This is a genomic window from Kitasatospora sp. NPDC001132 (assembly GCF_053598415.1).
Window position 1 is genome coordinate 1 of sequence record NZ_JBSFKF010000015.1, and the last position, 49288, is coordinate 49288.

The following is a 49288-nucleotide window of genomic DNA, read 5'->3' on the forward strand; positions in this document are numbered from 1 at the left end:
GCGCCTTGAAGTTGCCCTTGCCGAAGCCGAGCGAACCGTGCCGCTCGATGAACTCGTAGAAGACGGTGGGACGGTCGCCGATCGGCTTGGTGAAGGCCGGTGCGGCACCGGCCTGGGAGGGGCCGGGGCTGGTCGGCCCGCACGCGGCGGCCCCGGCGAGGACGAGGGTGAGGACGGCGGGGCCGGCGGCCCTGCCTATGGAGCGCTTGAACACGCGGCGTCATGTTACTGACGAGGAATAAGTTTGTCGAAGACAGGCCAAAAAAGCCAACCCGATCAGGTTTAACCACAGGTCAGGCAGGTTTCCCCAGCCGCGCCGCCGGCAGCGGCACCCCATCGGGAACTCCACCCCCGCCCCCGTCCGTCAGCTCCGCGAGGTACCGCGAGCGCGCCATCGGCTCGGCTCCGAGGCTCCGCACGTGCGGCCCGTCCCACTGGGCGTCGAGCAGCCGCCCGCCCGCCGCGGCGAACCGCGCCCCGAGGTCGGCGACGGCGACCCGGGCGGCGTCCGGGCGGCGGTGGAACATCGAGTCCAGGCTCAGCACCGGGCCGACCGCGATCCCGAACACCCCGCCGATCAGCTCCTCCCCCTCCCAGACCTCCCCGCTGTGCGCCGCCCCCAGCTCGTGCAGCCGCAGCAGGACGTCCGCCAACTCCCCGGTGAGCCAGACCGGTTGGCGCCCCTCGGCACAGCCCTCCAGCACCCGGCCGAAGGCCCGGTCCGCGCTCGTCCACCACGAGGACAGGTTGCGCAGCCGCCGCGCCAGCCGGCTCCCGAGCCGGACGCCGTCGGGGGCGATCACCGGCCGGGGGTCGGGCGACCACCAGGCCAGCGCGTACGGGTCCGCCCCGCCCGGCAGCAGCGCCACCTCTCCCGCCTCGACCGCGTCCCCGTACACCGCCTCGTTGTACGCGCCGGCGTACACGTCCGCCGCCGGCAGCGGGAACAGCCCGCGCCGGTACGCCGCCAGCAGGCCCCCGGGGCCGAGCGCCCCGAGCGACCCGCCGAAGGCCACCGGGCCGTCCCCGGGCCCGCGCCGCACGTCCAGCCTCCCCAGTCCGGCCAACGCCTCCAGCCCCGCCAACGCCTCCGACCCCGACAGCCCCTCCGACCCTTCGAAGGGCCTCACGACGCCGCCGCCCGCAGGAAGCCCTCCCGCTCCAGCCCCGCCAGGTAGTGGTCGATCAACCCCGCCTCCACCGGCGGCAGTTCGATCCCGCTTCCGGCCAGCGCCGCGTCCGCTGCCGCCCGCTCGAACAGCGGGAACGTCGGCCGGAAGTACATCTCGCTGATCGACAGCTCCGCCCCCGGCGCCCGGTCCACGAACAGCGGGACGAAGGGCGCGATCGGGTGCGTCGGGTTCCCGGCGGCGAACCGGACCAGCCGCCGCACCCAGTCCCCGTACGGCAGTCGGGCGACCCGGTGGCCGCGTGCCCGCAGCCGCTCGGCGAGGTCGGCGAGGACGCCCGGCCGCGGGGAGGTGAGGTGGTAGACCTCGCCGGCGGCGGGCGCGTGGGCGGCGATGTGGGCGACGGCGCGGGCGAAGCGGTCGGCGGGGACGAAGTCGAGCAGCAGCTGCACGTCCGGGCTGGTCCCGCTGTCGGCCAGGTAGGCGATCAGCGCGCACAGTTCGGTGCCGGTGTTCATCACCCCGCCCACGAGGTCCCCGGTGACGTCGTTGGTGCGCAGCACGGTGACCGGCAGCCCGGCGGCGGCCGCGTTGTGCAGCAGCTGTTCGGCGACCCACTTGCTCTCGACGTAGCCGACGCCGAGCCGCTCCGGGTGGGCGAGCGGGGTCCGCTCGGTGACCTTGGCGATGCCGGCCGCGCCGAAGCCGGCCAGGACGGCGAGCGTGGAGAGGTAGTGCACCGGGATGCCCCGGCTGTGGCCGGCGAGCCGGACGACCTCGCGGGTGCCGCCGACGTTGGGTTGCCGCAACTGGTGGTACGGATAGAGGAAGTTGACCTGCCCGCCGAGGTGGTGGATCGCGTCCAGGCGCCCGGCCAGCCAGTCGTACCGGCGGTCCGTCAGCCCGAGCCGCGGCCGGGCGAGGTCGCCGACCAGCGGCACCACCCGCCGGTCGGCGAGGTCGTGCCGCAGGAAGCGCTGCTGCGCCGCGCGCAGCCGTTCCAGCGCGTGCTCCTCGTCGGGTGCGCGGACCAGGCAGTGGATGCGCGCCCGGGTGGTGGCGAGCAGCGCGTCCAGCAGGTGGGCGCCGCAGAAGCCGGTGGCGCCGGTGAGCAGGATCTCGGCGGGGTCGGCGCGTGAGGGCGCCGGGTTCCAGGACTGCCGGGGGTCCTCGGTGAGCCGGGCCTCCGCGAACCAGTCGACGTCGGTGTCCCGTACGGCGCCGGCGGGGGCGTCCGTGCGCGCCGCCCGCAGCGCCCCCGCGAAGGCCCGCAGGACGGGCTCGCGCAGCAGCGCCCGGGTGAGGGCCCGCACCTGCCCGACCTCGACGCCGAACATGATCCGGGCCCGTGCCAGCATCTCCATGGCGAGCAGCGAGGTACCGCCGAGCGCGAAGAAGTCGCCTTCCGGGCCGACGTGTTCGACGCCGATCAGCTCGGCCCACAGCTGCCCGACGGCCGCCTCGACCGCCCCGGCTCCCACCCGGTCGGGATCGGGCGCGAGGACGGGTACAGGCGCGGGGACGGGCACAGGCCCAGGGACGCGGACGGGCCCGGCCGCCTCGGCGCGCACCGGAGCGCGCGGCAACCGCCCCCGGTCGATCTTCCCCGCCGCCGTGAGCGGCATCGCCTCCAGCGGCACGAACGCGGTCGGCACCAGGTACTCCGGCAGCCGCTCGGCCAGGAACGCCCGGATTCCGGCCGCCCCGCCGCTCGCCCCGGGGACGAGCGTGTAGTACGCCGTGAGCGCGCGGCCGCCGTCCGCCGCCCCGCCGCGGGCCGTGACCCCGGCCTGCCGGACGTCGGGGTGCGCGGCCAGGACGGCCTCGATCTCGGCCGGATCCACCCGGTACCCACGCACCTTCACCTGGTCGTCATAGCGCCCGAGGATCTCCAGCTGCCCGTCCGCCCGCCACCGCCCGGCGTCGCCGGTGCGGTACATCCGGTCACCGGGCAGCAGCGCGTACGGGTCGGGCAGGAAGGACTCGGCGGTGAGCCCGGCCTGCCGCCAGTAGCCCCGGGCGAGGCCCGGTCCGCCGAGGTGGATCTGCCCCTTCTCGCCGGGCCGGACGGGGTGCAGCCGGGCGTCGAGCACGTGCACCCGCACGCCGGGCAGCGGCCGTCCGATCGGCACGGACGCGACGGGGCTGCCCGCCGGCCCGCCACCGTGCGGCGCCCCGCCGAGCAGGTCCGCCGTGACCTCGCAGAGCGTCGAGGTCACGGCCGCCTCGGTGACCCCGTACGCGTTGACCAGCCGGGCGCCCGGCAGCCGCTCCAGGCAGCGGCGGCAGTCGTCGGCGTGGACGGAGTCCCCGCCGACCACCACCAGCCGCAGTTCCCGGGGGCCGGGCCCGCCGGGCGGGAGCAGGTCGAGCAGGTGGTGCCAGTACGCGGGGGTGAAGTCGGCGACGGCCAGGCCCAGCCCGGGTAGCCGGCCGGCCAGTTCGGTGGGGGCCCAGGTGCCGCCCGCGCTCCCGCCGCCGAGCACCACCGTAGCGCCCGCCAGCAGCGCGCCGAGCACCTGTTCCAGCGCGGTGTCGGCGCCCAGCGCGGCCAGGTGCAGGACGCGTTCACCGCGGCGCAGCCGGTAGGCCTGGACGATCCGGTCGAGGGTGAACAGCAGTGCACGGTGGGTGACGGGCACGCCCTTGGGGCGGCCGGTGGTCCCCGAGGTGTAGATCAGGTAGGCGAGGTCGTCGGGGACGGCGCCGTCGTCGCTCAGGAACTCCCCGACGTGCGGCAGCTCTCCCGCGTACGGCGAGTCCCCGGCGTACGGTGAGCCCCCGGGGCCGCCGCCGCGCGGGTCGGGGACCGGGGCCGGGACGGGCACCCGGTCCGTCCCCGGAAAGCCCTCGCCGTCGCAGACCACCACCCGCGCCCCGCAGTCCTCGACCAGCCGGGCCGACCGCCGCCGGGGGTGGGCCGGGTCCAGCGGCAGGAAGGCCCCGCCCGCCTTGAGCACGGCCAGCCAGGCGGTCACCAGCCCGGCCCCGCGCTCCAGGCAGACCGGCACCACCTGCTCGGGACCGACCCCGCGGGCCCGCAGCGCGGCGGCCAACCGGTCGCTGCTTAGGTCGAGTTCGCGGTAGCTCAGCATGGCGTCGTCGGCGACGACGGCGGCCGCCTCCGGGTCGTGCGCCGCCCGCGCGCGGAACAGTCCGTGCACCGTGTCCGCGAATCCGGCCGCCGCGCGCCGTACGGGGGTGCCCTCGGAGAAGCCCAGTTCGGCCGGGCGCCACTCGCGCTCGACCCAGGCCCGGCAGTCGGCCCGTCCGGCCGGCCCGTGGACCTGCCACCAGCCCGCCGGAACGGTCAAGCCCCCCGGCCAGATCGCGTACTGACCGTCGTCGTTGCGGACCACGGCGTGACGACCGGAGCTCACATCCGTTCGTACGCCCTGTGCGCTGTCTGCTGCGTCGTCCACCGGCTTGACCTCGTGCTGTGGCGGCAGAATGCTGGGGAGTGCGACATTTCCGACTATACGCACTCCTACACCGTCGAGGACGTCCGGTCGCACCCCCACCGGACGCCTCACTGCTGCGCGAAAGCGCTCATCCGTCCCATCCGGGCCGGCGCCGCACGCCCGACCCGGCCCGCCCTCGCCCGAACTTCCCCGCCCGACCGGCGGGGTGATGTCGCGGAGGAGGTAGCCTCGTTGACTCGCCGGTGCCGACGCCTGATGGTCTGTTACCTGCTCTGGATGGTGCTGTTCACCGGCATCTACTACGCGAATCCGAGCCAGCGGATCATCTGGTGGACGGGCATCGGCCTCGGCGGCGTCGCCGCCATCGTGGTCGGCGTCCGCCTCAACCGGCCCGCGCACGCGCGGTTCTGGTACGTGCTGGCGCTCGCCAACCTCAGTTTCACCGTGGGCGAGGTGATCCAGGCCGTCCAGTTGGACATCCTGCACCTGCCCAACCCGTTCCCGTCCGTCGCGGACGCCTTCTACCTCGCCGAGTACGTGCTGTACGCGGTCGGCGTGCTGGGCTTCATCCGCTGGCGCACGGCCCGTCAGGACCGCGCCGGGCTGCTCGACGCGCTCATCCCCACCATCGGGCTGGGCCTGCTCGCCTGGATCTACCTGATCCTCCCGTACGCCCGGAACCCGGACCTCGACTGGTTCCAGAAGGCCGTCTCGATCGCCTACCCGCTCGGCGACGTGGTCGTGCTCGCCCTGCTGCTGCGTCTGCTGACCCCGCACGGGGGCACCTCCCGCTCGCTGCGGCTGCTCGCCTTGGGCTCGCTCGGCCTGCTGGTCTCCGACGTGCTGTACGGCCTGATCCAACTGCACGGCACCTGGCACATCGGCACCCCCGTCGAACTCGGCTGGGCCGCCTTCCACACCGCCTGGGGCGCGGCGGCGCTGCACCCGTCGATGGTCGAGCTGACCCGGCCGGTGCCCACCCAGCAGCCGGACCTGAGCACCGCCCGGCTGGTGCTGCTCACCCTCGCCTCGCTGATCGCCCCGGCGATCCTGATCATCGAGGCGCTGGCCGGCAACACCGGCAACGCCGGGGTGATCGGCGCCTTCTCCGCGCTGCTCTACCTGCTGGTGCTGGCCCGGCTGGCGGTGGTGGCCTCCGCCCGTCGGCAGGCCGTGGCCCGTGAGCGCGCGCTGCGCGAGGCGGGTGCCCGGCTGACCGCGGCCGTCAGCGTGGAGGAGGTGGCCGACGCCGTCCAGTCCGCCGCCTCCACCCTGATGCCGGCCGAGGCCGGGCACGTCGCCCTGCTCGCGGTGACCGAGGACGGCGTGCTGCACGTCCGGCACGCCGGTAGCGGCACCGCCCGGCGTCCGCCGGGGGACGCCGCGCCGTCCGACCAGGTGCTCCGGCTCGCCGCCGTCCGGGAGACCCTGCTGCTGCCGGTGGCCGCCCTGGGCTTGGCAGCCGACGACCCGCCCGGTGCCCCGAAGGCCGGCGGCGCGAAGGCCGACGGCACCGGACCCGGTGCCGCCAGGGCCGGTGCCGCCCGCCCCGGCGGCATGCCGTACGCCCTGGTCTGCCCGCTCACCCTGGCCGAGCGCCCCTCCGGCGACCCGCTGATCGGCGCGCTCATCGTCACCGGCACCGAGCAGGAGCTGACCAGCCTCTGGAGCTCGCTGGAGATCCTCGCCGCCCAGGCGGCCCTGGCCGTCGAGCGGGTGGTGCTGAGCCAGGAGGTCACCCGCCGCAACAGCGAGCTGTACTTCCGCACCCTGGTGCAGAACTCCAGCGACGTCATCCTGATCCTCGACGCCGACGACGGCGTGCGCTACGCCTCCCCGTCCGCCGCGACGGTGCTCGGCCATCCGAACCTGGCCGGCGCCCCGCTGACCGACCTCGTGCCGCCCGAGGACAGCCGGGAGGTCGGCAAGGCGCTGGCCCGGATGCGCGAGATGCGCGAGGCGGCCGACCAGCCCCGGGGCGAGCAGCCGCGCGAGCACTGGCGGCTGCTGCGCCAGGACCACACCCCGATCGAGGCCGAGGTCCGCTTCAACGACCTGCGCGCGGACCCGACCGTCGGCGCCCTGGTGCTCACCCTGCGCGACGTGACCGAGCAGCGGCAGATGGAGCGCGAGCTGACCCACCGGGCCTTCCACGACTCGCTGACCGGGCTGGCCAACCGGGTGCTGTTCCAGGACCGGGTCGGCCACGCGCTCTCCCGGGGCGAGCGCAGCGGGGCCGTCACCGGGGTGCTCTTCATCGACCTGGACGACTTCAAGGTGGTCAACGACACCCAGGGCCACGCGGTCGGCGACGAGCTGCTGGTCGCCGTCTCGCTGCGGATCTCCACCGCGCTGCGCGCCTCGGACACCGCCGCCCGGCTCGGCGGCGACGAGTTCGCGGTGCTGGTGGAGGACGCGCGGCGGCCGGAGGACGTGGACACCATCGCGGACGGGGTGCTGGCGGTGTTCGCCGAGCCGTTCAGGCTCAAGTCGGGCGCGGTGCGGGTGACGGCCAGCGTCGGCGTGGCGACCACCGAGGACAGCGTGGACGCGACCGAGCTGCTCGCCCACGCCGACCTCGCGCTCTACGCCGCCAAGGCGGCCGGCCGCCGCCAGTGGCGCCACTACCGGCCGGCCCTGCAGACCGGGATGGTGGAGCGGCTCGAACTGAACGAGCACCTGGACTCGGCGATCGCGGAGTCGGCCTTCCAGCTGTACTACCAGCCGATCGTCGACCTGCGTTCGGGCGATCTGGTCGCCTTCGAGGCGCTGGTCCGCTGGCCGCACGACCGGCGCGGCATGGTGCTGCCCGACGAGTTCATCGCCCTCGCCGAGGAGAGCGGCCAGATCGTCCCGCTCGGCGCCTGGGTGCTGGAGCGCGCCGCCCAGGAGGTCGCCGCCTGGCAGGCCACGAGCTCGGCGGTCCGGATGGCCGCCGGCCGGCCGCCGCTGCGGGTCAACGTCAACGTCTCCGCCCGGCAGTTCCGCGACGCCGGCTTCGTGGACGTGGTCCGCCGGGCGCTGGCCACCACCGGCATCGACCCGCGCACCCTCGTCCTGGAGCTCACCGAGACCGTGCTGATGCGCCGCGACGACCGCATCCACGCCGACATGGCCACCCTGTCCGACCTCGGCGTCGGCATCGCCATCGACGACTTCGGCACCGGCTACTCCTCGCTGTCCTACCTGCGCGAGTTCCCGATCTCCCTGCTCAAGATCGACAAGTCCTTCATCGACGGGCTCGGCCACTCGCCCCAGCAGTACGCCCTGGTCGAGGGCATCACCCGGATCGCCGACACCCTCGGGGTCCAGGTGATCGCCGAGGGCATCGAGACCCCCGATCAGCGCGACCTGCTCACCGCCATGGGCTGCCCGCTCGGCCAGGGGTACCTCTTCGCCCACCCCATGGACTCCCCCAGGGCCCGCGCCCTGGTCCGCGGGACCGCCCACGAACTGACCTGAGGGGCGCGGCGCGGGGAGCCTGGGGGCCGGGAACGACCCGCCGCGGCCAGGCGGCGGGCCGTCGTCGTCGAGCACGGTCCGGAATCAGCCCAGCGGCAGCTCCAGGCGGGACTCGCTGCCGCGCGGCGAGCCGATGGTGGTGGTGCTGGCGACCTGGGCCCAGGCCGCGGGCAGGTACAGCGGGTCGGCGCTGGTGACGACCAGCGCCAGCCGGTGTCCGGCCGCCACGTCGTACGAGGTGGCCTGGAGCTTCCAGCTGACGGTGGCGTCCTCGCCCGGGGTCAGCCCGGTCGCGGTGTACGGCTCGTGGGTGATGATCCGCGCGCTGCCGTCCGGGGCGATGTCGAACAGGTAGGCCACCAGGGTCGCGGTGTCCCCGGTGCTGCGCACCGTCAGCCGGACCTCCGCGGCGCCCCGGATGCGGCGGGCCGCGGCACCGCCCTGGGCCGTCAGTGCCTCCGTCGACCAGGACAGCAGCCGCGACGGCTCGAACTGCTCCGAGTCGTACCGCTTGGGGTTGCCGAACCACTCCTTCTCCCCTGTCTTGAGGAGTTCACCCGCGTTGGCCTCGGTCGGGTTGCCGGCGATGAAGTCCTGCGACCACCCGGCGGTCGGCTTGTCGCTCAGCGTGCCCTCGCCGGTGAGGTTCCACGTCTCGCCGCCGGTGGTGACCTCGCTCCAGGAGGAGTACGACTCCCGGTGCGCCGGGACGGTGATCCGCCTGCCGCCGATGCCGGTGCCGGTGGTCTCGTAGGTGAACATGGACTGGTTGATCACCTGCGGCCAGTTCGGCACGTCGTTGGCGGCCCCGAGCAGGTGGTGGTCCAGCCAGTCGTAGGCCTCCTGGATCGGCACCGCCAGCCCGGGGAACGGCCAGCCGAGCGGCACGCCCACCAGGCCGGGACCCTCGGGGGCGCCGTGGTCGCCGATCCACAGGTTCAGGTGCTTCGGCACGGTGAGCGCGTCGAAGGTCTCGATCACCGGGCCGACCGGGAAGAGCGTCTCGTGCCAGGTGTTCGAGATGAAGGTCGGGATGCCGCGTTCGTTCGTCCTGTCGACGTAGGTCTGCGGGGAGCGCCTGGCGCCCCACTCCACCACGGCGTCGAGGTTCACGCCGTTGCGGAAGTCGGTGAGGATCCGCCGGCCCTCCTCGTCGAACTTCTCCTCCATCGCGCCGCCGGTGAAGCCGATCAGGGCCTCGACGGCCGCCAGGTGCCGGGTGCCGTTGGCGTAGAGGCTGGTGGCGAGGTTGCCCCAGGTGCTCAGGGCGACGACGGCGGCAACGCGGTTCTGCGGGTCGTGGGCGGCGACCAGCTGGCTGATCCCGGAGCCGTAGGACTCGCCGAAGAAGCCGATCTTGGTGGGGCCGAAGTACCGCTCGGCGAAGTCGATCACCTTCGAGCCGTCGGCCCAGTCCTTGTCGCCGCCGACGTCGATGTGGCCCCCGGAGGTCGACAGCCAGCCCTTGTAGCCGATCCCGCGAGGGGTGTACGCGAGGACGTGGTACCCCTTCTGCGCCAGCTTGAGGTACAGGTACAGGAAGGGCAGCCAGCCGAACGGGTTCCAGCCGGCCGGGACGATCACCGCCGGGTGGGGCTCGCCGTCGCGGAGCTTGATGGCGAGCCCCGACAGCCGGACGTCACCGGCGCCGTCGATGCCGTGGAGGTCGGTCTCGGCCTTCGCCCGTACCTCCCCGACCAATTCCGCCAGCACCGGCGGCAGCTGCACCTCCTCACCCCGCAGCGCGGCGAGCAGCGCCTCGGCCACGCCGAGGGTGGACGCGCTGGGGGTGAGGCCGTCGCCCCAGATGCCGTTGGTGGCGATGTCGGTGAGCGTGGCCTCGGTGATCGCCGGGATCGGCTCTCCGCTGATGCTGGTCATACCAACAACCCTTTCCGTGGACGGATTACTGACCGCATCCTGATCACATCCGACCGGAAGGAAACTGACTGCATGTAAGATTCACCGATACGGGTGGAGCCTTGGGCCAACTCCCGACAATGACAAGAGGGTTGTAGTATTCGCGCCCCCGACTTCCGTCCACCGGCCTCGCTCAGGACCGGAGCACGAGGGAACGGAGCTCGGCGGTGCACATCATGTAGCCGTCCGGGGTGGGCACATGGGCGAGGTAGTGGGCGAGGTCCGTGCCCAGCGAGAACACTCGCACCGGGGTGCCCGCGGCACGCGCGGACTCCACCACCCTGCGCACGCCGTCCAGGACGGCCGGGTGCCGGGTCTGGTAGGACTCCGCCACCAGGTGGTTGCCGCGGTCCGCGGCCAGGTAGAACTGCACCAGGTCCTTGACCCCGACGAACAGTTCGCTGGCCCCGGCCGCGCAGATCTCCGCCGTGGCGTGCACCGCCGCCGGCGTCTCGATGAACGCGGACAGCGGCACCTCGGCCGGCAGCTCCAGGTGCGCCCTGAGCCGGGCGAACTCCTGCGCGTCGTTGAGGAACGGGACGGAGAGCCGCACCAGGCCGGCGTCCTCGCCGAGCCGCTCGCGCAGCGAACCGAGCATGGCGTGCAGCGCGTCCCGGTAGGCGGCCGACCCCAGCAGCCAGCGGGCGCCGTGCAGGCCCAGTTCGGGGTTGGGCTCGACCGCGACCGGGGCCAGCTCGGTGACGCTGGCGGCGTGGTCGGAGCGCAGGTCCAGGAGCCTCAGGACCAGCCGCTGGCCGGGCAGCAGCGCCTCGACGAAGCCGCACAGCCGGTCCGCGAGGGCCCGACCGTAGGCCGCCGCTTCGGCCGGGCCGCCCTCCAGGGCGTCGAGCGGGCTCAGCGCCGCCGCCAGGCAGAGGAACTCCTCCCGGATGAAGAAGCAGTCGACCCGCTTCGCGTTCGGCCCGCAGGAGTTGATCGTCCGGATGTCCTGCATGTCCGCGATGACCGCGCAGGCCGAGCCGAGGTCGTCCAGCGAGGGGCTCCCGACCCCGGAGCCCGGGTCGCTCCCGGCGGCGGCGCCGGACTCGACCACGATCGACTCGCTGTCGAGGTCCAGCACCGCCTCGCCGACCAGGTCGGCGAGGTCCGCCTCGTCGACCCGGAGCACCGGTATGCCCCGGCCGCGGCAGAGGGACTGCATGTGGCCGGTGAGCCCGCCCGAACCGCAGACGACGGCGGCCGCCGCCACGATCGCGTCGTACAGGCCGGCGTGGAGGGAGGGGGCGACGAGGATGGATCCGTCGAGTGGACGTCTCGTGCGATTGCAGGTACCGCGCACTTCGCTCTGAATGCCACCGGTCAGCAGGGATCCCTGAATCCGTCGCCCGTTCAACTAGTCCTCCTGTTCTCCGGCGGTCGCCATTCCCAGCTGTCGACGCAGTTGCCGTGGTGTCACGGAAACATCGGTGAGCCGTTCGACCGCGACCCGGTTGACGACCGCCCTCATCAGGCGGTCGTACCGGGCGGCGTCCGTCGGACGGGTCGGACGGTCACCCATGGACCGAATACGGGCGTCCAGCCGGGAATCGAGCAGTTCACGCTCGATCCGACCGCGCGAGGCCATTCTCCTGGCCTCCAGTAACACAGCGTCCTCGAATCCCTCCCGGACCGCTTCCTCCAGATTGCCGAGGGCGCCGGGGCGCCGGACCAGGCCCTGGGAGACCTCCTCGAACGAAACGTCCTCCTCCGGTTCCAGCCGCTCGACCACGTGGGCGGCGACCGCGATCGAATGGTTCTTGATCGCGGCGAGGTTGAAGGTGAACGCACCCGTCCGGCCGTTGCGCACGATCTCGTCGCCCTCCCGCAGCGCGCCGACCGCGGAGACCGGTCCGGACTCCCCGCCGGAGCCCAGCAGCGCCCCCCGCCCGTCGACCTCCAGGCCGCGCCCGGTGCGCTCGTGGGGCACCGCGAGCCCGCGCCGCAGGAGGTTGCGCCACAGCGGCTGCTCGACCCTGGTGTAGTCCGACTCCCGGCCGAAGTTGGACACCACCAGGTCGGCCTCGATCGCGTGCTTCTCCTCCCCGGAGACGACCGACACCAGCAGCCGGCCCGACTCCGCCGGGACGACCGCCTCCACCCTGCCGACGACCAGCTCCACCGCCCCGTCCGTCCCGTCCGCCCGGTCCAGCGCCCGCTCGATGACCGCCATGGTGTACTCCAGCACCCCGACCCGCAGCGCGGCCAGCGCGGTGCCGAACTCATCCAGCAAGCCGCGCAGTTCGGCGGTGGGAATGCGCTCGATGGCCTCGGGCAGGTGCGGCTCCCACGCCTTGACCACCCGCTCGGCGACCACCACCGGGGAGACCTCGGGATGCTCCCGGACGACCGTCGAGCACGCCGTGTCCCACTCGGCCCGGACCCGGTCGAGGAACTCCGCGCGGTTCCGGTACGGCTGCAACAGGGTCTTCGGACAGGGCAGGCTCAACACGCCGTGCTCGTGGCCGTCGGGGTACGTCCGGAACAGCGTCCCGGTCCTGGAGATCAGCCGGATCCTCCCGGTGTGGCCCCGGCGCAGCAGGAGGCCCGCCGAGTCGTAGGCGCTCAGGACGGAACCGACGATCGCGACGTCCGCCCCGGAGGGCAGCGAGACGAGCTTGCGGATCCCGGCCGCGGAGTACGGGTTGCGGATGAAGGACGCGTGCGTACGGACCTCGGAGGCGAAGGCCGGCTCCCGGAGTTCGAGGCCGGTCGCCAGGACGACGTGGTCGGCGCGTAGCACGGTCACCACCGGGGGCCCGTCGGGGGCCGGCTGTTCGACCGTCACGTCGACGCCGGTGGGGCCGACCTCCAGATCGACCGCGTCGCCGTCCGCCTCGACGAGCACCACCCCCGGACAGGCTTCGCGTCTCGCTTCGGCCAGCCGGTCGTCCAGGTAGTCCTGGAAGATCCGCCGCGGCGCCGGCCCCTGTTCGACGAACCGGAGCCCGGCCCAGGGCTCCGGCCAACCACCGCGGTCCGCCTCGTGGTTGGCCCAGCGGACGAAGTCCAGGACGTCCTCGCGGAACACCGACATCCGGCCGGCCTGGATGTTGAACACGTAGTCCCAGGGGTTGCCGTCCCGGTGGTAGGCGACGCCCGCGCAGCGGTAGTCGGAGCGCCGCTCCAGCAGGACGACCTCCAGCGGTCTGCGCGCGAAGCAGAGCAGCCGGATCGCCGTGGCGGTACCGGCCAGGCCCGCCCCGACTATGAGGACTCTCGGACGCGTACCAGATCGACTCATGGTCAAGCCTTCCCGTCGAGGGATGAGACCCGGTTCCGCCGTCCCGGACACCGGGCGCAAAGGTCTGCTGAGGAAGTGTGACGCGGAAGGAGTGCTCAGGGTCCCGGAACGGCCGAATGAGGGCCGCCCGTCCCCGGTCTGGTTGGATAGGGGCGTGAACAGCGCCGCCCATCCGGAATCAGGTCTCTCGAAGAGCGTCTGGAGCGACGCCGACTTCGAGGAGATGGGCTGGCACGACGCCACCGTCCACGGCCTGTACGTGCAGCAGGGTGACGAGTTCGAGGCCCGACTCCTCCTCGACCTCGACTACGTCGTCCGCTGGGTCGACCCGGTCCGGCCCGCGAAGACCTTCTCCTTCTGGGTCGCCCCCGCGACGCTCGTCTTCGACGGGGTGTGGGACCTGGACGGCGGTCTCGACTTCAGGAGGACCGCCCCGGAGCTGGAGATCGCCGACCTGCACCGACGGGCCCCGGACGACGGCAACCGGGATTCGCCGCACTGGCACGTCGAGGGCCACTCCTTCGACCTGAGGTTCCGCGCGTCGGGCTTCCGCCAGTACTTCCGCGAGGCCCCGCGGCTCTCGCCGGGCCCGGTCCTCTCCCACGCCGAGCGCGGAGGCTGCCGCTTCACCGAGGTCGGCTTCGCCTGAGCGGGCCCGCCGACCGGGGGCGGGCCCGGCCGCCCTCAGAGCCGGTGCAGCGCCGCCTCGCAGAGCCGGCACCGCTGCTGCTCCAACTCGAGCGGGTACCAGGGCTCGCCGGGTCGGGCGGGGCGGTAGTGGGCGTGCTCCATCGGGGCGGTGTCCAGTCCGCAGAGGGTTCGCGCCTGCGGGTCCTCCGGGACGTCCGGGTCCTGGCCGGCGGCGTGCACCGCGACCACGCCCGGCCCGACACCCTCGGGGCCGAGGGCCTGGTCCGGGCCCAGTTCGAAGAGGACGACGATCGAGGCCACGGTCCCACCGTGGCGGGCGGCGGCCGCCCGCGCATTTCGATCTTCACCCGGCCGGGCCCCGGGCCGCCACCTGCGGCGGACTTCCCGGACTTCCACGTCAATGTGCTGCAGATGCTGATCGACAAGGATTTCATCCGAGCCTCCCCGTCCGCATCGGCCCGGGGATGTAAATCCGTGGGCCGACGCGGGGTGACGGAGGATCAATCGGTGGGCCGATGCCGCCCACTCGGCGCCCGTGACAGCGTTCCGCGCATGGACACCACGCCGACCGCCTCCCCTTCCGGACCGACCCGCCGCCGGGTGCTGGGCGCCGCCCTCGCGCTGGGCGCCGTCGCTCCGCTGGGCCTCGCCCGCACCGCCTCGGCCGCCACCGCTCCCGCTTCCTCCGGCACCGCCGCCCCCTCCCGGCTCACCCTGCCCGCGCCGACCGGCCCGTTCCCGGTGGGCATGGTGCCGCTGCACCTGCGCGACGAGTCCCGGCCGGACCCGAACGCCAGGCCCGGACGGTTCCGCGAGCTGATGGCCACCGTCTGGTACCCGGCCCGGGCCGCGGACGCCGACTCGTACCCGCCGGCGCCCTGGATGACCGAGGGCGCCCTGAAGGCCTTCCTCGACGACGCCGGCTACCCGCTGCCCCTCTCGCTCGCCCCGCTCACCTCGGGCCACCAGGGCGCGCCCGTCCACCGGTCCGGCCGGCCGCTGCCCGTCGTCCTCTACTCGCACGGCGCGGGCAGCCACCGCGCCGACCACACCGTCGTGGTCCAGGAGTTGGCCAGCCACGGCTTCGCCGTCGTCACCGTCGACCACACCCACGACGGGTTCACCGAGTTCCCGGACGGCACCGTCGTGACCCGTGACGCCCCCTTCCCGGGGCTGTACCCGAGGGACTACGCCGCCGACCTGCTCTTCCTGCTCGACCAGGTCGTCGGCCTCGCCGACGGACGCAACCCGGACGTCGACGGCCGCACCCTGCCGTCCGGCCTGCTCGGCGGTCTGGACGCGCGGAACATCGGCGCCTTCGGCTGGTCCAAGGGCGGCACCGGAACGGCCCTCGCCATGGTCGCCGACCGGCGCATCCGCGCCGGGCTCTCGCTGGACGGGCCGATGGCGTGCAACCCCGCCATCACCACCGACATCGACCGGCCGTTCATGATGATGACCGCCGACTTCGCCCGGGCCACCAACCCGTACGCCGAGACCTTCTGGGGCCACCTGCGCGGCTGGCGCCTGGACGTCCAGGCCACCGGCGCCGTGCACGGCTCGTACGGCGACACCATGACGCTGATCCCCCAGGCGGGCAGGCTGCTCGGCATGACCGAGCAGCAGATCCGGTCCCAGGTGGGCACCCTCGACCCGCAGCGCGGGATCCTCGTCCAACAGGCCTACCCGCTCGCCTTCTTCGACCTCCACCTGCGCAACCGCCACCACGGCAGGCTGCTCGACGGCCCGTCGAAGGCCTTCCCCGAGGTCGTCTACCACCCGTAGGCGCCGGCGGACCCGCCCGGTGGGCGGCCGTCACGGGGGTGCGGCCGCCCACCGGGCGGGTCCCGGCCCGTCACCCGGCTCCCCGGTGACTACGCCCGCGTGAAGGCGCGTCCCGGCTTCGGGCGGTTCCACCGGGTGCGACCGGTGTGGTCACGACCGCTCAGACGCGCTGACCTTCGGAGGCCACGGCGGTGGGGGCGGTGGTGCTGCCGGCCTGGGTGCCGAGGGTGTGCTCGACCTTGGCGACGGCCGTGCGGTACCGCATCGAGGCGTCCTGGGCGTCCTGCTCGTTGCCGCCCTGGCGTTCGAAGTAGCCGAAGACCATGGCCACCGTGCCGAAGCGCTCGACGCCGACGTAGCCGTCGAGTCGGACGCCGGCCAGGGTGCCGTCGAGGTGGACGGCGGGGGCGTCCTTGCGCTCGCCGAGGGTCACCGGGGTGGCGGTGAAGGTCACGGTGTCGGCGGTGCCGGAGGTGAAGGTGATGGTGTGGCAGGTCTTCAGGGCGTCGGCGGCGGAGTTGAGGTCGGCGGTGAGCCGGTCGGGCGCCTCGGCCGCCAGGGCCTGGGTGACCATCGGGTTGCCGTCCGGACCGTCGAGTTCGGTCTCGGCGCGCGGGATCGGCGCGCCCGGCTGGGTGACGTACATGTTGATCAGGGCGTTGAGCGCGGCGCAGCCGGTCACCGGGGACGACGGGCTCGCGCCGGGGCTTGGGCTCTGCGTCACCGGGATCTCGGTCCAGTCGGGGCCGAGGTCGGACGCGGTCAGCAGGGCCGACTTCAGCTGGTCGGCGGAGGGGAGGTCCTCGGTCGGTGCGGCGGACGCCGGCAGGGTTGCCGGGCCCAGGAGCACCGCCAGGGCGGCGGCCGCGGCGGCGAGGGTGTGGATGGGCCTGGGACGGGACATGCGGGGCCCCCGGTCGAGAGTTCGGGCAGGGACAGCCACCAGTGTCCCACCGGGGTTCCGAGGGGGCGCGCGGGCGGGGATCCGCGCAGGTCAGGCACCTTCCGCCGGCTCTGTGGCCGGTAGCGCTCCGAGGGCTTCCAGGGTCTCGGCGAGCCACTGCACCCAGAAGGTCTCCAGCCCGATGCCGGCCCGCAGCACCGCGTGCTGGAGCCGGTTCTCGGCGTCCGCCCGCTCGGCCGGGAAGTCGCGCCGCTCGATCTCCCGGTAGTCGTCCAACTGCTCGCGGTGCAGGGCGAGATGGCGTTCCAGCTCGGCCGTCAGCCCGTCCGTGCCGACCACCGCGGCCGCTCGCAGCCGCAGCAGCAGGGGCTCCCGGACGGCGCGCGGCTCGGCGCCTTCGGCGGTCCAGCGGGCGAGTTCGGCGCGGCCCTCGGGCAGGACCTCGTACTCCTTCCGCTGCCCGCGCACCGGTCCTTCCGGCTGGAGGTTCCGGATGTGCCCAGAGGCCTCCAGCCGGCCCAGTTCGCGGTAGATCTGCTGGTGGGTGGCGGGCCAGAAGAAGCCGATCGACTTGTCGAACCGCCTGGTCAGCTCCAGCCCCGAGGACGGCTTCTCCAGCAGGGCGGTGAGGATGGCGTGCGGCAGCGACATGCCGTCGATCGTACGGGGCCCGTCGCGGGCGGCGGGCCCGGCTCAGCCCCGGGCGGGCGCGGAAGGTCAGGGTGCTGGTGGAGTGGCGGTTGGCGATGGTCACGCCGACGGCTTCGGCGGTGACCTCGTACTCGCCCTTGTCGGCGGCCAGCCGGTGGAACTGGCTCGCCTGGAGCCGGGGCAGCACGAGGATCAGGCCCACGGCGGCGATCAGCAGGGCCACCAACGCGGAGTCGATCCCCTCCCCGGTGGCGATCTTGAGCGCACTGACGACCACGGTGCCCACCGCGATCAGGTTCAGGAACAGCCGGTTGCGCCGGCCCGCGCGAGTCGTCCGGGCCCGGGGGCGCGGGGCCTCAGAGCGAGGCGGCCAGCTCGGTGCCCTGCTTGATGGCGCGCTTGGCGTCCAGTTCGGCGGCCACGTCCGCGCCGCCGATCAGGTGCACCGACAGGCCGCGCTCGCGCAGCGCCTCGTACAGGTCGCGGCGCGGCTCCTGGCCGGTGCAGAGCACGACGGTGTCCACGGGCAGGAGTTGGCGCTCGCCGTCCACGGTGAGGTGCAGCCCGGCGTCGTCGATCAGCTCGTAGGTGACACCGGGGACCATCACCACGCCGCGGTGCTTGAGTTCGGTGCGGTGGATCCAGCCGGTGGTCTTGCCGAGGCCGGCGCCGACCTTGGTGGTCTTGCGCTGGAGCAGGTGGACGCTGCGCGGGGGCTTCGGCCGCTCCGGGGCGCGCAGGCCGCCGCGCTCGCGGTACTCCGGGTCGATGCCCCACTTGGCCTGGAACGCGGGCGGGTTGAGGCTCGCCGCGTCGCCCGGGTCGGTGAGGAACTCGGCCACGTCGAAGCCGATGCCGCCCGCGCCGAGGATGGCGACCCGCTCGCCGACCGGCGCGCCGTCGCGCAGCACGTCGAGGTAGCCGAGCACGCTGGGGTGGTCGATTCCCGGGATGTCGGCGGGAGTTCGCGGGGTGACGCCGGTGGCGAGCACGATCTCGTCGTGGCCGTGCCCGGCCAGCTGCTCGGCGGTGACGCTCGCGCCGAGCCGCAGCGTGACGGCCAACTCGGCCAGCCGGGTGCGGAAGTAGCGCAGCGTCTCGTCGAACTCCTCCTTGCCGGGGATGCGCCGGGCGATGTTCAGCTGCCCGCCGATCGTCTCGGCGGCGTCGTACAGCGTGACGTCGTGGCCGCGTTCGGCGGCGGAGACGGCGAACGCGAGTCCGGCCGGCCCCGCCCCGACGACGCCGATCCGCTTGCGCGACCGCGTGGGCCCGAGGATGAGTTCGGTCTCGTGGCAGGCGCGCGGGTTGACCAGGCAGGAGGTGATCTGGAGGCTGAAGGTGTGGTCGAGGCAGGCCTGGTTGCAGCCGATGCAGGTGTTGATGGCCTCGGCGCGGTCCGCCCTGGCCTTGGCGACGAAGTCGGCGTCGGCGAGCAGCGGGCGGGCCATCGAGACCAGGTCGGCACTGCCCTCGGCGAGCAACTTCTCGGCGATCTCAGGGGTGTTGATGCGGTTGGTGGTGACCAGTGGGATGCCGACCTTCCCCATCACCTCCTTCGTCACCCAGGCGAAGGCGCCGCGCGGCACCGAGGTGGCGATGGTGGGGATGCGGGCCTCGTGCCAGCCGATGCCGCTGTTGATGATGGTCGCCCCGGCGGCCTCGACGGCCTGGGCGAGCCGCACGACCTCCTCCAGGGTGGAGCCGCCGGGGACCAGGTCGAGCATGGAGAGCCGGTAGACGATGATGAAGTCCTCGCCGACCCGTTCGCGGACCCGGCGGACGATCTCCACCGGGAAGCGCATCCGCTGCTCGTACGCCCCGCCCCACTCGTCCTCGCGGTGGTTGGTGGCGGCGACGACGAACTCGTTGATCAGGTAGCCCTCGGAGCCCATGATCTCGACGCCGTCGTACCCGGCGCGGCGGGCGAGTTCGGCACAGCGGGCGAAGTCCTCGATGGTCTGCTCGACCTGCTCGGCGGTGAGCTCGTTGGGCGTGAAGGGGCTGATCGGGGCCTGGATCGCGCTGGGGGCGACGAGGTCGCGGTGGTAGGCGTAGCGGCCGAAGTGCAGGATCTGCAGGGCGATCTTCCCGCCGGCGGCGTGCACCGCGTCGGTGACCGTCCGGTGCTTGTCGGCCTCCTCCTCGGTGGTCAGCATCGCGCCGCCCTCCCAGGGACGCCCGGCCTCGTTGGGGGCGATGCCGCCGGTGACGATCAGGCCGACGCCGCCGCGGGCCCGCTCGGCGTAGAAGGCGGCCATCCGCTCGTAGCCGCCGGGGGCCTCCTCCAGGCCGACGTGCATCGAGCCCATGATCACGCGGTTGGGCAGGGTGGTGAAGCCGAGGTCGAGCGGGCTGAGCAGGTGCGGGTAGCGGCTGCTGCCGGGGTGGGCGCTCATCGACGTCTCCTGGGGCGCGGGCGGGGGTCGTTGGTTACCGCAGAGTAGGGGACGGGCTGCGGGATATGCAACTAGTTGCATAAAGCCTGGGAGCCCGCTCCGGTGCGCCCTCCGCATGGCGCAGAACACGGCACCCGGAGCGGACGGGCGGCGTATCGTCGTGTCCCGGACAGGGTGGGCGCATCGCGAGCTCGGGAGAGGGGCGACTGTGCGGGGTGGCTCGGTGGCCGTGGTCGGGGGCAGCATCGCCGGGAGCGCCTTCGCCGGCGCCGCCGCCCGGCTCGGCGCGGAACGGGTGGTGGTGCTGGAACGCAGCCCCGACCGTCCGGAGGACCGCGGCGTGGGGCTGTGCACCCACAACGACCGCTTCGACGAGCTGGTCCGGGCCGGGCACCTCGACGCCGACACCCGCCGCCACCGGCTCACCGTCCGCCGCTGGGTCACCCGCGGCGCGGTCGGCGAGGGCGACGGACCCGACGGCTGCGGGCGGCTGCTCTGGGCCCAGCCCTTCCCGTTCCACTCCCACCACTGGGGCGTGCTCTGGCAGGCGCTGCGCGAACGGACGCCCGAGCAGGTCGAGTTCCGGCTGGGCACCACCGTGACGGCCGTCGGCAACGGCCGGGACGGCGCCTGGGCCGAAGCGGGTCGCGGCCGCGAGGAGTACGACCTGGTGATCGGCGCCGACGGCTACCGCTCGGTGGTCCGCGCCGCCGTCTGCCCACAGGCCGGGCCCGAGTACGCGGGGTACGTGTGCTGGCGCGGCAGCTACGACTCCGCCCTGCTGGCCGAACTGCCCGGCGGCGCGGCGCCCTGGCCCGAGGAACAGTGCGTCACCGCCTGCTACCCCGGCGGCCAGGTGGTGATCTACCGCATCCCCGGGGTCGAGCCCGGCCGCACCCGGGTGAACTGGGTCTTCTACGCCCCCACCCCCGCCTGGCTGCGGCTCGACGGCCCGACCAGCATCCCGGCGGGCACCCTCGGCGACGGACAGCTGGACGAACTGCGGCAGCTCGCCGAGCGACACCTGCCGCCGTACTGGGCCGGCCTGGTCACCCTGACCCCGCGCGAACGGACCTTCCTGCAGCCGATCTACGACCTGGCGGCCCCGCACCGCACGGCCGGCCGGCTGCTGATCGGCGGGGACGCGGCCACCGTGGTGCGCCCGCACAACACCAGCGGCGTGGTGAAGGCGATGCAGGACGCCCACGCCTTCGAGCTGGCCGGACGGGAGCACGGCTCCTGGCCGGCCCTGCTGGCCGCCTACGACCGCGAACGGACGGTGTCCGGGCGGGAGTTGGTCGATCTGGGCCGCACCCTCGGCCGGGCCCAGGTCACCGCGGCGCCGGACTGGTCGGGGATGGACGAGCCGGCCATGACCGCCTGGTGGCAGCAACAGTTCACCGGCGGCGGGGGTTTCGGCGGCCACGTACTCGGCCGAACGGGCTGAGCACTCGCCGCGGCCGTCGAAACCCCGTCAGATCACCGCGGACGATCAGACGTTGACGCCGTAGTCGGTCGCGATGCCGCGCAGGCCGGAGGCGTAGCCCTGGCCGATGGCACGGAACTTCCACTCGTTGCCGTTGCGGTACAGCTCGCCGAAGACCATCGCGGTCTCGGTGGAGGCGTCCTCGGTCAGGTCGTAGCGCGCGATCTCGAGGCCGTTGGCCTGGTTGACGATCCGGATGAACGCGTTGCGCACCTGGCCGAAGTTCTGCAGCCGGGCGTCGGCGTCGTAGATCGACACCGGGAAGACCACCTTGGCCACGTCGGCCGGGACGCGGTCCAGGTCGACCTTGATCTGCTCGTCGTCCCCGTCCCCGCCGCCGGTCAGGTTGTCGCCGCTGTGCTCGACCGAACCCTCGGGGCTGCGGAGGTTGTTGAAGAAGACGAAGTGCTGGTCCGAGACCACCTTGCCCAGCGCGTTGCACAGCAGCGCACTGGCGTCCAGGTCGTAGTCGGCCCCGGTGGTGGTGCGCACGTCCCAGCCGAGACCGACGATCACGGCGCTCAGGCCGGGCGCCTCCTTGCTCAGCGAGACGTTGCCGCCCTTGGCCAGCGAAACTCCCACAATGCCCTCCTCTGATCTCTCCCTGTGGACGAATCTACAACACTGTAGAGATCACGAGAATCCGTCTGCGGGTGGGCCCGCCCCGGGAATTTCTCCGGGTCGCGCACGGGAACCGCTCACTGCTCACGCTCACTGCACGGCGTCGATCTCGATCCGCAGCGCGCCGTCCTCGGCCAGCGACCTGCGGCCCCAGCCCAGCAGCAGGCTCAGCACCTCGCGCTCGGCGGCCGGGAGCCGGGTCAGGTCCACCCGCTCGACCTCCCGGACCAGCCCGGCCATCGACGGCCGCCCGATCCGGCTGCTGAAGTCGAGGTCCGGCTCGTGCCGGGCGAGGGTGGGCAGCGCCCGCGCACCCAGACGGCGCAGGACGGCCCGCAGCGCGCCCCCGTCCACCCACGCCTCCAGCCGCCCGGACCGCGGCGGCGGGCCGGCCTTCCGCCCCGTCCTCACCTTGACCGGCACCCGGTACAGCCCGAGGACGTACTCGTGCTCCGCCACCTCGTCGTCCGGCCCGTACGGCCGCAGGCCACCCGCTGTGCTCCGCATGCCGAGCACCCTAACGACCCGCCGCCCTGGGCCTGTCCTCCAACCCCCTTCGTCCGCCCGGAGGGCGGGCGCCCCGCAGACGCGAGTTCGAAGACAGGCCTTAAACTGTCAGTGGATTTCCCCTCGTCGGATCTTCCCCCCGCCCCCTCGCTCCCCCTCGTCGCGGCCCGGTCGCCGGAGGTCCCGATGCGCCAGCGGTACAGCTTCCACCTCGACCAGGGCGGGCACTCGGTGACCGTCAACATCCGCTCCGGCCGGATCACCGAGACCGAGGTGCTGGTCGACGGCAAGGAGTGCGCCTTCCACCGCGTCCACGGGCACGGCACCTACCCGCTGACCCTCGCCACCCAGGTCGCCGAGGAGCCGCCGAAGCCGCTCGCGGTGCGGCTGGAGCGCACCGGCCGGGCCGAGCACCCGCTCTCCTGCGTGCTGGAGCTTTCCGGCGCCGAACACCCGATGCCCGAGCGCACGGCCCGCTGACCCCGACGGCCCGCCGGTCCCGCTTCAGCACGTCCGGCTCACCTGGCTCGGCGTCCGCCGCCACCGACCCGGGACGCTCGCGGACGAGCGGGCCCGGACGAGCCGGGTCGAGCCGGACCTCGCGCCCCTCCCCCGGGCCGCTCAGCCCTCCTGACCCGCCTCGCGGCACTCTCCGAGGATCTCCTCGACGGTCTTGCGGGCCCGCTCGGCGTCCTCCGCGACCAGCCCGATCCTGGTGCGGCGGTCGAGCACGTCGGCCACGTCCAGCGCGCCCTCGTGGCTGACGGCGTAGGCGATCTCGGCGCGGGTCACGTCCAGGCCCTCCGCGACCGGCGTCAACTCCCCCGCCGCCAGCACCTCGTGGGCCGCACCACCGTGGCGCGCGAGCAGCGAGGCGGGCACCGAACCGGCGCCCCCATCCCCGGTGGGCAGCGGGCGGCTGTCCCGGTGGCCGGGGGCGCCGATCAGCGGCAGCCGGGCCGTCCAGCAGGCCCGGGCCGACAGGCCGCGCAGCCGGACGGCGGCGTCCACCGCGTCCTCGGCCATCTTGCGGTAGGTGGTGAGCTTGCCGCCGACCACGGTGACCACCCCGTCCGGGTTCTCCAGCACGGCGTGCTCGCGGGAGATGTCGGCGGTGCTGCCGTCCCCGGTGTCGATCAGCGGGCGCAGCCCGGCGTGGGCCCCGCGCACGTCCGCCCTGGTCAGAGCGGTCTCGAGGGCCGCGTTGACGGTGTCGAGGAGGAAGGAGAGCTCGGCCTCGGTGGGCTGGGGCTCGTCCGGGATCGGGCCCGGGGCGTCCTCGTCGGTCAGGCCGATCGCGACCCGGCCGAGCTGCTGCGGCAGGGCGAAGACGAACCGGCTGGTGGAGCCGGGCACCGGGACGGTGAGGGCGGCGGTCGGGTTGCCGAGCGCCTGCGCGTCCACCAGCAGGTGGGTGCCCCGGCTGGGCCGGAGCCTGATCGAGGCGTCCACCTCGCCCGCCCAGACGCCGGTGGCGTTGACCACCGCGCCGGCCCGGACGGCCAGTTCCTGCCCGGTGAGGGTGTCGACCAGCCGGGCCGAGGTGCCGGTGACCTGCTCGGCGCGCACCCTGGTCAGCACGCTCGCCCCGTACTGCGCGGCGGTCCTGGCCAGGGCGACCACCAGTCGGGCGTCGTCCACGAGTTGGCCGTCGTGCGCCACCAGCGCGCCGCGCAGCCCGTCCGTCCGCACGCCCGGCACCAGCCGGCGGGTCCGGTCGGCGTCGATCCGGCGCACCCGCGGCAGCAGCGCGCCCGGGGTGCCGGCCGTCAGGCGCAGCGCGTCCCCGGCGTGGAAGCCGGTGCGGATCAGCGTGGCCTGGCCGGGGCGCAGCAGGTCGGGGAGCAGCGGCACCAGTTGGGGCAGCGCCCGGATCAGGTGCGGGGCGGTGCGGGTCATCAGCACGCCGCGCTCGACGGCGCTCTCCCTGGCCACCTTGATCCGCCCGGAGGCGAGGTAGCGCAGGCCGCCGTGCACCAGCTTGGAGCTCCAGCGGCTCGTGCCGAAGGCCAGGTCGCGGGCCTCGACCAGCACCGTGCGCAGGCCGCGTGAGGCCGCGTCCAGGGCCACGCCGGCACCGGTGACGCCGCCGCCGATGACCAGGAGGTCGATCCGGGGGCCGTCAGCGAGCGCTTCGAGCTCCAGCGTGCGGCGTGCGGCGTCGAGTCGGGAGGTCCCGGCGTACGGGCCTGCGGTGGGGGTCATGGAGCGAGGTATCCGTTCAGTGCTCTGGCCAGTTCGCGCCGCCAGGCCGCCTCGGGCAGCAGGGAGGCGACCATGCGGTGCGACTGGACGGTGGACTGGGCGATCAGCAGGACCATGGCGGCCAGTTCGAGCGGCTCGCCGGCCCGGATCGAGCCGTGCTCCTGGCCCTGCTCGATGCCGGTGCGCAGTGCCTCCAGCAGGCCGCGCTGGCTGGCGCCGAGCCGCTCGACGACGTACTGGAGGAGCAGGTCGGAGTCGTCGGAGTGCAGCAGTGCGCCGAGCACCGGGTGGTCGCGCAGCCGGACGGCGATCTCCACGACCCGGTCGACGAGGGTCTCCCGGTCGTGGACGTCCAGCCCGGCGCCCTCCAGGGTGGTCATGATCTCCCGGGTGAGCAGTGCGCCGATCACCGCCCGGACGTCGGGCCAGCGGCGGTAGACGGTCGGGCGGCTGACCCCGGCGCGGCGGGCGATCTCGGCCAGCTGGGTGCGGCGCACGCCGAGGTGGACGATCAGGTCGGCGGCGGCGTCCAGGATCGCGTCGTCGGTGCTGCGCTCCCCGGCGGCCGGGGGCTGAGGCTCGGCGTTACTACTTGACATGATGTGTGAAACTGTAACGCATGGCACCTGAAACGCAAGCGGGACCGGCCGGCGCCGCACTTCCGCTCCCCCCGATGAAGTGGGACGCCTGGGGCGACCCGGCCCTGGCCAAGGAGCTGTCCGCCGACATCAAGGGACTGCTCGCCGCGGCCCTCGGGGTGACCGGCGATGCCACCCCCGGGCCGAGCGCCGACGAGGTCGTGCTGCGCCCGTCCCGGCTCTCCGCCGAAGCCCTCGCCGCCCTGGCCGCCGCCGTCGGCGAGGCCAACGTCAGCGCCGCCGACGCCGACCGGCTGCCGCGCGCCGGCGGCAAGTCCACCCCGGACCTGCTGCGCCGCCGCAGCCGCGAGGCGCAGGACGCGCCCGACGCGGTCGTGCTGCCCGGCGACGAGCAGGAGGTCGCCGCCGTCCTCGCGGTGTGCGCCGAACTCCGCATCGCCGTCGTCCCGTTCGGCGGCGGCACCAGCGTGGTCGGCGGCCTCGACCCCGAGCGCGGCGGCCTCGACGCCGTCGTCTCGCTCGACCTGCGCCGCTTCGACCGGCTGCTCGACCTGGACGAGACCTCCGGCGAGGCCGTCCTCGGCGCGGGCCTCACCGGCCCGGCCGCGGAGGCGCTGCTCGCCGAACGCGGCTGGGAGCTCGGTCACTACCCGCAGAGCTTCCGCTACGCCACCATCGGCGGCTTCGCGGCCACCCGCTCCTCCGGCCAGGACTCCGCCGGGTACGGACGCTTCGACGAGATGGTGCGCGGCCTGCGCGTCGTCACCCCCGCCGGCGTGCTCGACCTCGGCCGCGCCCCCGCCTCCGCCGCAGGCCCCGACCTGCGCCAGCTCTTCCTCGGCTCCGAGGGCACCCTCGGCGTGATCACCGCCGTCCGGCTGCGGGTTCACCCGCTGCCCGCCGTCAAGGCGTACGAGGCGTGGAGCTTCCCCGACTTCGCCACCGGGGCGGCCGCGCTGCGCGCCGTCGAGCAGCAGGGCACCGGCCCGACCGTGATCCGGCTCTCCGACGAGGCCGAGACCATGATCAACCTGGCGATGACCGAGCAGATCGGCGGCGCCCCGGCGGTCAGCGGCTGCCTGGCCGTCACCGTCTTCGAGGGCAGCGCCACCCAGGTCGCCGCCCGGCAGCAGCTCACCCGCGACGCCCTGCTCGCCGCCGGCGGCACCTCGCTCGGCGAGGCCCCGGCCCGGGCCTGGGAGCACGGCCGGTTCAACGCCCCCTACCTGCGCGACTCCCTGCTCAGCGCGGGCGCGCTGTGCGAGACCCTGGAGACCGCGACGAGCTGGAGCCGGCTGCCGGCCCTGCGCACCGCCGTCACCGAGGCGCTCACCGGGGCCCTGCCCGGTGCCCTCGTGCTCTGCCACATCTCGCACGTCTACCCGACCGGCGCCTCGCTCTACTTCACCGTCGTCGCCGCGCTCGGCGAGGAGCCGCTGACCCGCTGGGGCGTCGCCAAGCGCGCCGCCGGGGACGCCATCATCGGCGCGGGCGGCACCATCAGCCACCACCACGCCGTCGGCGCCGACCACCGGCCCTGGATGACCGAGGAGGTCGGCGATCTCGGCGTGCGCATCCTGCGCGCCGTCAAGGCCGAACTCGACCCGGCGGGCATCCTCAACCCGGGCAAGTTGATCCCGTGAACGGGGTGAGAACCGTCCGCAGGGTCGCCGTTCTCACCAACCCGGCGGCGGGCGTCGGCCATGCCGAGCCCGCCGCCCACCGGGCCACCGCCCGGCTGCGGGCCCTCGGCGTCGAGGTCGAGCCGCACGCCGGGCGCTCCCCCGAGGACGCCGTCCGCCTCGCCCGCGAGGCGGCGGCCGACGGGGTGGACGCGGTGGCCGTGGTCGGCGGCGACGGCATGATCAACCTCGCCCTCCAGGCCCTGGCCGGCACCCCCGTGCCACTCGGCGTGATACCCGCCGGCACCGGCAACGACCACGCCCGTGAGTACGGGCTGCCGCTCGGCGCCCCCGAAGCCGCCGCCGACGTCATCGCCGCCGGGCGCACCCGCGGCATCGACCTCGGCCGGGTCACCGGCCCGGACGGCGCCGTCCGCTGGTACGGCTCCGTCCTCGCCACCGGCTTCGACTCGCTCGTCAGCGACCGCGCCAACCGGCTGCGCTGGCCGCGCGGCCGGATGCGCTACAACCTCGCCATCGCCGCCGAGTTCGCCAACCTGCGCCCGCTGCCGTTCCGGATCACCCTCGCCGACGGCACCGTCATCGAACGCGACCTGACGCTGGCCGCCGTAGGCAACACCCGCAGCTACGGCGGCGGCATGCTGATCTGCCCCGCCGCCCTGCCCGACGACGGGCTGCTCGACGTCACCCTCGTCGACGCCATGCCGCGGCTGCGCATCGCCCGCTTCTTCCCGACGCTCTTCAAGGGCACCCACATCAGCCACCCGGAGGTCACCACGCTGCGCACCGAGTCCCTGCGGATCGAGTCGCCCGGCATCACCGCCTACGCCGACGGGGAGTTCATCACCTCGCTCCCGGTGGACGTCGCGGTGGCGAAGGACGCCCTGCGGGTGCTGGTGCCGTGAGCCGGTGACCGGCGCCGCCCGACGGCGGCCGGGTCGGCGAACGACGCACGGCGAACGGCGAACGGCGGAGGGTCCGCGCACTCCGGTGAGTGCGCGGAGCCCCGGTACCGCCAGTGGGTCAGGTTCTGCTGGTTGGTGAACGCCCGGCCGGCGACGGACAGGACGCCGCGGGAGTCCAGCGCGGCGATGATCTTCTTCGATCTTCTTCACGCCGCCCTGGTGGGTCGGAACCGGGTGCTCCGACAGCGGACGGTCGGGTAGCCTGCGGGCATGTCGAGCCCTGAGGCATCCAAGGTGGGGGCTTTCGGTCACACGCCGTCAGCCCCCTGAAACCCGCCACCCCCGAACCGAACCACCGAGTTCCGGTCCGGGCGAGCGCCACGTCCGCGCCGTCCGGGGGCTGAGCGTGCGGTGACGAGACGTCCGTTCCTCGTTCCCACCGCCCTCCTCGGAGCCTCTCCATGCCTCTTCCGCTCTACCTGCTCGCCCTGGCGGTGTTCGCCATGGGCACCTCGGAGTTCATGCTCGCCGGGCTGTTGCCCGACCTCGCCGCCGACCTCGGCGTCCCCGTCGGCACCGCCGGCGGGCTGACCTCGGCCTTCGCGGTCGGGATGGCGGTCGGCGCGCCCCTGATGGCCGTGCTCGTCCGCAACCGGTCGGGTCGCGGCAGCCTGCTCGGGTTCGTCCTGGCCTTCGCGGCGGCACACGCCGTCGGGGCGCTCACCGCGAGCTTCCCGGTGCTGTTCGCCACCCGGGTGGTGGCCGCGCTCGCCAACGCCGGGTTCCTGGCGGTGGCCCTGACCACCGTCGCCGCGCTGGTCCCGGCGGACCGCAAGGGGCGGGCGATCGCCGTGCTGCTGTCGGGAACGACGGTGGCGACGGTGGCCGGCGTCCCCGGCGGGGCGGCGCTGGGCGCGCTGTTCGGGTGGCGGGCCACGTTCTGGGCCGTCACCCTGCTCTGCCTTCCGGCCGCCGCCGGCATCGCCGCGTACCTTCCGCCGACGGTCACTTCGGCACCCCTGATCCCGACCCCGAGCGCGCCCCCGGCCCTCGCGCTGCGCACGGAGCTCGCCGAGCTGCGCCGCCCGCGGCTGCGACGCGCGATGCTGGTCGCCGCGCTGGTGAACGCGGCGACCTTCGGCTGTTTCACCTTCCTCGCTCCCGTGGTGACCGGCCCCGCCGGACTGGGCGAGCCGTGGGTGCCGGTCGCCCTGGTGCTGTTCGGCGCCGGGTCGTTCGCCGGGGTCACCGTCGCCGGACGGCTCGCGGACCGGCACCCCGGCCGGCTCCTCGCCGTCGGCGGCCCGCTGCTGCTCGCGGGCTGGCCCGTGCTCGCCGTCCTGGCGGACGTACCCGGCGCGCTGCTGCCGCTGGTGTTCCTGCTGGGCGCGCTGTCCTTCGCGGTCGGCGGCACGCTGATCACGCGGGTGCTGTACGAGGCGGCCGACGCCCCCACCCTGGCGGGCGCCTACGCCACCGCCGCGCTCAACCTCGGGGCCACCGCCGGCCCGCTGCTCGCCGCCGCGACCCTCGGCACCGCGGCCGGCGGCCTCGGGCCGTACTACGCCGCCGGCCTGCTGGTCGCCACGGCGCTGCTGGTCGCGACGGCACGGCCGCCGGTCGGCTGAGGAGCCGCAGTCCGGCGGCGCCGGAACGCGAGTGCCGCGGGGCACGGCACGCCCTGTGGCACTCCGGCGGCCGGGGCGGCCCAGGTCCCGCTCACCGCGCGGCAGCGGCAGCGCGGCCTCCTCGTCGTCGTGCCCGAGGTGGAAGCCGGCCAGTCCGCGCCAGACGGCAGGACCGGTGAAGCCCATCCGGCGGTCGTGGTACCAACTGATCGGACGTCACGATCAGCCCGAATAGGGCCCGTTGGTTCTTCCGGTGGTTTCGTCTGCCACCCACTCGGGCCGTCGCCCTCGCCCGAACGAGGGGTGCGCCCGAGTCGTCCTCGAGCGCACCCCTCTCACCGCGTCCCGCTTCCGCTCCGCCGCTACTGGCGTGCCGTGCCCAGCGTCGCCGGCCGGGTCCGCAGCAGCGCCCGGACCGGCACCCCGGTCGCCGCGAGGCAGAGCAGCACGGCTCCGGCGGCCAGCGGCAGGGCGAGCATCGGCGGCACGTACGGGGCGGAGTTGGCGACGCCCCGGGTGACCGGCACCAGGGTGATCCCGGCGATCGCCGCGCCGACCGCCAGCCCGGCCGAGGCGACCAGCAGCGCCTCCCAGCGCATCATGCCGCGCACCTGGCGCCGGGTGGTGCCGGCCAGTCGCAGCAGCGCGACCTCACGGCGCCGGTCCAGCACCGTCATCACCAGGGTGTTCGCGGCGCTGACGGCGGCGAACCCGCCGAGCACGGCGGCCATCACGGTGTTGGCCCAGCCGCTGAGTTCCAGGCCCCTGTCGGCCTGGGCGACGAAACCGGCCCGGTCGGTCACGGCGACCCCGGTCAGGGCGCCCAGTCCGGCGGTCACCGCCGCGGGGTCGGCGCCCGGCGCGTCGGCGACCAGCACCTGGCTGTCGTACCCGGTGGTGACGTGCGTGGCCACCGCGGCCCGGGGCAGCAGCGCCTGGCCGACGCCGAGCCCACGGTCGTACACCGCCACCACGGCGGGCCGCACGGCGGTGCCGTCGCCGAGCCAGAGCTTCACCCGGTCGCCGACCCCGGCGCCGAACGCGTCGGCCATGGTGGCGCTCAGCGCGATGGTGTCGGGGGCGCGGCCGAGGTCGGCGAGCGAGCCGCTGCGCACGCCCAGGTCGAGCACCTTCGGCAGCCGGGCCGGGTCGCCGTCGACGCCGAGCACGGGGGCGGAGCCCGGCTGGCCGAGGTTCTCGAAGACGACTCCGGTGCGCAGCACGCCGACGGCGGTGTCCACGCCGGGCACCCGGGCGGCCCGCTCGGCCGTCCCGGCGGGCAGGCCGGGGCCGGTGGAGGCGATCACGTGGTCGGCGGTGACACCGGCCCGGACGTTCTCGCCGGTGGTGTGGCGCACGGTGCTCTGGAGGATCAGCAGGGTGCCGCAGAAGGCGGTGACCAGCACGATCGGGGTGATCGCGGAGGCCAGCCGGCGGGCGTTGGCGCGGGTGTTGTCGGCGGCCAGCGAGCCGGGCGCGCCGCCGGCGCGCAGCGGGGCGCCGAGCACCACGGCGGCGGCGCGGGCCAGCCAGGGGCCGAGCAGGGCGACGGCCAGCATGAAGCACATCACCACGCCGATCGCGGTCTGGGCGGCCTTGGCGCCGTCCAGGGAGGTGGCGACGGCGGCAGCCGCGACGCCACCGGCGACGAAGACCAGCCCGAGGACGGTGCGCACCCGGCCCGGGCGGGGCGGCTCGGCGGCGGCCTCGCCGAGCGCCTGGGCGGCCCGCATCCGAGACGGCCGGCGGGCGGCCAGGAAGCCGGCGGTCAGCGCGGCGAGGGTGCAGACCAGGACGGCGGCGAGCACCGGCAGCGGACCGACGTCCAGGCGGACGTCCGCGGGGACGGCGCCGCGCTCGACCAGCTGGCCGAACCACCAGCGGGCGAGGGCGAGTCCGGGCAGGACACCGAGGACCGCTGCGAGCGGTGCGACCAGCATCGCCTCGGCGGCGATGGTGCGGCGGATCTGGCGCGGGGTGGCGCCGATGGCACGCAGCAGGGCGAACTCGCGGGCGCGCTGGCCGGTGGCGAGGGCGACGGTGCTCATCACCACGAAGACCGCGGTCATGGTGGCGTAGCCGCCGAAGGTGCCGCCGAGCGCGATCAGCATGGTGCGGGCGTCGCCGAGGGCGGGGTGCTCGACGGCGCTCCGGTCGTGCCCGGTGAAGGTCCTGGCGTCGCCGCCGACGGCCTGGCGGACCTGCGCGGCGAGCGCGGCGGTGGTGACGCCCTCGCGGGGCTGTACGGCGACGGCGTCGATCCGGCCGGGGTGGCCGGAGAGGCGGTCGGCGGTGGCGTCGGCGAACCAGGCGGTGGGGCCGGCCTGCTGGGCGGCGGCCAGGCCGGAGACCCGGTAGTCCGCGGTGCCGCCGGGCGCGGTGAGCGTGAGGCTCGCGCCGGGCACGAGATGGGCGGCGTGCGCCGTGTCGGCGTCCAACACCACCTCGTTCGCGCCGGGGGCGCGGCCCTCGACCAGCTTGTCGCCCGGCCCGGCGATGCCGAGCGCGGCGAAGCCCCGGCCGGTCAGGGCCGGCGCCCGGTCGGTGGCGGGCAGCGGGAAGGCGGTGTCCGGGCGGGCGGCCGCGACCCCGGGCAGGGCGGCCAGCCGGGCGACCAGCGCGGCGTCCGTCCGGGCCCGCTCCGGGACGGCCTGCCCCTCGGTCTCGGTGTCCTCGCCGATCTTCCGCTGGAACTTCACGGTCTGCTCGGCCGCGACCACCACCGGGGCGGCCGCGTACCGGGTCGGCGCGAGGCTCGCGGTCAGGCCGGTCTGCAACAGCACTCCGCAGGCGACCACCACGGCGGCGCCCAGCAGCAGGGCGACCAGGGTGCCCGCGAAGGACGCGGGCCGGAAGCGCACCGAGGCGCGCGCGAGTCCGTTCGTCATGCCGCCGCTCCCACCGGGCGGGCGGTCAGCGCGACCATCCGGTCCGCGACGGCCTGCGGGGTCGGGTGCGGCAGGTCGTCGACGATCGCGCCGCCGGCCAGGAACAGCGCCCGGTCGGCGAAGGAGGCCGCCACCGGGTCGTGGGTCACCATCACCACCGTCGCGCCGAGCGAGTCCACGGCCTGCCGCAGCAGGGACAGCACCTCGTGCGCGGTCCGGGTGTCCAGCGCGCCGGTCGGCTCGTCGGCGAACACCACGTCCGGGCGGGTGATCAGCGCGCGGGCGATCGCCACCCGCTGCTGCTGGCCGCCGGAGAGCTGGCCGGGCCGCCGCCCGGCGTGCTCGCCGAGGCCCACCCGTGCCAGCAGCTCCCGCGCCCGGGCGCGGTCCTGGCGCTCCCCGGCGAGGCGCTGCGGGAGCAGCACGTTCTGCTCGACGGTCAGCGAGGGCAGCAGGTTGAAGGACTGGAAGACGAAGCCGATCCGGCTGCGGCGCAGCTTGGTCAGCCGGTTCTCGCCGAGCGCGGTGATGTCCTCGCCGCCCAGCAGGACCTGCCCGGCGTCCGGGCGGTCCAGGCCCGCCGCGCACTGGAGGAAGGTGGACTTGCCGGAGCCGGACGGGCCCATCACCGCGGTGAAGCTGCCGTGGGCGAGCGCCAGGTCGACGCCGCGCAGCGCCTGCACCGTCTCCTCGCCGCGCCCGTAGTCGCGGCGCACCCCGCGCAGCTCGATCGCGGGGGCCGCCTGCGGGGCCGGGGCGTACGGGGCGCCGCCGAACCGGTCCGCGGTGTGGCCGTGGCCGTGGCCGTACCGGTCCGTTCCGAACTCGTCGGTCCTGCGGTGGTCTTGGCGGCGTGCCATGGGTGGGCCTTCCTTCGGTTCTGCGTCGCTCGTCGTCAACGCGCTCAAACCTAGGAAGCGCGGGCTCCGTGGACCATGCAGGCCACCGGCGGACCTGAGGTGGGGTTATCCCCCCACCCGTTCGCCGGGAATCCCCAGGTAGGAGGCTCGCAGCTCGGCGAGCACCGGGTGCGCGGGGTCGAAGGCGGTGCCGTCCACGGCCGCCAGCGGACGCACCCCGGCGCCCGCGTTGACCGCGAAGGCGGCGGTGAAGCGGGCCAGCGCGTCGGCGGGCAGCTGCGCGCGGGACTGCGGGCCGCGGTACGCGGCGGACAGCAGGGCCTCGGTGACGCCGGGCAGGCTGGGGCCCTGCGGCCAGACCAGCTCGTCCCCGGCCAGGAAGCCGACGTTCCAGGTCGCGCCCTCGACCACCAGGCCGCCCTCGTCGACCAGCAACACGTCGTCGAAGCCCGCCAGTTGGGCCTGCCGGCGGTGGTGCACCAGGCCGAACAGGCCGACGTGCTTCACCTCCGGCAGCTCCCGCCGGTAGGGGGTGGTGCGGACCCGCAGCGGGGCGGGGTCGGACGTCGCGGCCGGGCGGGTGGTCACCAGCAGGGCGGGTGCGGCCGGGGCGGCGGGGCGCTCCAGGCCGAGCGCCGGGTCGTACACGGTGACGCGGACGATCACCGGCGCGCCGTCGGCCGGCAGCACCGCACCGATCCGCTCCCGCACGACCGCCCGGTCCAGTTCGGTGCCGAACAGCAGCCGGCAGTCCCGGACCAGCCGGTCCAGGTGCAGCGCCAGACCGCGCACCCGGCCCGCCTCGGCGCGCAGGGTGGTGAAGTGCCCGTAGTTGAGCAGCCCCAGCGCGGCCAGCCGCGCCGGGTCGGCGGGGGCGCCGTCGATCTCGATCTCAGCCATCCCCCGAGTCTGCCAGCCGCGAGGAAACCGGCCGGACCTGCTCCGGCGCCGCCCGCCCGGGCGAGGCCTGCTCCGGCAGCGGGGGCTCCGGGAGACGGGATTCCGGCAGCGGGGACTCCGGCAGCGGCACCGGGCGGTACGGGCTCGCCACCGGCCGTCCCGCCGCCCTGGCCAACCGTTCGAACTCCTCGATCCGGTACGCCAGGCCCTCCGGCTCCCCGGCGTCCGACCAGCGCCACGCCTCCGCCCACCACTGCGGGCCGCGCACCAGCGGCCGGCCGGCCAGCGCCAGGTACAGGGCGAGCGTGGAGCGGGCGTACTCGTGCACCCAGCCGTCGCAGCCCCGGTAGTCCGCCGTCTCGTCCAGCCGCAGCCAGCGGCCCTCCTGCCCGGCGGCCAGTATCGGCACCCAGCCGCGCAGCCGGTCCTCGACCAGCAGGAGCAGCCGGCCGTCCTCCTCCCGCACGCGGTGCGCGGGGAGTTGGGGCATCCGGGCGAAGGACAGCGAGCGCTTCCAGCCCACCACCCACAGGCCCCGGCGCAGGTAGTAGCGGACCGCCGGCTGCCAGGCCCAGTGCGCCTCCAGCCGGAACCCGGGCAGGCCCTCGGCGGTGGCCGCCGCGTACACCTCGTCCAGCGCGGCGGCGGCCAGGCCGCGGCCGCGCGCCTCCGGGGTCACGTAGAGGGAGGAGACGGCGAGCTGGCTCGGGCCCTTCGTCCAGTTGTCCACCGCGACGGTACCGACGGCCGTGCCGCCGTCGCCCTGGATCCAGTAGCGGCGCCGGTACAGCTCGCCGCCGGGCCACTCCCGCCCGCTCTCCCCCAGCCGCTCCCGCCACCCGCGCTCCGCCTGCGGCGCCAGCCCGTCCGGGTCCACCAGCTCGCCCAGCCCGCCCTCCACCAGGGACGCCAAGTCCCAGAGCGCGAACCGCCGTTCCTCCCCCGGACCGGCCGCCCGCAGCCGCGGCCCCGCCGCCAGCCGGTCCTGCGCCCGCTCCACCGCCGCATCCCACGACCTCAGCACACGGCGAGGATAGCGGGCCCGTCGGGACGATCAGTAATCCACCTGCCACCGAACGTCAGTGCGGGCCGGGGGCGTTCGGCTCCCGGGCCGGACGGACCGGCTCGCCGCCCGCGGCAGTGGGCCGGTGCCGCGGACACGTGCGGCGCCCGGGCGGAGGTAGGGGAAACCCGACCACGGGACTCGACTTGACCCTGCTGACCCCGCCGGCCTGCGGCGATGCAATGAAGGGGTGACGAAACGGGCGTGGTGGTGGTGCGGTGGATGGCTGGCCGCGGCGGGGTGGGCGGGGGCGTTCCCGCTGGTGTCCGGGCTCGGGCCGCACCGGAGTTGGGGGGCCTGGGCGGCCGGTGGGTACCTGCTCGCGGCGCTGGTCGTGGCGACGGCACGGCGGCGCGGGCCCGAGCTGTCGGTGGCCGTCGCGGCCGTCGGGGCGGTGCTGGTGCCGCTGCTCGTGCTGCTGTCGACCGGGCAGGGGCAGAGCGAGGTCGGGGTGATCGAGCGCTCCGGGTCACTGCTGCTGCACACCGGCACGCCGTACCGGGCCGACCCGCAGGCCGTCGAGGAGTACGACCCGTACCTCCCGGGGATGGCCCTGCTGGGCCTGCCCCGGGCGCTGCTGGGCGGTTCGCCGCTGGGTGACGCCCGGCTCTGGTGCGCGGCGGTCTTCCTGGTCTGCGCGCTGCGGACGGTGCCCGCCGGGCGCCGGCTCGGCGCCGCCGCGCTCACCGCCTCGCCGGTGGTCGCGCTGCCGCTCTGCGTCAGCGGGGTCGACCTGCCGCTCATCGGCCTGTGCCGGCTCGCCCTGGTCCGCGCCGCCGAACGGCGGCCGGTGGCGGCCGGGTCGGCGCTGGCCGCCGCCTGTTCGCTGAAGTGGACGGCCTGGCCGGCGCTCGCCGTGATGGCGGCCCTGTTGGCGGCCGCCGCCGGGCGGCGCGCGGCGCTGCGCGGGACGGCCGTCGCGGTGGGGGCGGCGGCGGTGGCGGTGCTGCCGGTGGCGCTGCGCGCGCCCGGGCCGCTGGTGGAGCAGGTGTTCGCCTTCCCCACCGGTCGCGGCCGGCTGGCGACCCCGGCCGCCAGCCCGCTGCCCGGGCGGCTGCTCGCCGATCTCGGCCCGGTGGGCTGGTACGCCGCCGTCGGCCTGCTGCTGCTCGCCGGGCTCGCCGTCGGGGCCTCACTGCTCACCCGCCCGCCCCGCACCGCGGCCGCCGCGGCGCACCGGCTGGCCCTGGGGCTGTCGGCGGCCTTCCTGCTGGCGCCCGCCGGGCGGTTCGGCTACCTCGCGCTGCCGCTCGTCCTCGTCCTGCTCTCCTCCTCGTCCTCCGTTCCGAAAGGCCTGCCATGGGCACCACCCTCGTCGTCACCAACGACTTCCCGCCGCGCCAGGGCGGCATCGAGACCTTCGTCCGGGCGATGGCCGACCGCGTCCCCGGTCACGACGTCGTGGTCTACACCTCGGCCGAACCGGGCGCCGAGCGCCACGACGCCGCTCTCCCCTACCCGGTGATCCGCGACCGCGCCCGCGTGCTGCTGCCGACCCCGCGGGCCACCCGGCGGGCCGCGGAGATCGCCCGCGCCCACGGCTGCGACCGGGTCTGGTTCGGCGCCGCGGCCCCGCTCGCCGCGATGGCGCCCGACCTGCGGCGGCTGGCCCCGGGAATCCGCCGCACCGTCGCCACCACCCACGGCCACGAGATCTGGTGGGCCCGCACCCCGGGCGCCCGCGGCCTGCTGCGCCGGATCGGCCGCGGTACGGACGTGGTGACCTACCTCGGCGCCTACACCCGGGCCCGGATCGCGCCCGCGCTCGGGCCGGACGCCCGGCTGACGCGCCTGGTGCCGGGGGTCGACCCGTCGGTGTTCCGGCCCACCGGCGCCGGGAGCCCGGCGACCGCACCGGTGGTCCTCTGCGTGGCGCGACTGGTCCCGCGCAAGGGCCAGGACGCGCTGATCCGGGCGCTGCCCGCGGTCCGCCGGGCCGTGCCCGGGACCACCCTGGTGCTGGTCGGCCGGGGCCCGGACGAGGGCCGGCTGCGGGGCCTCGCCCGCCGGCTCACCGAGCCGGGCAGCGTGGTGTTCACCGGCGGCCTCGACCATGCCGCGACCGCCGTCCACTACGCCGGGGCGGACGTCTTCGCGATGCCGTGCCGCACCCGCCGGCTGGGCCTGGAGGCCGAGGGCCTGGGCATCGTCTTCCTGGAGGCGGCGGCCGCCGGCCTCCCGGTGGTGGCCGGCCGCTCCGGCGGCGCCCCGGACACCGTCCTGGACGGTGTCACCGGCGCGGTGGTCGACGGCCGGGCCCCCGCCGAGGTGGCAGCCGCCCTGACCCGGATCCTGCTGGCCCCGCCCGCCGAGCGCGCCCGGATGGGGGCGGCGGGGCGGCGCTGGGCCGAGGAGCACTGGACCTGGGAGGCCTCGGCCCGGCGGCTCACCGACCTGCTCGACCCCGCCGTGCCCCTGCCGGAAGCGGCCGCTCAGGACACCCCGGCCACTGCGGGCAGCGCTCCGGCCGCTCCGGACGCCCCGGCCACTGCGGGCGGCGCTCCGGCCGCGCACGTCACTCCGGCTGCCCCCGCAGGTGCCTGACCAGGCGGGCGATCGCCGGGGCCCCGCCGTTGGCGTGGACCGCCGTCACCCAGTTCCGCGCCTGGCCGGCCAGGTCGTCCCGGCTCGGGCAGGAGAAGCTGAACAGCCAGACGTGGGCGGACAGATCACGCTCCGGCAGTGCCCGCCACTCCTCGCCGCCGGCCTGCGTCAGCATGTCCTGGCAGGCCGTCAGCGCCTGGTCGCCGTCCCCGGCCCACTCCTGGCGCAGCCACAGCAGGAAGTTCGCCTGGGCCGTCGTGGTGTCGTCCTTGGTCGCCTCGCCCTTGAGCAGTCGGTTGACGATCGCGCTCTGGGGTTCCCGTGTCCTTGCCATGACGCCATCGTTCCGGCACCGCGACCGCCCTGACAAGGGGGTGGTCCGTCATCCGGCGGGCCGGTCGCTCACTCCCCGCGCAGGTGGGCCAGCACCGCGAGCACCCGCCGGTTGCCCTCCGTCGGATCCAGGTCCAGCTTCATGAAGATGTTCCCGCAGTGCTTCACCACCGAGGCCTCGGTGATGCTCAACCGGCCCGCCACGGCCTGGTTGTTGAGGCCTTCGGCGATCAGCGCGAGCACCTCGCGCTCGCGCGGGGTGAGACGGGCGAGCGGGCGGTCGGCGCACTGGCCGCGCAGCAGCACCCGGACCACCTCGGGGTCGATCACCGTCTCCCCTCCGGCGACCCGCCGCAGCGCGTCCAGGAACTCCGCGACGTCGCCGACCCGGTCCTTCAACAGGTAGCCCAGACCGGCCGGTTGGGCACCGGCGGCGGCGAGCAGCCGGGTCGCGTACGGGGTGGCCACGTACTGGGAGAGGACCAGGACGGGCAGGCCCGGGTGGCGCTCGCGCAGGGCGAGGGCGGCGCGCAGGCCCTCGTCGGTGTGGTCGGGGGGCATCCGGACGTCGGTGAGCACGATGTCGGGACGGTCGGCGTCGACGGCCGCCGCCAGCGCCCGGGCGTCGCCGACGGCGGCGGTCACCACGTGGCCGCCGAGGGCGAGGAGTTCGACCAGTCCGGCGCGCAGCAGCACCGCGTCCTCGGCGATCACGACCCGGAGCACGGCACCTCCAACCGCAGCGTCGTCGGGCCGCCCGTCGGGCTCGTCACCATCAGCCGTCCTCTCAGCAGTGCCACCCGGTCGGCGAGCCCCGCCAGCCCGGCCCCGGCGGCCGGGTCGGCCCCGCCGCGGCCGTCGTCGGTCACCTGGACGACCAGCCGACCGTGCGAGACCCGCCCGTGGACGGTGATCGCGGTGGCACCGCTGTGCTTGGCGGCGTTGGTGAGCGCCTCGGTGACGGTGAAGTAGGCGGTGGTCTCCACGGGGGCGGGCAGCCGCTCCGGGAGCTCGATGTCGGTGGCCACCGGGATCGGGTGGCGCTGGGCGACCTCGTCCACGGCGGCGGCGAGCCCGTGGTCGGTGAGCACCTGCGGGTGGATGCCGCGCACCAGCCCGCGCAGCTGCTCCAGGGCCTGCCGGGCCTCGCCGCGCGCCCGGGTGACGAGTTCCGCCGCCCGGCCGTCCCGCTCGCGCAGCTCGTACTCGGCGAGCCCCAGGGTCATGCTCAGCGCGACCAGCTGCTGCTGCGCTCCGTCGTGCAGGTCGCGCTCGATCCGTCGCCGCTCGGCCTCGAAGGCATCGGCCAGCCGGGCACGGGAGCGGGTGAGTTCGAGCACCTGGCGGCCGAGGTCGTCCTCCCGGGGCCCGAGCAGGAAGCGGGCCAGGGCGACCTCGGCGGCGGTCAGCAGCGCACCGGCGTAGGCGCAGAGCAGCAGGCCGGCCAGCCCGGCGGCGGCGAACGGCAGGGCGGCGAGCGGCCCGTGGACGGTGTGCCCGGGGATCAGCATCACCGTCTCCGGCGCGAGCGCCCAGACCACCAGCGGGGAGAGCACGTACAGGCCGGAGAGCACCAGGAGGACGGTGAAGCCGAGCGCGGCGGCGGCCAGCACCGTCGAGGCGAGTACCGCGTGGGCGAGTTCGCGCCAGGTGGCGCGCTCGCGCAGCCGGGTGCGGATGCGGGCGCGGCGGCCCGCCCCGGGCAGGCTTCGGTGCGGGTCGGGCAGCGGCACCGGCTCGACCAGCCGCAGCCGCCACCGGGCCGCGGTGGCGGCCGGGATGCCCGCGAGTGCCAGGGCGAGCAGCACCGGCAGCCCGATGCCGACCACCGACAGGCCCACGCCGAGCACCAGCAGCACCGCGAGGACCACCAGCTGCACCGGGCCGAGCAGGGCGCTGCCCAGCAGGTACGCCCAGCAGCGCGGCACCCGGCCGGTGAAGGGGAAGCGCAGGTGCGCCCACAGCGCCTCGCGGACGGACGCCGGCCGCCGCTCCCCCTCGCTGCTCCCCTCGCTCACCCGGTCAACCCTAACGGAGCGTCGGACGGCCCTTCGGGGCTCCGCCCGGGGCCGCCGCCTGGGCCTCCGCCGGGGCCTGCGCCCGGGCTGCCTCCCGGGCTGCCCCCTGGGCCTCCGCCCGGGCCCGGCGCGGCCTGGTCAGCGCGACGGCCACGATCACCAGCGCGCCGCCGGCCAGGGCGTTCCAGCCCACCGGCTCGTGCAGGACGGCCGCGCCGAGCGCCGTCGACCAGAGCGGCATCGCGTACGTGACGGCGGAGGCCACGGTCGTCCCCGCACTGCGCACCAGCGCGATGTTGAGCAGGTACGCCAGACCGGTGCCGAGCACGCCGAGCACCAGCAGGGCGAGCGCGGCGCCGGCCCCGGGCCAGTGCGGGACGCCCGCGGCGAGCGGTGCGACCAGGGCCAGCTCGACGGCGGCACAGGTGATCTGGAGCACGGACAGAGCGGCCACCGACTCCGAGCGGCCGGACAGGAAGCGACGCAGATAGACGTAGCCGGCGCCGTAGCAGCAGGTGGCGGCCAGGCAGGCCAGCGCCCCGGTCGTCGCGCCGGCACCGAGGCCGTGCCAGACCCCGAGCAGGGTGAGCACGCCGAGGAAGCCGAGCCCGAGTCCGGCCAGCCGCCGGGCGCCCGGGCGGCGCTCCTCGGGGACGGTCAGCACCGCGAACAGCAGGGTGAACAGCGGGGTGGTCGCGTTCACCACCCCGGCGAGCAGCGAGCTGACCCTGGTCTCGCCGAACGGGAAGAGGGTGAACGGCACGGCGTTGAGCAGCACCGCCACCACCGCCGAGTGGCCCCACAGCGCCCGGTCGCGCGGGACCCGCTCGCCGCGCACCGCGAAGATCACCCACAGCGCGGCCGCGCCCAGCAGGCAGCGCCACAGAGCCACCCAGATCGGCGGCACCCCCGCGTCGACCGCCACCTTGATCAGGGCGAAGCTCGCGCCCCAGATCGCCGACAGGGCCACGAAGCCCGGCAGCCAGCGCCGCATCCCCACCACCTCCATGTCCGACTCCCGTGTCCGAGTCCGTGCCATCAGCTGGACAGAGACTGGCCCGGCGCCACACCATGAGTCCAACAAGTGGCACTGCACCGGCGATGAGGAAGTCTCATGACCTCGGACGTCAACCTGGCCCAGCTCAGGGCCCTGGTCGCGGTCGCCGACACCGGTGGCTTCGGCACGGCCGCCGACGAGTTGGGCATCAGCCAGTCCGCGGTCTCGCACGCCGTCGCCGCCCTGGAACGGGCCCTCGGCGCGCCCGTGCTGTGGCGCGGCAGCCCGTGCCGCGCCACCCCACTGGGCGAACAGGTCCTGCCGCACGCCCGGACGGCCGTCGCCTCGGCCGCCGCCGTCCGCGCGATCGCCGCCCGGCACTCCGGCGGCCTGACCGGCACCATACGGCTGGCGGCGCCGACCACCGTCTGCCAGGCACTGCTGCCCGGACTGCTGAAGGACTGGCGGGCGGCCCACCCGCAGCTGACCGTCCGGGTCTTCGAGGGCGAGGACGACGAGCTGCCGGCCTGGCTGGAGGCGGGGATGGTGGACGCCGCCGTACTGATGGACGTCGGCCGGCTGCCGCCCGGGGCGGTCGCGCTCGGCGCCGACTCCATGCACGTGCTGCTGCGCCGCGACCACCCGCTGGCTGGTGAACCGACCGTACACGTGGCCGAGTTGGAGGACGACGACTTCCTGCTCTCGGAGGGCGGCTGCGAGCGCCACGTCCGCGAGGCCTACCGACGGGCCGGGGTCCGCTTCACTCCGCGGCACCGCATCCGCGACCTGAACACCCTGATCGGCATGGTGCACGCGGGCCTCGGGGTGTCGGTGATGCCCGCGCTGGCGCTGACCATGCTCCCCGCCGACTGCGTGCTGATCCCGATCCGCCCCGCCGTCCACCGGACGCTGACGCTCACCGGGCCGAGCGGCCGCCCGTGGTCCCCGGCGGTCAGCGGTCTGCTGGCGGGCGTGGGCGCGGACCTCGTCGGCAGGATCTGAGCGAGCCCGCCGCCAGGGCCTGACCGAGCCCCGCCGCCAGGGCCTGAGCTGCCGCAACGGCTCCCCCACCGGTCGGGTGGATTCACCGGCGGCTGACGGGGCGCCCGGCGAGGGGGCGAGCGGTGGGGTGGAGGAGCTGTGGGGTGGAGGAGCTGTGGGGTGGAATGCGCTGATCCACGCCGTTTCGGCGCCCACGGCCGTTGCCGTCGCCGCTGGACGGGGAACGAGGTGCCGGGCGCCGGCGGCCAGTGCGGCGTCCGGGCCGACGACGGGCCCTGCGACGGAACGACCGCCGGTGGGGCGGGGCCCGGGCCCCGCCCCACCGGCAGGACGCGGGGCGTCACTCGCCCGCGAACTGCTCCCGCAGGTCCGCCAGGATCTCCGCGGCCTCCGACAGACCGGCCGCCTCGCAGCGCGCGATGCCGGCCGTCAGCCGGGCCACCGCCGCGTCGGTGCGGCCGAGGTCACTGCCCTCGATCAGCGCGGCCAGCCGGACGGCCTCCGCCCGTGGCGACTCGGCCTGCCCGCCACCCGCCTCGTACTCCGGGATGGCCCGCTCGACCTCGGCCAGCGCCTCCTCGTGCCGCCCGGCGACGGCCAGCGCGCGTGCCCGCTCGTAGTGCGAACCACCGCGCAGGTACCAGGAGTTGTACTCCATGCCGGCCCGTTCGGCGGCCTCGCCGAGCGCGTCCGCCTCGGCCAGCAGGGCGAGCGCGGCCGGCAGCCCCTCCGCGCCCTTCGCCCGCGTCGTCAGCCGCACCAACTCCCGGAGGGTGGCGGCCAGTTGGTCCACCTGGGGGGCCTTGCCGTGAGCCTCACGGGCCCGGGCCAGTGCCGCGTCGGCGGCGTCCCAGCGCTCGGCCCGGGCGAGCGCCACGGTGGCCTCGCAGGCGACCATGGTGTGGGTCTCCTGCTCCTCCCAGCCGGCCACCTGGTCGGCCAGCCGCAGGTACTCCTCGGCGGCGTCCCGGTACTCCTCCAGCTCGGACAGGCCCCGGGCGAGGTCCAGCCGGGCCTGGGCGAGCATCCGGCCGTCCAGCCGGGCCGCCGACGCGTCCAGCAGCACCGACTCCAGCACGGCCACCGCGTCCGCCGCCCGGCCGGTGTCGCGCAGCACGTCGGCCAGCTGCAGGCGCACCTGGGCGGCCTCCTCGACCGCCTCGGCGCCCTTGCGGTCGTAGCGCGCGGCCGCCTCCGACAGCGCGCGGACCGCGCCGCCGAGGTCGCCCACCCGGAGGCAGGAGTGACCGAGCATCATGTACGTCGGCGCGAACGGGTAGGAGTCGTCGCCCCAGCGGACGGCCTCGGCCAGCGCCCGGTGGAACACCTCGACCGCCTGGCCGGGCTCGTCGCCCTGCAGCAGCACCTGGCCCAACAGGCCGAGCACCCGCGGGGTGTGCCAGGGCAGCTCGGCGGCGTCCAACTGAGCGAGCACCTCCCGCAGTTCGGTCTCCGCCTCGGCCAGCCGGCCCGCCCGGGCGGCGGCGTCCGCGGTGTACTGCCGGGAGGTGGCGGCCCGCCGCTCGGAGCCGAGCTCCACGGCCGCCCGCCGGTACGCCCCGACGGCCGCCTCGAAGCGCTCGGCCACCTCGGCAACGGGCTCGGGCAGCGTCTCGACCAGGTCGTGGTGGGCGGCGTAGGCGCGGGTCTGCAGCACGATCAGGTAGTCGTCGTCGGTCAGTTCGCCGTGGGCGCGCAGCTCCTCGGCCCGGACGAGCGCCGCGTCGAGCGCCGCCCAGTCGGGCCTCCGGGCGCCGCTGCCCTCCCCGTCACCATTGCCGCCTCCTTCGCCGTCACCCTTGACGTCGCCGTCGCCGTCGCTCTCGTCCAGGTCCGCGATCAGGGTCCGGGTGCGGCACATCAGCGCCGACCCGGCCAGCCCCGCCTCCTCGAACAGGTCGGCGGCCGCCAACAGTCCGGCCTTGCCCTCGGCGTACGCGTCGCGCTGGAGCGCCTCGTGGGCGCGCTGCTCGGCGAGTTCGGCGCGCAGTCGCTCGGGACCGCCCAGCTCGGCGCTCTCCGGATGGACGAAGTCCGCGGCCTCGACGCGCTCGGCGACCCGCTTCCACAGCCGGTCGGAGTCCGGGTGGCCGAGCACCTCCAGCTCGCGGGCGCGCAGCACCAGGGCGGTGAAGTCCTCCGGCTCCGGCTCGACCTCCCGGCGCGGCGCGGGGGCGACGGCCGGGGCGGCGGACAGCCCGGGCGCCGCGGCGGCCCGCACGCCCAGCGCCAGCGGCTCGGCGAGCAGCGGCTCGGCGGCCAGCCGGGCGCGCCGCCCGGCGCCGACCGCGTCGGTGCCGTTGCGGGCGTCGAAGCGGGCGGCCAGGGCGCCGGCCTCGGTGCGCACGTGGGCGAGCAGGGAGTCCACCGTCCAGGTGGTGCCGGCCGGCCCGCTGACCGCCAGGTCGCCGTGGCCGGTCCGGGCGAGCCGGCCGAGCAGCACCTCGACGCCGGTCAGGAAGTCCAGCAGGGCCGCCGGGTCCCCCGTGACGGCGAACAGGCCGCGGTTCTCGGCGAGCAGTTCCAGGCCGCGCGGCTCGTTGCCGGACAGCGCGCAGAACTCGATGTGCAGGCCGAGGGCGCTCAGCATCGAGGCCTTGCCGCGGGAGTTGCGGTAGCCGGCGAGGTGGCCGGAGACGGCCTCGTCCAGCCGGCCCTGGCGCAGCTGGGCGAGCAGCGCGGTGGCCTGGCTGAGGTGGGGCTCCTGCTCGCAGCCGCTGCGGCCGTCCAGCACCGGGGCGAGCACCTCCAGCGCCCGGGCGTCGTCCCCGGCGGCGATGAAGTGCCGGGCCCGGGCGCGGGTCTCGCAGGCGTGGCAGTCGCTCAGCTCGGAGCGCCGGCGCGCCGCCCACAGCTCGTAGGCGTCCTGCACCCCGATGCCGGTCTGCACGGCCAGGTGGTAGCGCTGGGCGTAGTAGGGCTGGAGGTCGTGGCCGGCCGCGCGGTAGCGGTCGCGCAGCTCGGTGTGCCAGCGCCGGATCGCCGTGAGCGGGACGTCCGGGGTGTCCTTGAGCGCGTCGGCGACCCACTTGAAGCGCCAGAGCACCTGGTGCCGGGCCCATTCGCCGAAGCCGTCCGGGTCGGTGTCCCAGAGCTTGAGGATGCGGGCGAAGACGACCGGGCTCTTGCTGCGCTCGCCGTCGTACTCGTAGGCCTCCATCAGTTCCAGCAGGGCCATCGAGCGGACCCCGGTGTCCTCGAACTGCTCGGCGGCATCGACGAGTTCCTCGGCGGTGACGGTCCTGGTGCGGCCGTACGGGCGGGCGTCGTTCTCGCGCAGCGCGGCCATCACCGCGTCGGGGGTGTCCAGCATCACGCCTCCTTCTCGCCGTCGGACTTCTCGCCACCGGACTTCTCCCCGCCGGGGGAACCCGCCGCGCCGGCCGCCTCATGGCCGAGCATCGCGTGGTCGAGCAGGCTGATGAACGAGCGGTTGAGCAGGGCGGACTCGCTGGCCTTGAGCGGACGGCGGGTCATCAGCACGGCCTGCCCGTACAGCGCCTCGACGGCGGTGACGGCCAGCTCGCGGCTGGTGACGGTGGCGGCGCGGCGCACCAGCGGATTGAGGTGGTTGAGCACCAGCTGGGCGCGGGGCGCCTCGGCGCGCAGCGAGCCGAGGATGTCGGCCCACAACCCGTCGGCCTCGTCGGCGAGTTCGGCGCGGGTGCGCTCGTGCCTGGCCTCCCGGTTGTCGAGCAGCAGGGCGGGCGCGTTGGTCGGGTGGAAGCTGCGCAGCGCGACGTCGCAGTCGAACCGGCCGACCACCTCGCGGGCGATCGCCAGGAAGGCGTTGGCGGCCAGTTCGGCGGCCGGGTCGACGGTGTCCAGGTGCGCGGTGACGGTGCCCGGGTCGAGGTCGGAGACGGAGACCCCGGGGCGGATCTCGGGCAGCCGGCGCACCAGGTCGTGGTCGTAGGTGTAGCCGCCGTTGACCACGCCGAGTCCGGCCGCGCCGGCGATCGGGGCGACCTGCCGGAACTCCTCGACCGTGCGGGTCACCAGCACCACCGGGTGGCTGCGGGTGAACTCGTCCAGGGTGACGTTGCCGTCAGTGGTCTCGAACGGCAGCCAGGGCAGCATCATCCGCAGCAACTCGTCGTCGTAGCGGGCGAGTTCCTTGACGGCCAGGTGGTGGACGGACAGGAAGCGGTGCAGCAGGGCGGGGTCGCTCGCGGACAGGCCGGTCAGCCAGTCGCGGATCCGGGCGCCGAGCGCGTCACGGACGGCGGCCAGCGTCTCGTCGGCGTACAGGCCCTCGCGCGACGCGGTGGGGCGCAGCCCGTCGGTGTCGACGACGCAGCGGACGAAGAACGCCCAGTCCGGCAGCAGTTCGTCGGCCTGGTCGGAGAGCAGCATGCCCTTGAGGTGCACCCGGTGGCCGTTGCGGCGCGAGGGCGGGGCGGCGTCCGGCAGGACGTACGCGACGCCGCGCAGGCCGACCAGCGGCAGGTCCAGCTCGATGGTGTCGAGCGGGGTGAAGTCGAAGGCCGCGCGGCAGTACTCGGTGAGGGCGTCGCGCCGGGCGATCGGCGAGGCGTGGCGCTCGGCCCACGGCGGGGTGCGGTTGATCCGGTGCTCGGTGCCGTTGCCGTCGATCACGGTGACGTCGTGGCGCAGCAGGCTGCCGAAGTCCCGGGCGAGGGTGACGACCCGGCCGGGGCGGGTCCACTCGGCGGCGTCGGCGCGCGGGGCCAGCGTGACGGTGGTGCCGGGCTCGGGCTTGGCCGAGGCGGGCAGGGTGCGGATGGTGTAGCTGCCGTCGGAGCTGCCGCGCCACTCGATCGCCGGGGCGTCGGGGGTGGCGGCGGAGCGGGTGACCACGGTGATCTCGTCGGCGACCACGAAGCAGGCGAGCAGGCCGATGCCGAACTGGCCGATGAAGTCGCCGCGGGCCCGGGCCAGCCCGGCGCCGTCGAGCCGGCCGTCGGCGTCGCGCTTGGAGCTGCGGCCGATGGTGGCGAGGAAGGTGTGGACGTCCTGCTCGGTCAGGCCGATGCCGGTGTCGGTGACGGACAGCTCGTCGTCGGCGCGGACGGTGATCCTGGCCGGCGCCCCGGGGTCGAGGGCGCGGCGGGCGGAGATCGCGTCCACGGCGTTCTGCAGCAGCTCGCGCAGGTAGACCCGCGGGCTGGAGTAGAGGTGGTGGGAGAGCAGGTCCACCAGGCCGCGCAGGTCTACCTGGAAGGTGTGCGCACTCGTCAGGTTGTCGGTAGGGGACACCGGAGGCTCTTTCGATCGCGGGGTGGATGACGGTGGATGACGGTGGTGACGGTGGATGACGTGGTCGACGGGTGACGGACGGTGCCGTGACGGGCGGTGCCGTGACGGGCGGGTGGCGCTGACGGGGTACGGCTCAGCGCCAGTACGACGTGCAGCGGTCCCGGTGGGCGCGGAAGGCCTTGACCGGATCGCGCGACAGGTAGTGCCACGGCGCCTTGGTCACGAAGCCGTCCAGCGCCTCGAACAGCAGGCGTGCCGTCTTGGGCTGGTCGGCGAGGGAGAAGGCCATCGCGAAGGCGTTGAAGCTCGTCTGCCAGCCGCGCACCGGCGTGAAGTCGGGGTGCAGGACGGACCGGAAGGCCGCCTCCTGCAGCTCGCCGACCACGGCGGGGCTGGTCAGGTACGCGCGGTCCTCGCCGTCCGGGAGGGCCAGCCAGTGCTCCAGGTGCGCGAGCGCCACCAGCTCGCCGAGCTGGCTGCCCTCGGGCGCGGCGAGCATCGCGGTGCGGGCGAACTCGTGCATCTCCTCGTGCGAGCCGCCCCACTTGGCGCTCAGCTGCTGCAGCCGGGCGCGGTGCGAGCCGACGTTCCCGGGCGCCCGGCGCACGGCGGCCTCGAAGCGGACGGTGGCGACGTCCGCGCCGAGCGAGGCCCCCATGGCGCTCGTCTGCAGGAAGCTCCAGGGGGCGTGCCAGGACGGCTCGCGCTCGGCGGCCTCCAGCAGCTGTTCCTCGGCGGTGTCCAGCCGCTCGTGGAACACCTTCCAGCGCTCCTCGGTGACGTCCTTGGCCCGGGCGCCCGTCCTGGCCTCCCAGGCCCAGACGACGTGCCGAGCGCCGGACAGCACCAGCAGCAGCGCGTCGTCCGGGGTGTCGGCCAGCGCGCGGGCCGTCCACTGCTCGACCCTGGGCACGTCGGATATCGCCCCGACCAGGAAGGACAGGTCGGCGCCGTCGGCGGCGGCCAGCACGGGGCGCAGCGCGGGCCAGTCCCCGGCGGCGGCCTGGCGGAGCGCCAGGCGGGCCGTCTCGTCCCCGTACGTCGGGTCGAGCCGCGGCTCGCCGCCACCGGCCGCCGCGGGCGATCCGGTGCCCCGGCGGCCGAAGCCGAACCCGCGCCGCCCGGCTCTGTCCTGCGCGCCCTCCCCACCGGAGCGGCGTCGGAACAGCGGCATGTCTGGCCCCCTCGAACGTCATCGGCATCTTTCGCATGGCCGCACCGCACTGTGACCACGAGATAGGTACATATCACGGCCGACTGACATCCGTTTGCCCAGCCCAGCGCCCTGCGCGTGCGGGGAGGGGGTCGCTCAGCCCGCGGCGAGCCCGGCGTCCGGTGCGCTCCCGGCCTGCGCCTGTTCGATCCGCTGCACCAGCATCACCGCGAACCGCCGGGTGGCGGCCACGTCCACCGGACCGCCCTCGCTGGTCACGCTGGCCACCACGGTGCCCGAGCGCACCACGATCCCGACGCCCTCGCCCTCGGCCAGCGGCCCCTGGAAGGCCTGGCTCTCGCTGCCCAGCGCCGGGGTGTCGACCTTCCTGAACGGCCCGGCGGCGTACGAGGCGTAGTTCTCCTTCAGCCGCTGCGCCGCCGCGTCCCGGCTGGGCAGGGTGTCCACCAGGAAGCGCACGACGACGTCCCCCGAGGAGTACCGGACCGACCCGCTCAGCGGCTTTCCGGCGCAGGAGGCGGCCGCGGCGCCGGTGCAGGTGACCTTGTGGTCGGCGGTGTCGACCCTGCGCTTCTCCTCCTCCCACCCGGGCATCGCCTTGCCGTCCGGCAGCACCTGTCGGACCACCTTGTCGTCCAGCAGCGGCGCCTCCAGGTCCCCGTGCGGCGCCTCGGCGGCCGGGGCGGGTGCGGGGGCCGACGCGGAGGCGGCCGCCGGGGGCGTCCCGGGGGCGTCGGCGGCGGCCGGGGCGGACCCGGGGGCGGCCACGGCCGAGGCCGCCGTGGGCGCCGCCGACAGCGCCGCCGCCGGACCGGACGCGGCCGAAGCCGCCGTCCCGCCAGGGCTGTTCGATCCCCCGGAGGAGCACCCGGCCAGCACACCCGTCAGCACCCCGGCCGCCGCCACCGCGGCGAGCACCCTCCGACCACCCATCCCCGTCGCCTCCCCAGTCCTGTCAGTGACTGCTCAAGATAGCCGCAGCCCCGCCGCCCCCGAACGCCGGTGGGGGGGGGGGGGGGGGGGGGCCCCCCCCCCCCCCCGCCGGGGGGGGGGGCCCCCCCCGGGGGGGGGGCCCCCCCCCCCGGGGGGGGGGGGGGCGCGCCCCCCCCGGCACGCCCGGCGCACCCCGC

General features: G+C 75.2%; 37 protein-coding genes. 11 read left to right on the top strand and 26 right to left on the bottom strand.

Features of this window, described 5'->3' with window-relative positions; genetic code table 11:
- The 3 genes from ACWDBE_RS20915 to ACWDBE_RS20925 all read right to left on the bottom strand — a co-directional run.
- The coding region (locus ACWDBE_RS20915; protein WP_449808792.1) for a hypothetical protein at positions 1–214 on the bottom strand (214 nt) is incomplete at its 3' end.
- A 79-nt stretch (positions 215–293) separates the two neighbouring features.
- Positions 294–1130 carry a leucyl/phenylalanyl-tRNA--protein transferase gene (locus ACWDBE_RS20920; protein ID WP_449808738.1) on the bottom strand — a complete coding sequence of 279 codons (837 nt, stop codon included), beginning with the start codon at positions 1128–1130 and terminating at the stop codon, positions 294–296.
- Positions 1127–4552, bottom strand: a complete 3426-nt coding sequence (locus tag ACWDBE_RS20925; RefSeq protein ID WP_449808739.1) for an amino acid adenylation domain-containing protein — start codon at positions 4550–4552, stop codon at positions 1127–1129. The genes ACWDBE_RS20920 and ACWDBE_RS20925 overlap by 4 nt, the downstream gene beginning before the upstream one ends.
- Positions 4553–4783: 231 nt before the next feature.
- On the opposite strand from ACWDBE_RS20925, the gene ACWDBE_RS20930 reads away from it, so the two are divergent.
- Positions 4784–8014, top strand: coding sequence for an EAL domain-containing protein (locus ACWDBE_RS20930; RefSeq protein ID WP_449808740.1), 3231 nt, complete (start codon positions 4784–4786; stop codon positions 8012–8014).
- Positions 8015–8098: 84 nt separating this feature from the next.
- On the opposite strand, the gene ACWDBE_RS20935 is transcribed toward ACWDBE_RS20930, so the two are convergent.
- The 3 genes from ACWDBE_RS20935 to ACWDBE_RS20945 form a co-directional block, all read right to left on the bottom strand.
- Positions 8099–9895, bottom strand: coding sequence for an alpha/beta fold hydrolase (locus ACWDBE_RS20935; protein ID WP_449788621.1), 1797 nt, complete (start codon positions 9893–9895; stop codon positions 8099–8101).
- Positions 9896–10067: 172 nt separating this feature from the next.
- On the bottom strand, positions 10068–11288 hold the full coding sequence (locus ACWDBE_RS20940) for a putative PEP-binding protein (protein ID WP_449788622.1): 1221 nt from the start codon (positions 11286–11288) through the stop codon (positions 10068–10070).
- On the bottom strand, positions 11289–13175 hold the full coding sequence (locus tag ACWDBE_RS20945) for an FAD/NAD(P)-binding protein (RefSeq protein WP_449808741.1): 1887 nt from the start codon (positions 13173–13175) through the stop codon (positions 11289–11291).
- A gap of 154 nt (positions 13176–13329) precedes the next feature.
- On the opposite strand from ACWDBE_RS20945, the gene ACWDBE_RS20950 reads away from it, so the two are divergent.
- A complete protein-coding gene (locus ACWDBE_RS20950) occupies positions 13330–13824 on the top strand; it encodes a hypothetical protein (protein WP_449788624.1) in 495 nt (164 codons plus the stop codon).
- 35 nt (positions 13825–13859) lie between these two features.
- On the opposite strand, the gene ACWDBE_RS20955 is transcribed toward ACWDBE_RS20950, so the two are convergent.
- Positions 13860–14126, bottom strand: coding sequence for a hypothetical protein (locus ACWDBE_RS20955; protein WP_449808742.1), 267 nt, complete (start codon positions 14124–14126; stop codon positions 13860–13862).
- A gap of 252 nt (positions 14127–14378) precedes the next feature.
- Between ACWDBE_RS20955 and ACWDBE_RS20960 the strand changes: the two genes are divergently transcribed.
- Positions 14379–15611, top strand: coding sequence for an alpha/beta hydrolase family protein (locus tag ACWDBE_RS20960; protein WP_449808743.1), 1233 nt, complete (start codon positions 14379–14381; stop codon positions 15609–15611).
- Between the two features lie 160 nt (positions 15612–15771).
- Here the strand turns inward: ACWDBE_RS20960 and ACWDBE_RS20965 are convergent, their stop codons facing one another.
- The 3 genes from ACWDBE_RS20965 to ACWDBE_RS20975 all read right to left on the bottom strand — a co-directional run bounded on the left by ACWDBE_RS20965 (position 15772) and on the right by ACWDBE_RS20975 (position 19565).
- Positions 15772–16515, bottom strand: a complete 744-nt coding sequence (locus tag ACWDBE_RS20965) for a hypothetical protein (RefSeq protein WP_449808744.1) — start codon at positions 16513–16515, stop codon at positions 15772–15774.
- Positions 16516–16605: 90 nt separating this feature from the next.
- Positions 16606–17166, bottom strand: a complete 561-nt coding sequence (locus ACWDBE_RS20970; protein ID WP_449808745.1) for a PadR family transcriptional regulator — start codon at positions 17164–17166, stop codon at positions 16606–16608.
- Between the two features lie 356 nt (positions 17167–17522).
- Positions 17523–19565 (bottom strand): oxidoreductase, encoded by a 2043-nt coding sequence (locus tag ACWDBE_RS20975; RefSeq protein ID WP_449808746.1) that lies wholly within the window; start codon positions 19563–19565, stop codon positions 17523–17525.
- A 223-nt stretch (positions 19566–19788) separates the two neighbouring features.
- Between ACWDBE_RS20975 and ACWDBE_RS20980 the strand changes: the two genes are divergently transcribed.
- Positions 19789–21012 carry an FAD binding domain-containing protein gene (locus ACWDBE_RS20980; RefSeq protein ID WP_449808747.1) on the top strand — a complete coding sequence of 408 codons (1224 nt, stop codon included), beginning with the start codon at positions 19789–19791 and terminating at the stop codon, positions 21010–21012.
- Between the two features lie 45 nt (positions 21013–21057).
- Here ACWDBE_RS20980 and ACWDBE_RS20985 read toward each other — a convergent pair whose 3' ends face one another.
- Complete coding sequence (locus ACWDBE_RS20985; protein WP_049650185.1) at positions 21058–21633, bottom strand: TerD family protein; 576 nt, start codon at positions 21631–21633, stop codon at positions 21058–21060.
- 129 nt (positions 21634–21762) lie between these two features.
- Positions 21763–22179 carry a hypothetical protein gene (locus ACWDBE_RS20990; protein WP_449808748.1) on the bottom strand — a complete coding sequence of 139 codons (417 nt, stop codon included), beginning with the start codon at positions 22177–22179 and terminating at the stop codon, positions 21763–21765.
- 186 nt (positions 22180–22365) lie between these two features.
- Here ACWDBE_RS20990 and ACWDBE_RS20995 point away from each other — a divergent pair, with 186 nt between their 5' ends.
- Positions 22366–22659 carry a hypothetical protein gene (locus ACWDBE_RS20995; RefSeq protein WP_449788631.1) on the top strand — a complete coding sequence of 98 codons (294 nt, stop codon included), beginning with the start codon at positions 22366–22368 and terminating at the stop codon, positions 22657–22659.
- 141 nt (positions 22660–22800) lie between these two features.
- Here ACWDBE_RS20995 and ACWDBE_RS21000 read toward each other — a convergent pair whose 3' ends face one another.
- Positions 22801–24384 (bottom strand): glycerol-3-phosphate dehydrogenase/oxidase, encoded by a 1584-nt coding sequence (locus ACWDBE_RS21000; RefSeq protein ID WP_449808749.1) that lies wholly within the window; start codon positions 24382–24384, stop codon positions 22801–22803.
- Positions 24381–24983 carry a TetR/AcrR family transcriptional regulator gene (locus ACWDBE_RS21005; RefSeq protein ID WP_449788633.1) on the bottom strand — a complete coding sequence of 201 codons (603 nt, stop codon included), beginning with the start codon at positions 24981–24983 and terminating at the stop codon, positions 24381–24383. The genes ACWDBE_RS21000 and ACWDBE_RS21005 overlap by 4 nt, the downstream gene beginning before the upstream one ends.
- Positions 24984–25057: 74 nt before the next feature.
- Between ACWDBE_RS21005 and ACWDBE_RS21010 the strand changes: the two genes are divergently transcribed.
- The 3 genes from ACWDBE_RS21010 to ACWDBE_RS21020 all read left to right on the top strand — a co-directional run bounded on the left by ACWDBE_RS21010 (position 25058) and on the right by ACWDBE_RS21020 (position 29159).
- Positions 25058–26626: an FAD-binding oxidoreductase gene (locus ACWDBE_RS21010; protein ID WP_449788634.1), complete on the top strand. Its 1569-nt coding sequence runs from the start codon at positions 25058–25060 to the stop codon at positions 26624–26626.
- Complete coding sequence (locus tag ACWDBE_RS21015) at positions 26623–27531, top strand: diacylglycerol kinase (protein WP_449808750.1); 909 nt, start codon at positions 26623–26625, stop codon at positions 27529–27531. The genes ACWDBE_RS21010 and ACWDBE_RS21015 overlap by 4 nt, the downstream gene beginning before the upstream one ends.
- A gap of 461 nt (positions 27532–27992) precedes the next feature.
- The gene (locus ACWDBE_RS21020; protein WP_449788636.1) at positions 27993–29159 is read left to right on the top strand and encodes a Cmx/CmrA family chloramphenicol efflux MFS transporter; all 1167 of its coding nucleotides are present in this window, start codon (positions 27993–27995) and stop codon (positions 29157–29159) included.
- Positions 29160–29521: 362 nt separating this feature from the next.
- Here ACWDBE_RS21020 and ACWDBE_RS21025 read toward each other — a convergent pair whose 3' ends face one another.
- From ACWDBE_RS21025 to ACWDBE_RS21040, 4 genes are all read right to left on the bottom strand, one after another.
- Complete coding sequence (locus tag ACWDBE_RS21025) at positions 29522–32047, bottom strand: FtsX-like permease family protein (protein ID WP_449808751.1); 2526 nt, start codon at positions 32045–32047, stop codon at positions 29522–29524.
- Positions 32044–32907: an ABC transporter ATP-binding protein gene (locus ACWDBE_RS21030; protein ID WP_449808752.1), complete on the bottom strand. Its 864-nt coding sequence runs from the start codon at positions 32905–32907 to the stop codon at positions 32044–32046. Before ACWDBE_RS21030 ends, ACWDBE_RS21025 begins: the two co-directional genes overlap by 4 nt.
- Before the next feature lie 105 nt (positions 32908–33012).
- Entirely contained in the window at positions 33013–33807 is a 795-nt protein-coding gene (locus ACWDBE_RS21035; protein WP_449788639.1) for an aminotransferase class IV, read from the bottom strand.
- On the bottom strand, positions 33800–34831 hold the full coding sequence (locus ACWDBE_RS21040) for a GNAT family N-acetyltransferase (protein WP_449808753.1): 1032 nt from the start codon (positions 34829–34831) through the stop codon (positions 33800–33802). Before ACWDBE_RS21040 ends, ACWDBE_RS21035 begins: the two co-directional genes overlap by 8 nt.
- A gap of 229 nt (positions 34832–35060) precedes the next feature.
- On the opposite strand from ACWDBE_RS21040, the gene ACWDBE_RS21045 reads away from it, so the two are divergent.
- Complete coding sequence (locus ACWDBE_RS21045) at positions 35061–36335, top strand: hypothetical protein (protein WP_449808754.1); 1275 nt, start codon at positions 35061–35063, stop codon at positions 36333–36335.
- Positions 36242–37414, top strand: a complete 1173-nt coding sequence (locus ACWDBE_RS21050; protein WP_449788704.1) for a glycosyltransferase family 4 protein — start codon at positions 36242–36244, stop codon at positions 37412–37414. Before ACWDBE_RS21045 ends, ACWDBE_RS21050 begins: the two co-directional genes overlap by 94 nt.
- On the opposite strand, the gene ACWDBE_RS21055 is transcribed toward ACWDBE_RS21050, so the two are convergent.
- From ACWDBE_RS21055 to ACWDBE_RS21070, 4 genes are all read right to left on the bottom strand, one after another.
- Complete coding sequence (locus ACWDBE_RS21055; RefSeq protein ID WP_449788642.1) at positions 37386–37748, bottom strand: hypothetical protein; 363 nt, start codon at positions 37746–37748, stop codon at positions 37386–37388. The genes ACWDBE_RS21050 and ACWDBE_RS21055 overlap by 29 nt on opposite strands.
- 68 nt (positions 37749–37816) lie before the next feature.
- Positions 37817–38473 carry a response regulator gene (locus ACWDBE_RS21060; protein ID WP_449808755.1) on the bottom strand — a complete coding sequence of 219 codons (657 nt, stop codon included), beginning with the start codon at positions 38471–38473 and terminating at the stop codon, positions 37817–37819.
- Positions 38458–39711: a sensor domain-containing protein gene (locus ACWDBE_RS21065; RefSeq protein WP_449808790.1), complete on the bottom strand. Its 1254-nt coding sequence runs from the start codon at positions 39709–39711 to the stop codon at positions 38458–38460. The genes ACWDBE_RS21060 and ACWDBE_RS21065 overlap by 16 nt, the downstream gene beginning before the upstream one ends.
- A 64-nt stretch (positions 39712–39775) precedes the next feature.
- On the bottom strand, positions 39776–40774 hold the full coding sequence (locus tag ACWDBE_RS21070) for a DMT family transporter (protein ID WP_449788645.1): 999 nt from the start codon (positions 40772–40774) through the stop codon (positions 39776–39778).
- A 105-nt stretch (positions 40775–40879) separates the two neighbouring features.
- Between ACWDBE_RS21070 and ACWDBE_RS21075 the strand changes: the two genes are divergently transcribed.
- Entirely contained in the window at positions 40880–41764 is an 885-nt protein-coding gene (locus tag ACWDBE_RS21075; protein WP_449788646.1) for a LysR family transcriptional regulator, read from the top strand.
- Between the two features lie 340 nt (positions 41765–42104).
- Here the strand turns inward: ACWDBE_RS21075 and ACWDBE_RS21080 are convergent, their stop codons facing one another.
- The 4 genes from ACWDBE_RS21080 to ACWDBE_RS21095 all read right to left on the bottom strand — a co-directional run bounded on the left by ACWDBE_RS21080 (position 42105) and on the right by ACWDBE_RS21095 (position 49091).
- Positions 42105–45077: a hypothetical protein gene (locus ACWDBE_RS21080; RefSeq protein ID WP_449788647.1), complete on the bottom strand. Its 2973-nt coding sequence runs from the start codon at positions 45075–45077 to the stop codon at positions 42105–42107.
- Positions 45077–46984 (bottom strand): HSP90 family protein, encoded by a 1908-nt coding sequence (locus tag ACWDBE_RS21085; protein WP_449808756.1) that lies wholly within the window; start codon positions 46982–46984, stop codon positions 45077–45079. The genes ACWDBE_RS21080 and ACWDBE_RS21085 overlap by 1 nt, the downstream gene beginning before the upstream one ends.
- A gap of 133 nt (positions 46985–47117) precedes the next feature.
- Positions 47118–48158, bottom strand: coding sequence for a hypothetical protein (locus tag ACWDBE_RS21090; protein ID WP_449788649.1), 1041 nt, complete (start codon positions 48156–48158; stop codon positions 47118–47120).
- Positions 48159–48293: 135 nt separating this feature from the next.
- Complete coding sequence (locus tag ACWDBE_RS21095) at positions 48294–49091, bottom strand: hypothetical protein (protein ID WP_449808757.1); 798 nt, start codon at positions 49089–49091, stop codon at positions 48294–48296.
- Positions 49092–49288: the final 197 nt, after the last annotated feature.

What these genes read in the sequence shown, in the direction of transcription:
- ACWDBE_RS20935 (WP_449788621.1), bottom strand. Translation starts at nt 9,895, where the DNA reads ATGACCAGCATCAGCGGAGAGCCGATCCCGGCGATCACCGAGGCCACG.
- ACWDBE_RS20945 (WP_449808741.1), bottom strand. Translation starts at nt 13,175, where the DNA reads ATGAGTCGATCTGGTACGCGTCCGAGAGTCCTCATAGTCGGGGCGGGC.
- ACWDBE_RS20960 (WP_449808743.1), top strand. Translation starts at nt 14,379, where the DNA reads ATGGACACCACGCCGACCGCCTCCCCTTCCGGACCGACCCGCCGCCGG.
- ACWDBE_RS20965 (WP_449808744.1), bottom strand. Translation starts at nt 16,515, where the DNA reads ATGTCCCGTCCCAGGCCCATCCACACCCTCGCCGCCGCGGCCGCCGCC.
- ACWDBE_RS20970 (WP_449808745.1), bottom strand. Translation starts at nt 17,166, where the DNA reads ATGTCGCTGCCGCACGCCATCCTCACCGCCCTGCTGGAGAAGCCGTCC.
- ACWDBE_RS20975 (WP_449808746.1), bottom strand. Translation starts at nt 19,565, where the DNA reads ATGAGCGCCCACCCCGGCAGCAGCCGCTACCCGCACCTGCTCAGCCCG.
- ACWDBE_RS20990 (WP_449808748.1), bottom strand. Translation starts at nt 22,179, where the DNA reads ATGCGGAGCACAGCGGGTGGCCTGCGGCCGTACGGGCCGGACGACGAG.
- ACWDBE_RS20995 (WP_449788631.1), top strand. Translation starts at nt 22,366, where the DNA reads ATGCGCCAGCGGTACAGCTTCCACCTCGACCAGGGCGGGCACTCGGTG.
- ACWDBE_RS21000 (WP_449808749.1), bottom strand. Translation starts at nt 24,384, where the DNA reads ATGACCCCCACCGCAGGCCCGTACGCCGGGACCTCCCGACTCGACGCC.
- ACWDBE_RS21005 (WP_449788633.1), bottom strand. Translation starts at nt 24,983, where the DNA reads ATGTCAAGTAGTAACGCCGAGCCTCAGCCCCCGGCCGCCGGGGAGCGC.
- ACWDBE_RS21010 (WP_449788634.1), top strand. Translation starts at nt 25,058, where the DNA reads ATGAAGTGGGACGCCTGGGGCGACCCGGCCCTGGCCAAGGAGCTGTCC.
- ACWDBE_RS21020 (WP_449788636.1), top strand. Translation starts at nt 27,993, where the DNA reads ATGCCTCTTCCGCTCTACCTGCTCGCCCTGGCGGTGTTCGCCATGGGC.
- ACWDBE_RS21025 (WP_449808751.1), bottom strand. Translation starts at nt 32,047, where the DNA reads ATGACGAACGGACTCGCGCGCGCCTCGGTGCGCTTCCGGCCCGCGTCC.
- ACWDBE_RS21030 (WP_449808752.1), bottom strand. Translation starts at nt 32,907, where the DNA reads ATGGCACGCCGCCAAGACCACCGCAGGACCGACGAGTTCGGAACGGAC.
- ACWDBE_RS21035 (WP_449788639.1), bottom strand. Translation starts at nt 33,807, where the DNA reads ATGGCTGAGATCGAGATCGACGGCGCCCCCGCCGACCCGGCGCGGCTG.
- ACWDBE_RS21050 (WP_449788704.1), top strand. Translation starts at nt 36,242, where the DNA reads ATGGCCGACCGCGTCCCCGGTCACGACGTCGTGGTCTACACCTCGGCC.
- ACWDBE_RS21055 (WP_449788642.1), bottom strand. Translation starts at nt 37,748, where the DNA reads ATGGCAAGGACACGGGAACCCCAGAGCGCGATCGTCAACCGACTGCTC.
- ACWDBE_RS21070 (WP_449788645.1), bottom strand. Translation starts at nt 40,774, where the DNA reads ATGGAGGTGGTGGGGATGCGGCGCTGGCTGCCGGGCTTCGTGGCCCTG.
- ACWDBE_RS21075 (WP_449788646.1), top strand. Translation starts at nt 40,880, where the DNA reads ATGACCTCGGACGTCAACCTGGCCCAGCTCAGGGCCCTGGTCGCGGTC.
- ACWDBE_RS21080 (WP_449788647.1), bottom strand. Translation starts at nt 45,077, where the DNA reads ATGCTGGACACCCCCGACGCGGTGATGGCCGCGCTGCGCGAGAACGAC.
- ACWDBE_RS21090 (WP_449788649.1), bottom strand. Translation starts at nt 48,158, where the DNA reads ATGCCGCTGTTCCGACGCCGCTCCGGTGGGGAGGGCGCGCAGGACAGA.
- ACWDBE_RS21095 (WP_449808757.1), bottom strand. Translation starts at nt 49,091, where the DNA reads ATGGGTGGTCGGAGGGTGCTCGCCGCGGTGGCGGCGGCCGGGGTGCTG.